72 protein-coding genes, 1 tRNA gene, 1 other RNA gene and 1 pseudogene (1 of these 75 running past the window's edge) are annotated in these 56,051 nt (G+C 45.6%); 13 read left to right on the top strand and 62 right to left on the bottom strand.

The window, feature by feature from the left end; translation table 11 throughout:
- The 9 genes from CALK_RS08460 to CALK_RS08420 form a co-directional block, all read right to left on the bottom strand.
- A protein-coding gene (locus tag CALK_RS08460; RefSeq protein WP_022637266.1) for a PEGA domain-containing protein crosses the window boundary here: on the bottom strand, positions 1-748 show its 5' portion. 266 nt of this gene lie to the left of the window's left edge; 748 of the gene's 1,014 nt are visible here — the first part of the coding sequence; its start codon is at positions 746-748; the stop codon falls past the left edge of the window.
- 68 nt (positions 749-816) lie between these two features.
- Positions 817-2,088 carry a hypothetical protein gene (locus tag CALK_RS08455; RefSeq protein ID WP_022637265.1) on the bottom strand — a complete coding sequence of 424 codons (1,272 nt, stop codon included), beginning with the start codon at positions 2,086-2,088 and terminating at the stop codon, positions 817-819.
- Between the two features lie 129 nt (positions 2,089-2,217).
- Positions 2,218-2,745, bottom strand: coding sequence for a dCTP deaminase (gene dcd, locus CALK_RS08450; protein WP_022637264.1), 528 nt, complete (start codon positions 2,743-2,745; stop codon positions 2,218-2,220).
- A gap of 41 nt (positions 2,746-2,786) precedes the next feature.
- Complete coding sequence (locus tag CALK_RS08445; RefSeq protein ID WP_022637263.1) at positions 2,787-3,281, bottom strand: ferritin-like domain-containing protein; 495 nt, start codon at positions 3,279-3,281, stop codon at positions 2,787-2,789.
- Between the two features lie 81 nt (positions 3,282-3,362).
- Positions 3,363-4,064 (bottom strand): glycosyltransferase family 25 protein, encoded by a 702-nt coding sequence (locus CALK_RS08440; protein WP_022637262.1) that lies wholly within the window; start codon positions 4,062-4,064, stop codon positions 3,363-3,365.
- A gap of 49 nt (positions 4,065-4,113) precedes the next feature.
- Positions 4,114-4,542 (bottom strand): hypothetical protein, encoded by a 429-nt coding sequence (locus CALK_RS08435; protein WP_204365306.1) that lies wholly within the window; start codon positions 4,540-4,542, stop codon positions 4,114-4,116.
- 116 nt (positions 4,543-4,658) lie between these two features.
- Positions 4,659-5,132 carry a stealth family protein gene (locus CALK_RS08430; protein ID WP_022637260.1) on the bottom strand — a complete coding sequence of 158 codons (474 nt, stop codon included), beginning with the start codon at positions 5,130-5,132 and terminating at the stop codon, positions 4,659-4,661.
- Positions 5,129-5,782: a hypothetical protein gene (locus tag CALK_RS08425; protein ID WP_022637259.1), complete on the bottom strand. Its 654-nt coding sequence runs from the start codon at positions 5,780-5,782 to the stop codon at positions 5,129-5,131. Before CALK_RS08425 ends, CALK_RS08430 begins: the two co-directional genes overlap by 4 nt.
- Positions 5,783-5,897: 115 nt before the next feature.
- Positions 5,898-7,412: an IMP dehydrogenase gene (locus tag CALK_RS08420; protein WP_022637258.1), complete on the bottom strand. Its 1,515-nt coding sequence runs from the start codon at positions 7,410-7,412 to the stop codon at positions 5,898-5,900.
- A 328-nt stretch (positions 7,413-7,740) separates the two neighbouring features.
- On the opposite strand from CALK_RS08420, the gene murA reads away from it, so the two are divergent.
- Together murA and CALK_RS08410 are read left to right on the top strand one after the other, a co-directional pair.
- Positions 7,741-9,048 (top strand): UDP-N-acetylglucosamine 1-carboxyvinyltransferase, encoded by a 1,308-nt coding sequence (gene murA / locus CALK_RS08415; protein ID WP_022637257.1) that lies wholly within the window; start codon positions 7,741-7,743, stop codon positions 9,046-9,048.
- A 14-nt stretch (positions 9,049-9,062) separates the two neighbouring features.
- Positions 9,063-10,820 (top strand): phytoene desaturase family protein, encoded by a 1,758-nt coding sequence (locus tag CALK_RS08410; RefSeq protein ID WP_022637256.1) that lies wholly within the window; start codon positions 9,063-9,065, stop codon positions 10,818-10,820.
- 14 nt (positions 10,821-10,834) lie between these two features.
- On the opposite strand, the gene CALK_RS08405 is transcribed toward CALK_RS08410, so the two are convergent.
- The 3 genes from CALK_RS08405 to CALK_RS08395 are packed head-to-tail and all read right to left on the bottom strand — an operon-like array spanning position 10,835 to position 13,026.
- Positions 10,835-11,836 carry an L-threonylcarbamoyladenylate synthase gene (locus CALK_RS08405; RefSeq protein ID WP_022637255.1) on the bottom strand — a complete coding sequence of 334 codons (1,002 nt, stop codon included), beginning with the start codon at positions 11,834-11,836 and terminating at the stop codon, positions 10,835-10,837.
- A gap of 10 nt (positions 11,837-11,846) precedes the next feature.
- On the bottom strand, positions 11,847-12,770 hold the full coding sequence (locus CALK_RS12280) for an alpha/beta fold hydrolase (RefSeq protein ID WP_022637254.1): 924 nt from the start codon (positions 12,768-12,770) through the stop codon (positions 11,847-11,849).
- Positions 12,771-12,783: 13 nt separating this feature from the next.
- Positions 12,784-13,026 (bottom strand): CDGSH iron-sulfur domain-containing protein, encoded by a 243-nt coding sequence (locus tag CALK_RS08395; RefSeq protein WP_022637253.1) that lies wholly within the window; start codon positions 13,024-13,026, stop codon positions 12,784-12,786.
- A gap of 70 nt (positions 13,027-13,096) precedes the next feature.
- On the opposite strand from CALK_RS08395, the gene CALK_RS08390 reads away from it, so the two are divergent.
- The 6 genes from CALK_RS08390 (at position 13,097) to CALK_RS08365 (ending at position 17,766) form a co-directional block, all read left to right on the top strand.
- Positions 13,097-14,395 (top strand): D-arabinono-1,4-lactone oxidase, encoded by a 1,299-nt coding sequence (locus tag CALK_RS08390; protein ID WP_022637252.1) that lies wholly within the window; start codon positions 13,097-13,099, stop codon positions 14,393-14,395.
- Positions 14,388-15,089, top strand: coding sequence for an HAD family hydrolase (locus tag CALK_RS08385; RefSeq protein ID WP_022637251.1), 702 nt, complete (start codon positions 14,388-14,390; stop codon positions 15,087-15,089). The genes CALK_RS08390 and CALK_RS08385 overlap by 8 nt, the downstream gene beginning before the upstream one ends.
- A gap of 62 nt (positions 15,090-15,151) precedes the next feature.
- Positions 15,152-15,595 (top strand): dUTP diphosphatase, encoded by a 444-nt coding sequence (gene dut / locus CALK_RS08380; protein ID WP_022637250.1) that lies wholly within the window; start codon positions 15,152-15,154, stop codon positions 15,593-15,595.
- Positions 15,592-16,464: a sodium:calcium antiporter gene (locus tag CALK_RS08375; RefSeq protein ID WP_022637249.1), complete on the top strand. Its 873-nt coding sequence runs from the start codon at positions 15,592-15,594 to the stop codon at positions 16,462-16,464. The genes dut and CALK_RS08375 overlap by 4 nt, the downstream gene beginning before the upstream one ends.
- Before the next feature lie 68 nt (positions 16,465-16,532).
- Positions 16,533-17,255, top strand: a complete 723-nt coding sequence (locus CALK_RS08370) for a tRNA threonylcarbamoyladenosine dehydratase (protein WP_022637248.1) — start codon at positions 16,533-16,535, stop codon at positions 17,253-17,255.
- Positions 17,236-17,766, top strand: coding sequence for an 8-oxo-dGTP diphosphatase (locus tag CALK_RS08365; RefSeq protein ID WP_022637247.1), 531 nt, complete (start codon positions 17,236-17,238; stop codon positions 17,764-17,766). Before CALK_RS08370 ends, CALK_RS08365 begins: the two co-directional genes overlap by 20 nt.
- Here CALK_RS08365 and CALK_RS08360 read toward each other — a convergent pair.
- The 8 genes from CALK_RS08360 to CALK_RS08330 form a co-directional block, all read right to left on the bottom strand.
- Entirely contained in the window at positions 17,750-18,553 is an 804-nt protein-coding gene (locus CALK_RS08360) for a hypothetical protein (RefSeq protein ID WP_022637246.1), read from the bottom strand. The genes CALK_RS08365 and CALK_RS08360 overlap by 17 nt on opposite strands.
- A 100-nt stretch (positions 18,554-18,653) precedes the next feature.
- On the bottom strand, positions 18,654-21,095 hold the full coding sequence (locus CALK_RS08355; RefSeq protein ID WP_022637245.1) for an FAD-dependent oxidoreductase: 2,442 nt from the start codon (positions 21,093-21,095) through the stop codon (positions 18,654-18,656).
- An 85-nt stretch (positions 21,096-21,180) separates the two neighbouring features.
- Positions 21,181-21,618: a PAS domain-containing protein gene (locus CALK_RS08350; protein WP_155851834.1), complete on the bottom strand. Its 438-nt coding sequence runs from the start codon at positions 21,616-21,618 to the stop codon at positions 21,181-21,183.
- Positions 21,619-21,630: 12 nt separating this feature from the next.
- Positions 21,631-21,789, bottom strand: a complete 159-nt coding sequence (locus CALK_RS12900) for a hypothetical protein (RefSeq protein WP_022637243.1) — start codon at positions 21,787-21,789, stop codon at positions 21,631-21,633.
- A 6-nt stretch (positions 21,790-21,795) separates the two neighbouring features.
- Positions 21,796-22,815, bottom strand: coding sequence for an NAD(P)H-dependent glycerol-3-phosphate dehydrogenase (locus CALK_RS08345; RefSeq protein ID WP_022637242.1), 1,020 nt, complete (start codon positions 22,813-22,815; stop codon positions 21,796-21,798).
- Positions 22,812-24,200, bottom strand: coding sequence for a ribosome biogenesis GTPase Der (gene der, locus CALK_RS08340; protein WP_022637241.1), 1,389 nt, complete (start codon positions 24,198-24,200; stop codon positions 22,812-22,814). Before der ends, CALK_RS08345 begins: the two co-directional genes overlap by 4 nt.
- A 9-nt stretch (positions 24,201-24,209) precedes the next feature.
- Positions 24,210-25,304: a tetratricopeptide repeat protein gene (locus CALK_RS08335; protein WP_022637240.1), complete on the bottom strand. Its 1,095-nt coding sequence runs from the start codon at positions 25,302-25,304 to the stop codon at positions 24,210-24,212.
- Entirely contained in the window at positions 25,301-25,846 is a 546-nt protein-coding gene (locus CALK_RS08330) for a hypothetical protein (protein WP_022637239.1), read from the bottom strand. The genes CALK_RS08335 and CALK_RS08330 overlap by 4 nt, the downstream gene beginning before the upstream one ends.
- 90 nt (positions 25,847-25,936) lie before the next feature.
- On the opposite strand from CALK_RS08330, the gene miaA reads away from it, so the two are divergent.
- Complete coding sequence (miaA, locus tag CALK_RS08325) at positions 25,937-26,866, top strand: tRNA (adenosine(37)-N6)-dimethylallyltransferase MiaA (RefSeq protein WP_022637238.1); 930 nt, start codon at positions 25,937-25,939, stop codon at positions 26,864-26,866.
- A 15-nt stretch (positions 26,867-26,881) separates the two neighbouring features.
- Here the strand turns inward: miaA and rplQ are convergent, their stop codons facing one another.
- The 37 genes and pseudogenes from rplQ to CALK_RS08155 all read right to left on the bottom strand — a co-directional run bounded on the left by rplQ (position 26,882) and on the right by CALK_RS08155 (position 47,035).
- Positions 26,882-27,271, bottom strand: a complete 390-nt coding sequence (gene rplQ, locus CALK_RS08320; RefSeq protein WP_022637237.1) for a 50S ribosomal protein L17 — start codon at positions 27,269-27,271, stop codon at positions 26,882-26,884.
- Positions 27,272-27,305: 34 nt separating this feature from the next.
- Positions 27,306-28,289, bottom strand: a complete 984-nt coding sequence (locus CALK_RS08315) for a DNA-directed RNA polymerase subunit alpha (protein WP_022637236.1) — start codon at positions 28,287-28,289, stop codon at positions 27,306-27,308.
- A gap of 22 nt (positions 28,290-28,311) precedes the next feature.
- Positions 28,312-28,665 (bottom strand): annotated as a pseudogene (rpsK, locus tag CALK_RS08310) (30S ribosomal protein S11); the annotation flags it as partial.
- A gap of 34 nt (positions 28,666-28,699) precedes the next feature.
- Positions 28,700-29,059 (bottom strand): 30S ribosomal protein S13, encoded by a 360-nt coding sequence (rpsM, locus tag CALK_RS08305; RefSeq protein ID WP_022637233.1) that lies wholly within the window; start codon positions 29,057-29,059, stop codon positions 28,700-28,702.
- 13 nt (positions 29,060-29,072) lie between these two features.
- Complete coding sequence (gene rpmJ / locus CALK_RS12585; RefSeq protein WP_081698079.1) at positions 29,073-29,192, bottom strand: 50S ribosomal protein L36; 120 nt, start codon at positions 29,190-29,192, stop codon at positions 29,073-29,075.
- Positions 29,193-29,202: 10 nt separating this feature from the next.
- On the bottom strand, positions 29,203-29,421 hold the full coding sequence (gene infA, locus CALK_RS08300) for a translation initiation factor IF-1 (RefSeq protein WP_022637232.1): 219 nt from the start codon (positions 29,419-29,421) through the stop codon (positions 29,203-29,205).
- On the bottom strand, positions 29,414-30,760 hold the full coding sequence (secY, locus tag CALK_RS08295) for a preprotein translocase subunit SecY (RefSeq protein WP_022637231.1): 1,347 nt from the start codon (positions 30,758-30,760) through the stop codon (positions 29,414-29,416). Before secY ends, infA begins: the two co-directional genes overlap by 8 nt.
- Positions 30,753-31,214: a 50S ribosomal protein L15 gene (gene rplO / locus CALK_RS08290; protein WP_022637230.1), complete on the bottom strand. Its 462-nt coding sequence runs from the start codon at positions 31,212-31,214 to the stop codon at positions 30,753-30,755. Before rplO ends, secY begins: the two co-directional genes overlap by 8 nt.
- A 2-nt stretch (positions 31,215-31,216) precedes the next feature.
- On the bottom strand, positions 31,217-31,405 hold the full coding sequence (gene rpmD / locus CALK_RS08285) for a 50S ribosomal protein L30 (RefSeq protein WP_022637229.1): 189 nt from the start codon (positions 31,403-31,405) through the stop codon (positions 31,217-31,219).
- Positions 31,406-31,416: 11 nt separating this feature from the next.
- The gene (gene rpsE / locus CALK_RS08280) at positions 31,417-31,896 is read right to left on the bottom strand and encodes a 30S ribosomal protein S5 (protein ID WP_022637228.1); all 480 of its coding nucleotides are present in this window, start codon (positions 31,894-31,896) and stop codon (positions 31,417-31,419) included.
- 12 nt (positions 31,897-31,908) lie between these two features.
- Positions 31,909-32,271, bottom strand: a complete 363-nt coding sequence (rplR, locus tag CALK_RS08275) for a 50S ribosomal protein L18 (RefSeq protein WP_022637227.1) — start codon at positions 32,269-32,271, stop codon at positions 31,909-31,911.
- Positions 32,272-32,300: 29 nt separating this feature from the next.
- The gene (gene rplF / locus CALK_RS08270; RefSeq protein WP_022637226.1) at positions 32,301-32,834 is read right to left on the bottom strand and encodes a 50S ribosomal protein L6; all 534 of its coding nucleotides are present in this window, start codon (positions 32,832-32,834) and stop codon (positions 32,301-32,303) included.
- A gap of 14 nt (positions 32,835-32,848) precedes the next feature.
- Entirely contained in the window at positions 32,849-33,244 is a 396-nt protein-coding gene (gene rpsH / locus CALK_RS08265; protein ID WP_022637225.1) for a 30S ribosomal protein S8, read from the bottom strand.
- A gap of 18 nt (positions 33,245-33,262) precedes the next feature.
- Positions 33,263-33,448, bottom strand: a complete 186-nt coding sequence (locus tag CALK_RS12580; protein ID WP_081698078.1) for a type Z 30S ribosomal protein S14 — start codon at positions 33,446-33,448, stop codon at positions 33,263-33,265.
- Positions 33,449-33,459: 11 nt separating this feature from the next.
- A complete protein-coding gene (gene rplE, locus CALK_RS08260; RefSeq protein ID WP_022637224.1) occupies positions 33,460-34,017 on the bottom strand; it encodes a 50S ribosomal protein L5 in 558 nt (185 codons plus the stop codon).
- On the bottom strand, positions 34,014-34,328 hold the full coding sequence (gene rplX, locus CALK_RS08255; protein ID WP_022637223.1) for a 50S ribosomal protein L24: 315 nt from the start codon (positions 34,326-34,328) through the stop codon (positions 34,014-34,016). Before rplX ends, rplE begins: the two co-directional genes overlap by 4 nt.
- A gap of 13 nt (positions 34,329-34,341) precedes the next feature.
- Positions 34,342-34,710, bottom strand: coding sequence for a 50S ribosomal protein L14 (rplN, locus tag CALK_RS08250; protein WP_022637222.1), 369 nt, complete (start codon positions 34,708-34,710; stop codon positions 34,342-34,344).
- 20 nt (positions 34,711-34,730) lie between these two features.
- A complete protein-coding gene (gene rpsQ / locus CALK_RS08245) occupies positions 34,731-34,988 on the bottom strand; it encodes a 30S ribosomal protein S17 (protein ID WP_022637221.1) in 258 nt (85 codons plus the stop codon).
- Positions 34,989-35,010: 22 nt separating this feature from the next.
- Positions 35,011-35,202, bottom strand: coding sequence for a 50S ribosomal protein L29 (rpmC, locus tag CALK_RS08240; RefSeq protein ID WP_022637220.1), 192 nt, complete (start codon positions 35,200-35,202; stop codon positions 35,011-35,013).
- A 7-nt stretch (positions 35,203-35,209) separates the two neighbouring features.
- Complete coding sequence (gene rplP, locus CALK_RS08235) at positions 35,210-35,623, bottom strand: 50S ribosomal protein L16 (protein ID WP_022637219.1); 414 nt, start codon at positions 35,621-35,623, stop codon at positions 35,210-35,212.
- A 30-nt stretch (positions 35,624-35,653) separates the two neighbouring features.
- Entirely contained in the window at positions 35,654-36,298 is a 645-nt protein-coding gene (rpsC, locus tag CALK_RS08230) for a 30S ribosomal protein S3 (RefSeq protein ID WP_022637218.1), read from the bottom strand.
- Positions 36,299-36,649, bottom strand: coding sequence for a 50S ribosomal protein L22 (rplV, locus tag CALK_RS08225; protein ID WP_052569221.1), 351 nt, complete (start codon positions 36,647-36,649; stop codon positions 36,299-36,301).
- A 5-nt stretch (positions 36,650-36,654) separates the two neighbouring features.
- Positions 36,655-36,927, bottom strand: coding sequence for a 30S ribosomal protein S19 (rpsS, locus tag CALK_RS08220; RefSeq protein ID WP_022637216.1), 273 nt, complete (start codon positions 36,925-36,927; stop codon positions 36,655-36,657).
- 10 nt (positions 36,928-36,937) lie between these two features.
- On the bottom strand, positions 36,938-37,762 hold the full coding sequence (gene rplB, locus CALK_RS08215; protein WP_022637215.1) for a 50S ribosomal protein L2: 825 nt from the start codon (positions 37,760-37,762) through the stop codon (positions 36,938-36,940).
- A gap of 20 nt (positions 37,763-37,782) precedes the next feature.
- Positions 37,783-38,070, bottom strand: a complete 288-nt coding sequence (locus tag CALK_RS08210; protein WP_022637214.1) for a 50S ribosomal protein L23 — start codon at positions 38,068-38,070, stop codon at positions 37,783-37,785.
- Positions 38,063-38,695 carry a 50S ribosomal protein L4 gene (gene rplD, locus CALK_RS08205; protein ID WP_022637213.1) on the bottom strand — a complete coding sequence of 211 codons (633 nt, stop codon included), beginning with the start codon at positions 38,693-38,695 and terminating at the stop codon, positions 38,063-38,065. The genes CALK_RS08210 and rplD overlap by 8 nt, the downstream gene beginning before the upstream one ends.
- Positions 38,696-38,705: 10 nt before the next feature.
- The gene (rplC, locus tag CALK_RS08200) at positions 38,706-39,338 is read right to left on the bottom strand and encodes a 50S ribosomal protein L3 (RefSeq protein WP_034637476.1); all 633 of its coding nucleotides are present in this window, start codon (positions 39,336-39,338) and stop codon (positions 38,706-38,708) included.
- A gap of 22 nt (positions 39,339-39,360) precedes the next feature.
- Positions 39,361-39,669 carry a 30S ribosomal protein S10 gene (gene rpsJ, locus CALK_RS08195; protein WP_022637211.1) on the bottom strand — a complete coding sequence of 103 codons (309 nt, stop codon included), beginning with the start codon at positions 39,667-39,669 and terminating at the stop codon, positions 39,361-39,363.
- A gap of 8 nt (positions 39,670-39,677) precedes the next feature.
- Positions 39,678-40,865 carry an elongation factor Tu gene (gene tuf, locus CALK_RS08190; RefSeq protein ID WP_022637210.1) on the bottom strand — a complete coding sequence of 396 codons (1,188 nt, stop codon included), beginning with the start codon at positions 40,863-40,865 and terminating at the stop codon, positions 39,678-39,680.
- Positions 40,866-40,922: 57 nt separating this feature from the next.
- Positions 40,923-43,016 (bottom strand): elongation factor G, encoded by a 2,094-nt coding sequence (gene fusA, locus CALK_RS08185; RefSeq protein WP_022637209.1) that lies wholly within the window; start codon positions 43,014-43,016, stop codon positions 40,923-40,925.
- Positions 43,017-43,074: 58 nt separating this feature from the next.
- Complete coding sequence (locus CALK_RS08180; RefSeq protein ID WP_081698077.1) at positions 43,075-43,575, bottom strand: CinA family protein; 501 nt, start codon at positions 43,573-43,575, stop codon at positions 43,075-43,077.
- Entirely contained in the window at positions 43,547-44,059 is a 513-nt protein-coding gene (locus CALK_RS08175) for a phosphatidylglycerophosphatase A family protein (RefSeq protein ID WP_022637207.1), read from the bottom strand. The genes CALK_RS08180 and CALK_RS08175 overlap by 29 nt, the downstream gene beginning before the upstream one ends.
- Complete coding sequence (recR, locus tag CALK_RS08170) at positions 44,043-44,669, bottom strand: recombination mediator RecR (protein ID WP_022637206.1); 627 nt, start codon at positions 44,667-44,669, stop codon at positions 44,043-44,045. Before recR ends, CALK_RS08175 begins: the two co-directional genes overlap by 17 nt.
- Positions 44,669-44,980 carry a YbaB/EbfC family nucleoid-associated protein gene (locus CALK_RS08165; protein WP_022637205.1) on the bottom strand — a complete coding sequence of 104 codons (312 nt, stop codon included), beginning with the start codon at positions 44,978-44,980 and terminating at the stop codon, positions 44,669-44,671. The genes recR and CALK_RS08165 overlap by 1 nt, the downstream gene beginning before the upstream one ends.
- 23 nt (positions 44,981-45,003) lie before the next feature.
- Complete coding sequence (gene dnaX / locus CALK_RS12275) at positions 45,004-46,755, bottom strand: DNA polymerase III subunit gamma/tau (protein WP_081698085.1); 1,752 nt, start codon at positions 46,753-46,755, stop codon at positions 45,004-45,006.
- Between the two features lie 81 nt (positions 46,756-46,836).
- Positions 46,837-46,936, bottom strand: an RNA gene (gene ffs, locus CALK_RS12575) — signal recognition particle sRNA small type.
- 8 nt (positions 46,937-46,944) lie between these two features.
- A tRNA-Ser gene (locus tag CALK_RS08155) sits at positions 46,945-47,035 on the bottom strand.
- A gap of 140 nt (positions 47,036-47,175) precedes the next feature.
- On the opposite strand from CALK_RS08155, the gene CALK_RS08150 reads away from it, so the two are divergent.
- Entirely contained in the window at positions 47,176-48,009 is an 834-nt protein-coding gene (locus tag CALK_RS08150; protein ID WP_022637203.1) for an MBL fold metallo-hydrolase, read from the top strand.
- Here the strand turns inward: CALK_RS08150 and CALK_RS12270 are convergent.
- The 5 genes from CALK_RS12270 to CALK_RS08125 form a co-directional block, all read right to left on the bottom strand.
- Positions 47,996-48,325 carry a VanZ family protein gene (locus tag CALK_RS12270; RefSeq protein WP_204365305.1) on the bottom strand — a complete coding sequence of 110 codons (330 nt, stop codon included), beginning with the start codon at positions 48,323-48,325 and terminating at the stop codon, positions 47,996-47,998. The two genes, CALK_RS08150 and CALK_RS12270, sit on opposite strands and share 14 nt — an antisense overlap.
- A gap of 44 nt (positions 48,326-48,369) precedes the next feature.
- Positions 48,370-49,602, bottom strand: coding sequence for a THUMP-like domain-containing protein (locus CALK_RS08140; protein WP_022637201.1), 1,233 nt, complete (start codon positions 49,600-49,602; stop codon positions 48,370-48,372).
- Positions 49,590-52,076 (bottom strand): DUF3536 domain-containing protein, encoded by a 2,487-nt coding sequence (locus tag CALK_RS12265; protein ID WP_022637200.1) that lies wholly within the window; start codon positions 52,074-52,076, stop codon positions 49,590-49,592. Before CALK_RS12265 ends, CALK_RS08140 begins: the two co-directional genes overlap by 13 nt.
- Positions 52,063-52,308: a hypothetical protein gene (locus CALK_RS08130; protein ID WP_022637199.1), complete on the bottom strand. Its 246-nt coding sequence runs from the start codon at positions 52,306-52,308 to the stop codon at positions 52,063-52,065. The genes CALK_RS12265 and CALK_RS08130 overlap by 14 nt, the downstream gene beginning before the upstream one ends.
- A gap of 81 nt (positions 52,309-52,389) precedes the next feature.
- Positions 52,390-52,575 (bottom strand): hypothetical protein, encoded by a 186-nt coding sequence (locus CALK_RS08125; protein WP_022637198.1) that lies wholly within the window; start codon positions 52,573-52,575, stop codon positions 52,390-52,392.
- A 69-nt stretch (positions 52,576-52,644) separates the two neighbouring features.
- Here CALK_RS08125 and CALK_RS12260 point away from each other — a divergent pair, with 69 nt between their 5' ends.
- The 3 genes from CALK_RS12260 to CALK_RS08110 are packed head-to-tail and all read left to right on the top strand — an operon-like array spanning position 52,645 to position 56,019.
- Positions 52,645-54,654, top strand: coding sequence for a TrkH family potassium uptake protein (locus CALK_RS12260; RefSeq protein WP_022637197.1), 2,010 nt, complete (start codon positions 52,645-52,647; stop codon positions 54,652-54,654).
- Positions 54,655-54,664: 10 nt separating this feature from the next.
- Positions 54,665-55,333 (top strand): potassium channel family protein, encoded by a 669-nt coding sequence (locus CALK_RS08115; RefSeq protein ID WP_022637196.1) that lies wholly within the window; start codon positions 54,665-54,667, stop codon positions 55,331-55,333.
- Positions 55,330-56,019, top strand: coding sequence for a hypothetical protein (locus CALK_RS08110; protein ID WP_022637195.1), 690 nt, complete (start codon positions 55,330-55,332; stop codon positions 56,017-56,019). Before CALK_RS08115 ends, CALK_RS08110 begins: the two co-directional genes overlap by 4 nt.
- The last annotated feature ends 32 nt before the right edge of the window (positions 56,020-56,051 follow it).

Below are 56,051 nucleotides of genomic sequence, written 5' to 3'. Positions count from 1 at the left end.
GACGACGTCCACGGCCAAACCTTTCACGAGAAACGTCTTGCCGACCATGTTCTTCAGATGATACTATCTCGTCAATAGGAATCATCTGATATGAATATTCCCGCACCGCCCCAGCTGCAACAGACAAGGTGTCATATACTGTCTCATACCCGCGGAGTGAAAGAGAAATAGGGTATGTATTTGGTGAAAGAAAATCGCTTTCAAACGGGGTCTTTCCCACGGAGGTTCCACGCAAAGAAACCTCTGCATTGGGAGGTGTTGTTTTAAGCGCCAGTTTCCCATACACCCGTTTCTTTACCAATGTTTCGAGGCGATTCACCGCTACAGGTATTGTTTCATCAAGAAAGGCTGAAAATGTTGTTGGATTAGCCTCGGTAACGGTGATCTCTTCCCCCGTGGAGACGTTGACAACGCGAAGAGATATTTGAAAGCGACCGCCTTCAGCAACACCACTGCCTACAACAATATATTCTGCACCATAGATACTCCCCATTTCCACAAGATCTTCGCCCCGTACCACACCACTGGTATGAAACTGAGACTCCTCCATGATACTACGCATATCGCTCCGGCTGATGGCCACAAACACATCCCGTCCACCAACTTCATCGCGTATTTTATCAGTAATCATTACACCCTGCCCCGCCGTGAGGCCCGTATACTCAATATCCATAATAGCAATACGATGACCACCATGGACAAAGAGAAACAGACAGATAATACACAGAAAAGATTTACTTGTTATCATGCTACATCCTTGCAAAATCTTATTTGTTGAATACGCTTCTTTTCGATTTTCTACACGATACATTCATATTATAACCCACTTTGGAAGAGCGCCTTTTCAAGAACAGGAATCACCATTTTCTTTCCCTGAGAATAAGCATATTCAGCCGCCGCTTCTTTTGTCGCACCATTTACCCTAATCTTTGGTACAGAAGCAGTCAGAACCTGCGTGTCGGTTTCTCTGCACTCAACGGAAAGGGTAAATAGAAGATCAACCGTCACAACCCCAAACTGTTCTCCGCGAAACCGTGTATCAGCAGTATAATAAAAGGTAAACTTCGACGAATCACGAGAAAGCATATATCCCTGTGTCGAGAGAAACTCCTGAAGAGAAGAAAACAACTCCTTATTTTTCTTTTCTTCGCCAAAAAAAGCCTCTTTCCCCACAAGCTGAATTGGTATAGGGGTTAACTCAAACACCACATTTGTGACGGGTGGAGACAAGAGATCCACCTCTGTAACAATACGCTCCCGGAACTCAGAGGAAAAACCAGATAAATATGGCTCAACATCTATGGATGCTTCTATGACAAGTTGTTCTGAAAACACTATCTCTTGCGGTCGTATCGCAATTTCCCCCTGTTCAGATGTTCGCATACGGGGAATAGAGGCATTTCCCTGGGTAATGGAAAAGCGTACAGGAATATGTGGTAAAGGCTGTTTCTCAGTCCATATGAGGGTCACCGGCGGGTGCGATGCAATGTTAGTCAGAGGCCCCCTATAGGGTGTCTCTGCAATAAAAGAAATATTATCGAAGAGCGTTTCTAAGACAGATTCTGTTCGCTCCGACACACGAGAAATATGACGGGAAAGATCTTCACCAACTCTGTTATCTTGCAGCATCTGCACCTCTGCAAAGGCCCGAGTGGCATGACCAAGAGCGCGGGATATTTCCCCTCGTTTCAAGAGAACACTGCTACGATCCAGCCGTTTTTCAATAGAGTACAGCTCTTCCTGTACAGCATGACGGCGCAGATACGGATGATCTCGCTCCATTCGATAGTACACCCAAATATCATCGGTAGACTCCCAAGTAGCTATGCGAGTGATATCTGGCAGTTGGGTGAGTGTGTCCAGAGAAATCCCCGTCTCCCTTGATATCTGCTTAAAGGCATCGCGGCGAGCCACATCAACACCGACCTCCGTAAGAGAGTGGCGACGTCCCCGTCCAATACCGATATACCACCCATCCTCTACCGGCCGCGATTCCACCCATGAGGGAGTGGCTATCTCCGAGCCGCAGGCGACGGAGCAGAATGATACACACCATAAGGGTGCCCAAAGAAGGAGCAGAATTTTCATACCCTAATATTCCTGTGGCAAAGATAATGATGTTCTAAAATACTATTCGCCACACTGTGTGAAATGACAAAATACACTATATTCCCACACAAAAATAACTCCCTATTCGTGTTGGTACTCTTTTTTCAACTATTGTGAGGAGTGAAAATCCTTATACAACAAACTTGGTTGAATCCCATTATTACCCTGATACTTACCGGACTCATAGCGTTCATAGTCTCCTTCAAGCGTGTGAAAATAGACTTGACATACCTCAATATTCGGATAAATACGAACGGGCTGTACGCAAAATATCTCAAGCGTCCAAAACCCCTTAAAACCAACATCCCCGAACCCTGCAGTCACATGCACAAACAAACCAAGACGCCCGATAGAAGAGCGCCCTTCAAGCATGGGAACCAAATTATCCGTCTCTGTATACTCAACGGTTCGACCCAAATAGAGCTTATCCGGCTCCAGAATCATACCTTTTTCCGGAATAACCACCTCTTCGGCAGCGTTTGGTTCACGCATATCGAGGGTATGATTGCGATATACCATCATCGTATTGTGCAAACGCAGATTATAGCTATTCGGATTTACCTGCGACGGAGTGAATGGATCGAGAACGATATCTGTTCCTAAGCGTTTTTCTATTTCACGTCCTGATAATATCATGTATCAACCCTTTCTCTAAAAAGACTACACGCCGTAAACCCCTAGTACGCTTCGAGATGATTCCACTCTGCATTTTCAATCCACTGCTGAGGACGCGCAACAAAATCCATCATGGCCTGCATTAGCTGTTCATGCTTCTCTTCTTCACCGATAATAACTCTAATAATGCGCTTTTGCTCTTCCGTTTCAGCCTCATCAAGAAGAGATGTATAAAACTCAATGGCATCACGTTCCATTTGCTTTGCCTGAGCATATACCTCAGATGAATATTCTAATTCTTCTTGAAGAGCCGGAAAATTGTCTTTTAGGCTATCAAAAGCACTCCGCGCATAGGCAATAGCATCATCGTCACTCTGCATATCAGCAGGTTCAGAGTTAGAAATCCTCATAAAGAAATTACGATGCTTCTCTTCTTGATTCTGCAAAAAAGTAAAAATCCCCGCAAGGGCCTCACTCTTTGTTTCCTTTGCACGAGCTTCAAAAAAGGCAATACCCTTGTTTTCCATTTCAATGGCCGTATTCCACACACTTTGCATAAGCCTATTCTCCAATTTTCAAACTAATATACTTTGATTGAATATAAATAATAATAAAAGGACACGACAAAAAAAACGCCATCAGCCTCTAAAGAGGTCTCGCACAGCACCATACATTCGAAGTACCCAGTTCTTGTTGTTCATCTCTTTTTTTGATGATTCGTCCTCATCATGAATAGACAGCTTGTTCATAGGGGCCAAGATATAACAATTAAGCTGGTCACACGACCTATGAATTGTTTCTACAAAGGTTTTGTCAAAATTCATATTGAGGTGTTTCATATTCTGTTCCAACAACTTCAAAATGCGTCGAGCTCCGCCGGGGGTGATAACGTAATTGCTGAGCCAAATATTAGGATATCGCTTTCGCGAAAAGGTAGGATGGACAACCTTGAGGATATCCGGAGCAACCTTTTTTCCCAAAGGACGTATGACATTCAAATTAAAAAAGTCTATGTCTCCGGGTATTTTTTCTATTTCACGATGTAGATTTTCTGCATAGTTGGCACGGAGAATTTCATCATCTTCAAAAACGTTACAGAGACACGCATCATTCTCTAACTGTCCAATTTTTTGCCACAACCGAATATGGGCAAGGGCAACACCGGCATAACCGGGGGCTGTAACACGAAAGGTTTTTCCAAAAAGAGAGACTGTATTCTTCTGGAGCAACGGCCCGGCATGACGTGTAAAGGAAAGTCCCTGCGCATCCATCTGCTGACGGAAACGTTCCAGACGATCCCCATCTTTATCCATATTAATAACGTAATATCTTATATCCATACTTCTCCTTATACGATCTGAGATCCTTTGTAAAACCCCTTCATTACAATCACTCTTTATCTGTCTCTTCCCGTTCCCACGGTGCCGGAACAGGGTAGTAGCGGTGCAGAAAGCGCTGCATCCGTACCCGATCCATATCCGTAGTGGATCCATTATCATTAATACAGAAAAAGGCCGGCCGTAACCACGAGATTGCTCCATACTCCACTCTATTTACAACGGAGTCCCGCGGAGATATTTTGATATAGTCGAACCGAGAAAGAAAGGAGGCTCCTCTCCGTCTCATACGGTAGCACATCTCATGTGGCACCGTCCCTTTCATATGAGCATAGAATGACACCAGATTTAAAAAGTGAATCCCGTGACGAGACCGAAACTGATGATGCAAGGTTGGTTCTATATACTGCCAAAACCGTGCTTCAACCGTGCGCACCTGCGGTGTATAAAAAACACGTGGTGTATGTTTGGGTTCATGCAAATCCAACCAACCGGTCTCATCATATAAAATCTTACGTGTATAATTCATTCTGCTAAAATACTGGCTTTGAGTTGCACGGGAACGGTCTTGAATCAGCTCACAAACATGCTCTTCTCTCATGGCGGGGGGGAAAAAGAGTTTTGGAGCCCCTTCGGGGTGAAAAAAAACGATTTTTCTACAGACCGACCAATAAAAAAATCATCGTTCAGGTAAATCCAATGTGACGCCAAATCCGGGATATGGTGTAATCGACACTCGATAGCGCTTGAATTAAAGCAGGGAAGGGTTCCTTCTTCTTGAAAGATCTCTTGATGATCAATTATTTCCACTCGAGGGTCATCGAGGCACAGCCACGGAGGTATTTGCTGATCCGTTACAATAAAGATCTTGCGAAACCATGGACAATACGTATAAATTGAGCGCAAGGAGTATCGGAGCTCATCACTATTTACAAAGCGGCATGATTCTACTGCAGCAGCCTCCACGGTAGAGCCCCCCAGCGCACGCTGTTTTCGCCGCTGCCACGCAGGATCTTGATCGTTTACCCAGGTATATACAAAATCGACCGGGAGCGTATCGAGATACCTCATTCGGTCTGCTCACGATATGAAATAAGTGCTCCCGTGGGAGATAAGGAAAATCGGTTGTTTCGCAACGCCTCCGTATGAACCACCCCTAATTGCGCGGGAATTCGTTCTAAATGCAACAGCTGTGCCATGATCATCCGATGCCATCCTCCAGCACCAAAAAGGGGAAGACCATGACGATCGATATGTATGAGAACACCGCCATACTCTCGAAAAGCCCTCTTCCCCTTCAACTGTTTCTGCGTTTTAAACTCCCCCCCCGATTGAAGAGAGGAAAACAAGGCATCAACCCCGGCATATCGTTCTTCCACATCACTCCAAGAAGCACAGCCATCTGGCGAGCTATGACGGGAAAAGCGCCGTGCAAAACTCTCATACACACCGCTTTCACTCCACGGAGTATTTTGAATAAAATGACGATAGCATGCGCGATACTTGTCCGATTCTTCAATCCTGCTCACCCGAATATCCCAATCTCCCCCCATAACTTTTCCGGTAAAGCGGCGTTTCATTCCGGTTTTAGAGTAACTCGTGTAGTAAGTAATCTTTCGGGGATCAATATAAATACGCTGCGCCGAAAGAGGGCAGGAACCACCATACCGTACAGTATTGTAAAGGTCACGAAGATAAAATTGGCTCTTCTTAAAGGTCATAAAAAGACTCTCGCCCATCCTGTGGGCCAACGGTCTCATGATATATATCTCCACGGGGACAGCAGTTACTCTTCCAACGTTACATAAAAGGAAATAAGAGATCCTTCAACAAAATCTACCCTTCAGAATGAGTTTGGTCAAGCTGTACCACATTGGAAGTTCCTCCTTCTACAAAGGATTGCTCAGAAATCCGTGTTAACACAGCCTTTTGGGAAAAGTCTTTGAGGCTATCCGCCCCCACATTACACATGGTAGATCGTAGTTTTGCCAAGGTAACATCCAGCACCTCCGACAAAGGCCCTGAAGCAGGAACATAAGCATCAACCCCCTCTTCAAACTTCATCTTACCGCTGGAATTTTTCTCATCGCTATACCGCTGCCAATTGCGTGCACGGTTTGACCCTTCTCCCCAGTACGCTTTGTACCGTTGACCGCGAATAGAAAGCTTTTCCGTGGGAGACTCATCGGTCATGGCAAAATAGCGGCCCATCATGACAAAATCGGCCCCCATGGCCGTAGCAATAATAATTTGCGTATCATTGGAGAGGCCCCCATCTGAACAGATGGGTACATAGACGCCGGTCTTTTCATAATATTCATCACGTGCAGCAGCCACCTCAAGCACAGCCGATGCCTGGCCACGGCCAATACCTTTTTGCTCACGGGTAATGCAAATAGAGCCGCCGCCGATCCCAACTTTTACAAAGTCAAGCTGGGCCTCTTCTGCAAGATACCGAAACCCATCGGCCGAAACAACATTACCACCCCCCACAACAAGGGAGTCGCCATATTTTTCTCGAATCCACAATGCGCAATCACGCTGATACTCTGAATACCCATCAGAAGAATCAATTGTCAGAACATCTACGCCCGCCGCAACAAGAGCAGGTACACGCTCTTTATAATCGTGCGTGTTAATACCAGCTGCTGCAATTAAACGTTTCTCAGAATCGATCAGTTCAAGAGGATTATCCGTGTGTTCAATAAAGTCTTTCCGAAATACCAAAGAATCAAGATGCCCCTCTGCGTTAATAACAGGCAGACAGTCTTTCCGATATTTTCGCAACAAGCAATTTGCCTCATGAAGAGACACACCCGAATGGGCTAAATAAACGTTCTCCACAGGGGTCATATAGGCAGAAACAGGGCGAGATAAATCGTCCTCCTTAACCCAGTAATCCTTATCTGTAACAATCCCTAAAAAACGACCTGTGGCTGAACCATCATCAGTAACGGCAACCGTGGAGTGTCCCGTCTGAGCAATCTTCTCCAACACCGCCGACAAGGGAGTATCCGGGGTTGCATTGGTGTCGCTGAGAACAAACCCAGCCTTATATTTTTTTACTGCTCGCACCATGGCAGCCTGATCATCTATGGACTGCGAGGCAAAAATAAAGGCGGCTCCCCCTTTACGAGCCAAGGCGGTCGCCATATCAACTCCAGACACCGCTTGCATAGACGCAGAAACGAAGGGGATATTCAAAGATAACCGCGGGGTTTCTCCCGTACCATAGCGTGAGATTGGTGTACATAAAGACACCTTCGCCGGAGAAGCTGTACGCTTTGTCAATCCGGGGAGAAGCAAATATTCGGAAAACGTTCTGGACACATCGGAGATTACTTTTGCCATAACACCATACGATCTGTTAAAAATATTAAAGTGACTAGTATCGATATATATAGGCCTATTGCCCCGCCATTAGTAATCAGTTTATCCCGCATAATTAATATGGTGGTATTCCGCCTGCTCTGTTCAGCCTTCTGCAAGACAGCGTGGCATCCCGCAACAGAGTCGGTTACCTCGGATAAATTGTTCGGTAAACGCCATACAACGCGAGGCAATAGGTTATTTTTCGCAAAATTAGCAGGCGATTCCTATCATAATATAATTTCTACGAACAACCATTTCAAGTAACAAGATAGCAAAAAAATTAAAAATCAACCCTGAGGTTCAGGATATGAGTAAATTTAAGGTAACAGGAAAAAAACGGCTTTCAGGGAAACTGGCGATATCCGGAAATAAGAACGAAGCCCTTCCTCTCATTGCTGCTGCCCTGTTGACGAAGAAAAAAACCGTTCTTACCAATGTTCCTGCCATTGGAGACGTGGAAGGAATGTGTGCTATTGCAACACATCTTGGTGCTCTCATTGAGACAAAGGACCACACCGTCACAATTCACTCAGATCATATACGTACAGCAACCCTTCCCCTTGAACTCTCTCAGAAAATACGCGGATCTATCCTCTTTGCCTCGACCCTGCTGGTTCGAACAGGAGAAGCAATTATCCCCCAACCCGGCGGAGACAGGATTGGTCGCCGGCGTATTGATACTCACTTTCTTGTTTTTGAAAAACTCGGTGCACGTATCAGCTCACAGCGAAAAATGACAGAAAGCGGAGATGAATGCTTTACCTACATACTTACTGCGCCACAGGGGCTTATTGGAACAGATATTTACCTCGATGAGGCCTCCGTTACCGCCACAGAAAATGCCCTCATTGCTGCGTCGGGAGCACAGGGCACTACCACCATAACAAATGCAGCCTGTGAACCCCACGTGCAGGGGTTATGCCGTTTTCTACAAAAGTGTGGTGTAAAAATAGAAGGAATCGGCTCAAATATTCTGAAAATTCACGGGACCGAATCGTATGATTCGGTACAGCACCGTTTGGGCTGTGATTACATTGAAGCAGGGTCATTTATCTCGCTGGCTGCTTGTACAAATTCAGACATAACCCTTACAAATGTAGACCTTTCTGTAATGGGGCTGATACTCTACCAGTTCCGTCGATTGGGTATTACCGTAAGCACGGACTGCGAAAATGGGATGATTCATATACCAGATAATCAGGATATGCGTATTAAGAATGATTTGGGCGGAGCTATCCCCCGTATAGCCGACTCACCGTGGCCGGGATTTCCAGCTGATCTTACCTCTATCATGCTTATTACGGCAACCCAAGCGGCAGGCACCTGCCTCATCCATGAGAAAATGTTTGAATCACGTCTGTTCTTTACAGACAGCCTTATCTCCATGGGCGCACAGATTATTCTCTGCGATCCTCACAGGGCTGTAATTGTCGGACCTGCAAAGCTGTCCGGCGCATCAATATCTTCGCCGGATATACGTGCGGGGATGGCCCTGCTTATTGCTGCTCTTTCTGCTGAAGGAGACAGTGTGATTCATAATATCGAACAAATACATCGGGGATACGAAGATATTGACCTTCGACTCAATGCCCTGGGAGCTGATATACAACGGTAGCAAAAGGAGTTGCCATGGAAAAACGCTATGATGCGCTTATACTCGGCGCTGGTCTCGGTGGTCTCTTTGCAGGTGCAAAGCTTGCAAAGGAGGGAAAGTCAGTCCTTGTGTTGGAAAAACACACCATCCCCGGTGGCTATGCCTCCGTATTTAAACGCAAGGGGTACACCTTTGAGGCAAGCCTGCACGCCCTCAACGACGTCACCACACCGAGCAGTCAAAACTATAAGATATTCAATGAGTTCGGTCTCATGGACTCACTCAACTTTTTCCGAGTACCGGAATTCTTTGCACTTCGCGGAAAAAATGTGGACATTACTATTTCTGACAGCCTCACCGGTATTCGTGAGGATCTGCTTGCCACATTTCCCGATGAAGCAAAGGCGATTGACACCTATCTTACCACAGTTGAGAAAATTTATCATCAGATTAGAAAATATAAACAACTCGGGTGGAAACTTTTTCTTCTTGGGCCGTTCATTCCCCTTGTCTTTCGTCAAATGATCGGCAATCTCCGTAAGAGCACCGGTGCCTTTATGGATGAACTTACCGACAATGAAGATCTCAAAATTACCCTGTGCGCCCTCACTCACTACTGGCACCATGATCCATACAAATACAGCTTTGTGCATCATTGTGCAGCAACGGGGAGTTATCTTTCCGGTGGAGCTGCTTTTCTGGAAGAGGGTTCTTTTGGTATTTCAAAACATCTTGCCTCCTATATACAGGCACACGGCGGAGAGATCCGCTATGGCGTAGAAGTGCAAAAAACCCTTGTTTCCAAAGGGGTTGCCGAAGGTGCTGTGTATTACGATCTCACAACGAAACAACGCAACACTGCGTATGGTACCCATATTGTGGCCAATATACCCTATCCCCTCCTAGTGCAATCTCTTCCCGAAGAGTACCAAGACACATTTACTGATCGCTACGGGGCCTACTCCCTCAGCAGCTCCATGTTCTGCCTCTATTTCGGTTTACAAAACCCCTTACGAGAACTGGGCGGCACCAAATACTCCACCATTATCCTTCCAGATGAAGTTACCTCTCTGCGCGACTTCAAATCATACTATCTCTCGGAAGACTACGGCAGCCGCATCATGGATCTTACTGACTACAGTATTTTGGACCGATTTGACCCTGCAGATAAACCAACAGCAACAGTGGTGGTAATTGACACGATGGATGCATGGAAAAACCTCTCCCATGAGGCCTATGCAGCAAAAAAAGAGAAACATACGGAAGAGATACTCTCACGATTAGAGAAATTCCTCCCAGGGTTCCGAGATAACCTCACCCATGTGGAAGGAGCAACCCCACTCACCAATCAGCGCTATACGTCCAATCCTGATGGAGCTATTTACGGCTATGCGCAGGATGTAAAGCAAATGGGGCCCTTCCGTCCCAAGGAGGAAACCCCTGTAAAGAATCTCTATGTTGCTTCCGGGTGGGGCTCACCCGGTGGGGGTATGACGGCTGTAGCAAAAGCGGGGTACAGCACGGCCACACGCATCCTAAAAAATAAGCCTTTTACGGAAGAGAGTTTTACGCTCTCTTCTTTTTTTGTAGACATGGGAAGAGCTTCTGTGTATATTTATACATTACCAAGGAGATTTACTATGTCAAAAATCAAAAAAATGTGTAAAGTAAAAGGTTTCAAAGAGGCGAAAGAGGAGCTTTTGCAGGAAGTGGCAAACCCAAAATACATCTGCAAGAAGTGTCTCCGTGTTTCCTCTAACGAAAAAAAAGTGTGCAAATCAAAGGAAATATAATTCCCTCAAAGAAATTACGAGCCCTGAGGGAAGGCCTCCTTTTTAAAGCCATCCTCGGACGCACGAAGAAGACGGTCGTTTATGGCACGTCCCAAACCGGTGAAAGGAATAGTCTCAACCAATATTGCCGAAAGGTCGTATTCATCGAAGGAACGCATAAAGGCGTATAGATTGCGTGCTGCTTCTGTGAGATTCCCCGTGCAAGAGAGATTCTGTACAACCTCATAACCGTGGCGGTTCCCCTCTGGGCCAAAGGCTAACAATCCCAGGGAAGCACCTTGGGGAAAATCTGACTGCTGCGCATTCAGATACAAGGGTGTTTGCGGTGCATAATGACGCAGAGAACGTCCCGGAGCTTTTTTTTCATCCCCCTTTGATGGTGCGGTACGCACAGGACCGATACACGCCTCTACCTCTTCAATAGAAACTCCTCCCGCACGATAGACAACCGGTGGGTCTTCGCAAAACGAAACAATGGTCGATTCGACGCCCACATGACACGCTCCACCTTCCACAATGGCATCAATTCTTCCGGAAAGCATTTGTTCAACCGCAGCAGCTGTTGTTGGGCTGGTATGACTAAAGAGATTAGCACTGGGTGCCGCCACGACGCACCCGGAACGTTCTATCAATGTGTGCGCAAGTTCATTCCTCGGTATGCGGACCCCAACGGTAGGAAGGCCTGCGGTGACCACATCGGGGACACACTCTTTTTTGGGAAGAATTGCCGTAAACGGTCCCGGCCAAAATGCTTCAAAAGCTTTTAGGGCTTTCTCAGGAATGTCCGCAGCAACACGAGAAACATCGTGCAGAGTGGCAAGATGCACAATAAGCGGATCAAAGGAGGGACGTTTTTTGGCCGTAAATATGGAGCGAGCCGCCGCCGCATCTAAGGCGTTTGCACCAAGACCATACACTGTTTCGGTGGGGAAGGCAACAAGCCCTCCCGTACGAATAATATCCGCGGCGGTATCAATTTCATGGGGAGAAAGAAGTTTCGTAGTACGGGCTGGCATAAAACGCCTCCTATTCATTGTGGGAAAAGAACGAAATCAATGCACGATTTATCTGCTCATACTGTTCATAATTCAGAGTGTGTCCCGTTTCTTCAAGGGGGATGTATTGTACCGACTCAAAGGTTTCAAGCACAGAAAGGTGATTTTCTATGGGCAATACACGATCAAGGGTTCCCCATAGAAGCAACACGGGATGGTGAAGTTTCTCTGCCTCGGCATAGATCTCTCCAACCTTATCCCTGTCACGATTTGTAATAGCAGAAGCAAAGGCTTTCTCCACTCCGCGATAGTGAAACTGCCGACGCATTTTTTCCTTCAGCGGGGCAAGCTGTTCAGCACGCTGTCGCTCAAAATCTCGATGAGAGAATGTGCAATAAGCCCGATTTAAAAAGCCAGTCACCACTTCAAAGAACGATCGTTTTTCCGTGGAGGGAGTAACCGGAGCCAATAAAGATATGCTTTGTATAAGATCCGGATTCCTGTTCGCAAAGGAGATGACAATAGGGCCCCCAAGGGATAATCCCACCATATGTACCGGGTCTGTAATATCCAGATACGCAAGAAGGCTTTCCGTTTGCTCTACAAATAAGTCAAAAGTATAGGTAGTATCGGGGCGACTCGAAAAACCACGCCCATACTGATCAAAGGCAATAACGCGGTACCCTGCGTCTACAAGGGCGGGGATGTTTTTCTCCCAGATTACACTGTAATAAAGAGAACCGTGAACCAATACAACCACGGGAGCATCTTGCGCTCCGTGTGATTCATAATAGGTGTATCCCCCGGGAAGATGGGCAATAGATCCGGGACGTTCATTTTTTGCGTGAGATGCCTTAATCTCCGGACGACTCCTGCCCCAGAAAAAGAGTCCTATCACCACCACTGCAAGGGAAAAAGCTCCCCCCAGAAAGGCTCGGTACACAAGGCGTTTCATAAGCTACCTCATACTACTCAGACAAGCTTCGATGGGTTCCATCACAGTACGGAGGATTTTTTGTCTGCTTGCACTGACACAGGGATACTTTTTTTTGTTCAGTGAGAGTCACTATGTACGGTGCAAAGTCTGTTCCGACATGGGAACCATCACAAAATGGCTGATTCTCCGACTTTCCGCAACTACACCATGAATACGTTCCAGGGTCTAAAGTAAGGCGAGCAGGTTCGGTTTTCGCAACGATTGGTTTTTTCATGGTCCCTCCTTAAATAACTTTACAGGACTACGCCGTAAATATATACTACAAAAAAGAAAAGGAGAAAGAAATGACCGAAACTTGGACAAGTTGGAATGGAAATATATGCCACCCCTTCTCAGAACTCCATGTTCCCGAGACTGAAGAGGACCTCTGCCGCATTGTTGCAAATGCGCCAAATAGGGTTCGAGCTTTTGGAAACCGCTACTCTTCTGCGGATATTGCAGCCGGTGCCGAAACGCTCATTTCACTGAGAAACTATCGTAAAATTACCGCAGTTGATCGCGCCACGAAACAAGTTACTGTCCAAAGTGGAATCACCCTGAAAGAACTCTGTCAAAGCCTCGAGGAAATGGACCTCTCTTTTCCTGCCCTCCCCGATATCGATGATATCACCCTGGGCGGTGCCGTGGCAACAGGCACGCACGGCACAGGAAGAGATGCGCAACTTCTTTCTGAATACATGATACGGTGCACCCTTGTAAAGGCAGACGGCTCTCTGGAACAGATCGATACATCATCACCGAAATTTGACGCTGTAAAGGTCTCTTTGGGGCTTCTCGGTATATTTTCAACCATGACCTTTCAAGTAGAAGAACGATCATCCCTCCACATATGGGAAGAGCCGCATAAGGATATCGAATGGGTCCGTTCGTATGAAAAATGGCTTGCAAAAAATCCATTCTTACGAATTCTCTGGATGCCTCACACAAACCACGGCTACGTCATCCGGGGAAACGATCCGACGGCGGTTGCCCAAAGAAGCCCCTTAAAAAAAGCCCCATGGTATTACCGCTATCGCCGAAATATGTCACAGTTTCTATACCGAAAAACAGCCAAGATACCCCCCCTTACTGCACTGATAAACAAGTGTATTTACCTACTCTTTTTTACACGCCGTCAAGTGAAAGAGGGAAGCCTCTACGAAACAACCGTCACAAAATCACGAAGTTCTACCTTGGAACTGGCCGAATGGACCATTGCGCGCAAGGACTTCCCGCGACTAATGAAAGCCCTCCGCAAGAAACTGCACTCTCCCTTTTCACGATACTTTGCACATATACCCATGGATATCCGTTTTATTCAAAAGGATACGGCATGGTTAAGCAACGCCTATAATCGTGATATGGTAACTGTAGGATGCGTAACCCGCAACGCGTCTAAGGCAGATTCATACAAAGCCTTTCAGCTTATTGAAGAGCTTTTTCTTGCCTATGGTGGACGGCCTCACTGGGCAAAACGATTTTCCTGTGGCCCGGAAGAGCTGGCACGCCTCTACCCCCGCTGGCATGATTTCATCGAGCTTCGACGAGCCGAAGACCCAAAGGGGGTTTTTCTCACGCCGCATCTGGAGAAACTCTTTGCCTAAGTACCCTCCCTTAGAGGGGATACTCTTTGATTTTGATGGTGTCCTTGCATATTCAGCAGAGACACATTATGTCTGCTGGAACAATGCGTGTCTCCGTCTTTTCTCCCACCCCCTCTCAAGAGAGACTCTTGAGCATCATCGGGGGGGTGCCTCTCCCATGATTGCAGAAGCAATTTGTCGTTCTATGCAGCAGCCCACCCTCCAGGCCCAAGCCCTGCTTCAGGAAAAAACTAACCAGCTGAGAAATCATATCTCAAGTATTACAACAACCACCTCCATGCACACTATTCTCACTTTTCTTTCCCAGGGAAATATCCCCTGGGGAGTGGTAAGCAACGCACCGGAGGCGATACTGCGAGAGTTTTTTCAATTCCATAAGATTACCCCACAGGTACTTTCCGGCTTTGATTCTGTTTCAGCACCAAAGCCATCTCCCAAGGCATATCAGGAATCGGCCATACGCCTTGGGGTTACACCAGCGCACTTCTCCACTATCTACGTTTTTGAGGACAGTCTTCCCGGCATCACCGCGGCCAAAAAAGCAGGACATACCACTGTTGCCGTGGGGGATGCTTTACATGGATCAGAAGGAGAGCTTCATACAAAGGATGTGGTCTCTTTCTTTATGCACTATTTTAATACCCTTCGGACAACCCCGCCCTTTTGGCCGTCCAACGAAAAGTACAAAGCATAAAAAGACTCATCTCTCGCACATTCCTTAATAATGTATATTTCTCCCTTTGGAGGGTGTCCCCCATGCAGATAGAAATCAAAGTACAAAAATCAGGCCTCAGTGAACTTCCTCGATATATGACAGAAGAAGCGGCGGGAGCTGATATCCACGCAGCCAATACAACCCCCATTACTCTCTCCCCGGGCGAACGAGCACTCATCCCTACGGGACTTGTCTTTGAAATCCCCCGTGGCTATGAAGTACAAATTCGTCCTCGAAGTGGGCTTGCCCTACGCCACGGTGTAACGGTGCTTAACACACCGGGCACGATCGATTCTGACTATCGCGGTGAAATAGGAATCCTTCTCATAAACCTTGGAAATACCCCTTTCTCCATAGAACAAGGTACCCGCATTGCTCAAGCGGTTGTGGCGCCCGTGGTTCAGGCCCGCTACACAGAACAGGAAACCCTACAGGAAACACAACGTGGTTCCGGTGGATTTGGACATACCGGAGTAGAGGCATGACCCTCTTTATATGGGCGGTAATTCTTATTGCTTCTCTCGCGGTGCTAATAAAAGCATCAGATCTATTCCTTGATGGGGCTGAGCGAACAGGGCATTATTTCCATCTTCCCCTATTCACCACGGGGCTCATAATTGTAGCCGTGGGAACATCCTTACCAGAGCTTGCCTCTTCCATACTTGCAGTACTGCATGATGCCGGAGAAATTGTTGCAGGTAATGTTGTCGGTTCAAATATTGCAAACATGCTGCTCGTCCTCGGAACTGGGGGGCTCTTTTTTAGGGGAAGCGACGCCAAACCACACCGTCTTGGAAAAGATACTGCCCCTCTCCTGATTTCAGCGGGACTGCTCTACCTACTTCTCGGAACCAAAACCATACCCTCATGGACAGGGGTGGTCCTCCTTCTTCTCGCGGTGCTGTACGTGCTTACCCTGGGACGAAGGGGGATATCCCCTCTGGTTGAACCACACACCTCTGCCACTGTGCTTAAAGCACAGGATGTGGTAAAACTTTTCTTTGCTCCAATTTGTATTTATCTTTCTGCCGAATATACCATTATTGCAGTAATTTCCTTGGCAGAAAAAACAGCGCTCTCGCAGGAAATAATGGCTCTTTCTGCCATCGCTTTGGGAACGTCTCTGCCCGAAGCAGCAGTTTCCTATTCAGCAGCACGCCGAGGAAATATGTCTCTTATTTTCGGCAATATTGTCGGAAGCACGATCTTTAACTCCTTAGTGGTTGTGGGCGGGGCTCGTCTTTTTGGCCCTCTTGCCGTGGGAGCGGCTGTCCAAGGAGGCACTCGGCACGTTTTTTTGGGAGCTCTTTGTATTTTTATACTCTACACCCGGAAAAAAATATTACCAAAATAGATGGAGGTATTCTTGTGGGACTCTACGTCCTCTTCCTCCTGTTCCTTTTCTATTCAGGAGTACGGTAGATGATTCCAAGTCAATTTAATCGATCCGTCCGTGCCATGGGAGAAGCCGCCTTTGCCCAATTGCAAAAGACACGGGTTATCCTTTTTGGAACCGGCGGTGTGGGAAGCTGGTGTGCCGAAGCGCTTATTCGTACTGGAATCGGTCATATAACCCTTGTGGATAGCGATGTTGTTGAACCATCAAACATAAACCGGCAGATTCCCGCCACTCCAACCACCATCGGTCAATCAAAGGCCCAAACCCTTTCTCTCCGTCTCAAAGAAATAGCTCCCGCAGCAGAGGTACACCACCGTATGGAACGCTATACCCCGGATTCGGCACCGCAATTTCCCCTTTCAGACTATCACTATATTATTGATGCCATTGATAGTGTACCCGATAAAATACACCTGATACGGGAAAGTCTTGCATCGGAAGCAACTCTTTTATCTTCCATGGGAGCGGCCTTAAAAAAAGACCCCTCTCGAATACGCCTCTCCACCATGAAAAAAACCCACGGGTGTCCCCTTGCCAAGGTAGTTCGAAAACAACTACGTGCACAGAGAATCCCCCTCGATTTCACCGTTGTCTTTAGTGATGAACCGGGGAAAAACATGGAAACATCCCTTGAAGAGAGTGGGAATGGATCCTTGGTTCACATAACGGGAATTTTCGGATTTACCTTGGCAGGAGCCCTCATTACAAACTGCGTAGGAGGATCGTATGAAACAGACCATAACTAATTGTGCGCACATATCTTGGGAAACCTACCCCTTTGTTGATGAAGCAGTGCTAGTGTTCATGCAACGTTCTGGGGGAGATCTTTTGCTTATAGAAAAAAAACGAGGTCTTGGAGCAGGCAAATACAACGCTCCGGGCGGAAGAATTGAAGCAGGAGAAAGTCCAGAAGAAGCAGCTGTACGAGAGTGTCAGGAAGAGGTCTTTCTGACGCCCACACACCTTCGCTATGTTGCGTCGCTACAATTTATTTTTCAGGATGGCTATTCCATAAAAGCCTTTGTTTATTTCACCAATACCTTCTCCGGTTCCCCTCAAGAAAGTGACGAGGCAACCCCCTTTTGGTGTCCCCTCAAAAAGATCCCCTATGAAAACATGTGGGAAGATGATAAATACTGGCTTCCACTCATGCTCGAAGGACGCTTTGTGGAGGGGAAATTTATTTTTTCTGACGACACCATGGTTAGTCTCTCCATAACCGCCTCTCCTGACTTTCCTCCTACAGCTCCTCAATAGTGAGGCGCATGGTACCGGAAAAGTTGTTGTAATCAATCTCTATAAACTGAGGAGGAGTTCCAGTCAAGTTACTCGTGTCATTCATATCACCATTTATGGATAATTCACGATTATGGATTACCTCTCCATTATAGCCGTATAGACGTATCTGAATTGTTCCTGTGCTCCGTACATGGGAAGACTGAATAGAGTACCGGTATTTTCTTCGGGAAAAATGGATATTTCTTCGAATAAAATTATTTTCTAAATCTGCCGTATTAAACACCCAACTAAACTTTGAGGGAGAATCTGGGTCGACAATAATAATATCATCATCGCTGCCACGGCGTTGCCAGGTTTTAAAATCAAATTCGCCCGAAAAATCATCGTCCAGATGAAGTTGTACCATAGAAGGATTGCCGGGAAGTGCAAACACCGTATTCTGATCTCTCGGTAAATAGATTTTCTTATCACGAAGATAGTGATGCTTATAATCATAATATGAGACAAATATGCCTCCCCGTGTATGCGATGTCCGTGGATTCACCTCGAAATAATATTTACCAGATGTAAAATTAACCGGAAGCAAAGCTCCGTGATGACTGCTTGAACGTAAGTACGCACGGTACGTACCATTACGGTAGTCGCTCCATTGACGTACATACTGGGTGCTTTCATACCACCCGTCATCCCAATACGGATCTTCATAGTAGGGTCCATCAAAATACCCGCCGGAACTGCCTCCGACGGGGGTCGAATCGCCACATCCACTTAAAAACATCGCCACTATTAGAATAAGTATTGCCATACAGTATCTCCTTTTTACGCACGTGTAAAATATGTTTTGTACACCCTTGTAATCAGAAGAAAATCACCAAATAGTGAAGTAGCTGCTCTCCCATGGCGTATTAGATAAAAAGATTATACGATGATTCATCAGCTTCCTTCAGATATGAGGCAACACCGCCAAACTCAATCCCCTCAATAAGTTCTTCTTTTTTTATCCCCATAATATCCATTGACATGGCGCAAGCAACCATTTTGACGCCGTTTTCACGTGCCTGCTCTATAAGCTGCTCCAAGGAGAAAACCTGCTTTTTTGTCATCTCCCGGCGCATAAGTGCCGTACCAATTCCGCCCATATTCATTTTTGAAAGGCGCATTTTTTTTGCCCCCCGAGGCATCATGGCAGAAAACATTTTCTCCATACCCTTTTTCTCTATTTTCTCCTTTGAATCTTTTCGCAACAACGTCAGCCCCCAAAAGGTAAAAAAGAGAGTCACCTCGCTTCCCATAGATACGGCTCCATTTGCAATAATAAATGAGGCCATGAGTCGATCAAAATCATTGGAAAAATAACCATGGTTTTTTATTCCCACCAACATGGGCAGAGTGGCTCCCCCCCCATCCCCTTTCTCAACGCGGGCAAGAAAGGCCCCCGCTTCATTGGTAAGAGAAACAAGCCGATGTCCCGTACGCGAACACCATGCAGGAAGATCTTTGACAAACCCAGACTCCGTTGCCCGTATCTCCACAATTTGTCCCGGAGAAAGAGATGCTAAGGCATCACGTAGCTTCATAACCGGCCCGGGGCACTGTATTCCCCCAGCATCAATAGATACGTCAGGCTTTTTCTCTTGAGGATCATGGTCCGGCGCAGAACAACTGCCCTGAGAGAAAGGTTCTTCATATGCAGCATCTACCCCCATACCATAATACCATTGGTAGGTTTTGTATCCACCGGAAAGATTTTTTACGGAAAACCCCGCTTGAGAAAGAATGCGAGAGGCAACATGACCTCGCAGGCCCACCTGACAAAAGACGATAATTGGTCGAGTGCTATCCAGCTCGTGGCGGCGAGTTCTCAGCTCATCCAAGGGAACATGCAAAGCTCCGTCAATACTCCCCAACTCATATTCTTCCAAAGTCCGCACATCGAGGAGAATACTCCCCTGATTCACCGCATGGTGAACCTCTTCTGCATACATAAGATCACTCAGGCCAGCACGATAATTTTGTGCAACAAACCCAGCCATATTTACGGGATCTTTAGCACTTCCGTAGGGAGGAGCATAGGCAAGTTCCAACTCTGCAAGATCATCCACTGTTAAGCCATGCCGAATAGCCACGGAAAATACATCGATACGCTTATCAACCCCTTCTTTACCCACAATTTGGGCTCCAATAATTTTCCCCGTTGCAGGATCAAAAAGAGTTTTCACAGACATTTGATATGCTCCCGGATAATACGAAGCATGGTTCGCAGAATGTGTATATATTTTTGTAAATGGAATACCCCACGCACGAGCATTTTTCTCATTTACTCCGGTTACGGCAGCGGTCAAATCAAATATCTTACACACCGATGTTCCCTGTGTATCTTTATACGTGCTCTTTATCCCGGCGATACAGTCAGCAGCAATGCGCCCCTGTCTATTTGCAGGGCCGGCCAAGGGGATTGACACAGCCTTCTTAGAAATAAACTCACGTACTTCTACGGCATCTCCCACAGCAAAGATATTATCATAATTTGTCTGCATTGTTTTCGTAACCACCACCGCACCGGTTTTCGAGCGCTCTATCCCAGAATCTTCCAGAAACGCCGTATCAGGTTTTACCCCTATGGCAAGAATAACCATGTCTGCCTGTAGGGTTGTACCACTTTGCAATACTACTGAAAGGGCATCTCCATCTTCACGGAACTCCTGCGCACCATCTTCTAAAAAGAGCTTAATACCATGAAGACGAAGGTGTTCATGGAGTACGTGGGCAAGCTCTTGGTCTGCAGGAACAAACACCTGATCACGCAATTCTACTAGGGATACGGATACACCGCGATGGCGCAGATTTTCAGCCGTTTCAAGCCCAATGAAGCCCCCACCAATCACAACAGCATTCTGCACGTTCTGCTCATCAACCTGCGCCTTAATAGCATCCATATCAGGAATTGTTCGTAGGGTGTGAATCCCATCAAGATCTATGCCGGGCAAGGGAGGTCGTATCGGCGATGCCCCCGGCGAAAGGAGAAGGTATTCATAACTTTCAGTATACTCTCCGTCTGGTCTGGAAATCTGAATCTCTTTTTTCTCAGGATTTACTCCAAGAACCGTGCTTCCTGTCCGAATATCAACACCAAATCGTGCGGAAAAGCTCTCTGGAGTTTGTACAATCAAAGCATCCCGCTCAGGAATAGTCTCACCGATATGATAGGGTAATCCACAATTGGCAAAGGAGATATACTCTCCCTTCTCAAAGAGAATGATCTCAGCGGTTTCATCTAAACGTCGCATTCTCGCTGCAAAACTTGCACCACCAGCAACACCACCCACAACAACTATTTTCTTGCCCATTTACAACTCCATTCTGTTATTGGTACATATACAGAGTATCTTAGAAAACACTTCAGTGCAAGAAAGCACAGAACATGCCAAAAAATTATACGTGATCAGCTAACTCAGGATACAGCTTTCGGATACATGAAGGACAAATGGTATGGGATACAACAACTTGAGGAAATTGTTCCAAGACCTCCTCTTCAACCAGAGCCCATTGCCCCGAAGATGTATGAAGACTTCCGCACTGTACACAGAGTCGGGGTGTATCTGTTCCTTGGACAGCCGCATGTACCAGCTTTCGAATAGCTGGAATAAATGCATCATTGGCAATATATGACCCAAGGTCAATAACAACTCCGAGCATTGAGGATATTCTCCCTGCAGCATCACGCGTTTGCCATACCCCGCGGTCCATATACCAATGGTACTCTCCATACACATCACGAATGCGATAATCAATACGGTAGAGAGAAGCGTCACCCCGAAGATACTTTTCCATGGCATCCATGGCACGGGGATAATCCTCCGGATGAAGCAAATCCGTGAATGCTTAGTAGCCGCATCCGACAAACTCATCCGGCCCATACCCGAGCATGGTTACTTTTAAGGGGCTTGTAACGACCTTATTTGTGAGAAGATCCCACTCCCACCATGGGATATGCGACGCTTTAAGTTCTTCTTGAAAAAAAGAAAAGATGCTTTTTTGCATACTATTTCAGTACCGTTCTGGCTTGTGGGTTCGACACATGAGATCCATGACCGCCTGTTCGGGAGAAACCCCTGAATACAGCACTTCGTAGATTTTTTCTGTTATGGGCATATCAACACCATGCTTTTTCGATAACTCATGTAGCGACGTTACCGTTGTTACCCCCTCCGCCACCATGGTCATTTCTTCAAGGGCTTGGGCTAAACTTTTACCGGAGGCAAGCAGTTCTCCCATTCGCCGATTACGACTATGTTGAGAAAAACAGGTTGTAATAAGATCGCCAAAGCCGGCAAGGCCGCTAAAAGTATGTTCACTCGCCCCGAGGGCTTGTCCTAACCGTGCCATTTCAACCATACCCCGTGTCAAAAGAGCCCCCTTGGTATTATCTCCAAAGGAAAGACCATCACAAATACCAGCTGCAAGGGCAATGACATTTTTAACACTTCCGGCAAGTTCCACGCCAACAATATCGGTATTTGTATAAATACGAAAAAAGCGGGTTGAGAAATACTCTTGAATTGTTTCTGCAAAGCCTTCATTTTGCGAAGCGGCAACGACTGTGGTAGGAACCCCACGCCCCACCTCTTCTGCATGAGACGGACCGGAAAGGACCGCAATGGTGTCATCAGTACAGACAGGAATCGTATCTTTCAGTACATCCGTAAGAAGGGCGTTACTGCTATTTTCAATCCCCTTCGAAACAATAAGCCAACCACCGACCATTTCAAGGGTCTCTCGTGGAACCCCCTTCCATACAGCAGCAAGAGCGGCCCGAACAAATTGTGTCGGTACTGCAATGATAATAATATCGGGAACTGGTTCAAAGAGATCCTCTACGCGTGAAGTAATCTCTATGGACGGATCAAGAAAGACCCCCGGAAGTTTCACAGGGTGCTCTCGTTTCTGCCGAATCATTTCTGCTTCGTCGCGATTATACTCCCAAAGAGAGACCGCATGACCACGACTTCCTATGAGTGACGCAAGGGCAATGGCCCAACTTCCCGCACCAAGAATTCCGACGTTCATAGGGTATACTCCTTCACAAAACCGGTCACATCCTCATCGCCCCCACGATTACGAGCCTTTCCTGGAAGTCTGAAATCGAGTTTAACAAAGGTACCCGTAAAATCAAAGGTACTCACCAATTTATTGCGTAAATAATTGCAATACGCATCGGTCATACGATGAGGATTCGTGCAAAACACGATGAAATGAGGATAGTTTGTTTTTTCCTGTTTAATACTGAAGAATTTTATTTTTTCTCCCACCGTGTACGGATGGGGGTTGGTTTTCACCCACCATTCAAAGGCACGTTCCAACTCATACCGTGGTATTCGTCTATTCAGGGACTTTTGTACCGCAAAGGCCATGTCAAGTACACGTTGTACCCGCAACCCTGAAAGAGCGCAAATGGAAATCATGGGGATATTGTGGAGTTCAGGAAAGGACGCGCGAGTCTCTTTTACGAGTATATCGAAGGTTTTTGAATTCTTTTCGATAAGATCCCACTTATTCCAAATAAGAATCAAGCCGCGATTATCATGTTTAACCCGGCGTATAACTCGCATATCTTGGGTTGTGAGTGGTTCTGTGGTATCCATTAACAATAAGCAAACATCCGCACGGTAAATACTGCGCAACGTACGGAGATTTGAATAATACTCAACACTCTCCTTTACCCGTGCTTTCTTACGCAACCCCGCCGTATCAATAAGTTTTACGGCCTCACCTTCATACTCAAAAACAGTATCAATGGAGTCTCGGGTTGTTCCAGCAACTTCACTCACAATGGTTCTCTCATTTTGTAACAGCGCGTTTACCAAGGATGACTTCCCCGCATTGGGGCGACCAATCACAGCAACACTGAGTGAATACGAGTGGTATGTCCCCTTAGAATCATAATTTTTATGGAGACGCTCCACAACACGATCAAGAAAATGCGCGACCCCCTGACCATGGGCCGCTGATATGGCATAGGGTTTCCCCACACCTAATTCCCAAAATGAGGGAATAGTCAACTCTGCATCACGGGTATCACACTTATTTACGGCAAGAAGAATCTGTTCTTCATTCATACCACGACGTAGCCGTGCCGCAATTTCAATATCGGCATAGGTTGGAGTCTGCTGTGCATCAGCAAGATAAACAACAACATCAGCTTCTTCAAGAGCTATCTCAACCTGCCTATTAACTTCAAGATCCAGCTCTTTTTTGGTGTCAGGAATAATCCCGCCTGTATCTACCAAGGTAAACCGGACTCCATTCCATACAGAATCTATATAATTACGATCCCGTGTAACACCAGGCATGTCATCAATAACGGCTATCTTTCTGCGAATAATACGATTAAATAGCGTGGATTTTCCCACATTGGGAGCTCCAACGATAGCCACGACGGGTAAATGTTCCACGCGTACCTCTCATGTAGTTTCATTTTTGCTGTTTAAAAAGTGTTTTGCCTGAATCGTCCACCACGAAGGCTCACTTTTCTCAATAAATTGAGTCATATACTGTTCGGCCTCCTTCGTTTCACGAAGTTCCTGGCAGACAATGCCCAAATTATAATACGCAAAAATATACTCTGAAGTTGTACGTATCAGCTTTTTTAAATAATTCCTGCATTTTTTTAAGCGTCCCCGACGATATTCGATAATTGAGATATACCAAATATTTTCCGGAGAAGGATCTCCCAGATTCACATCTACCTTAATATCTTTTATGAATAAATTCTCCTGTTGCGGTGTTTTAACACCAGGCAGTAGTTCTATGGGGCAGTAGATTAGTCCTTTTTGTGGGGAAAAGTAGGTAGTAAAATACTCTCGTATCGGCTTATCAAACACTTTAAACCCACGATACTCTGAGAAAAGCCATTTTGCCAAATGTGTATTAAACCGTTCTATTTCATTTTCTTCTTTATGGATAGCCCCATCGTTAAAAAGCTGGTTAAACTCATGAATAAGCGATCTTGAATAATTATAGTGACGAATATATTGGCTGATTCCTGCCGTTATGGATGTCTCTAAATCGCTTACTGGAGTAAGAGGCACCACAAAAAGATTCTCTCGATAATCGTATAAAGTGTTTCCATTTCCCGGAATTATGAGGATTTTTGGAGCCCCCATGGCCGTAACATACTTATTATCAAAAATTGTTTGAATAAACTCGATAATATGGCGAAAGACGTCATATACCTCACGGATAGAAATAAAATTCTCATCGTAATTATAGAAAAACCCACTACTTCCTTTTATTGCTTCGAGATTCTTTTCAAAAAGATGGCGAATACGTATCATATTGTTTCGAATGGTGGTTCCAAGAACAGCTCCGGAAATTCCATCTACCTCATTACTGATATCTATCAGTTTTCTCCGTAAACGATCAATTGCTCGTTCTATGCGAAGCTTATCTTGCAAAAGAGTTGCCACAGATTCAAAGTGACGGCGTGCTTCAAGCCGATCTCGGCGATCTTCTATCTGACGCATCATCTCTTCGATTTTTCGATCCTGTTTTATCACCCAAATACGTTCACCGGCAAACTCTTTTTTTCGTTCACATTAAAGTAGGTACCACTCGCGGTTTTTTCATTTTTGTATATAGCCGTATATCGTACATCATCAACACGGGGAAGGCTCATTAACACCCGACGGGCTAAATACGCCCCTTCACTGGAGAAATCAATAACCCCACGTAAATAATCATAGCGCTCCTGCTGACGCTCCTTAATCTTATCTTCAATTTCTGCCAGGGCTGTTTTTAAATGGCGTAAATTATCGAGGATATCACGTTTTTCCTCAACCATGGTGAAAATATCAATAATCTCAATAATCCAATCTGATACATAATAAAATCGCAGACCATGAAGCTTTTTTAATTCCTCAGGATCAGGGTAGGGCGCGTTTTCCACATGAGAGAGTTGTTGAGGCGCAATAGCAAAATCAATAAGAAGCTTAAATTTAGAGATTACTCCCTTAATATTATTTTTATCTTCTTCAAGAGTCTTTTCTATAAGATTGAGAATAACATCCCAATACGAATTTTTTATCTCATTTTGTTCCATGCAACTCTTCTACTTGTGTGGGGTTACAATAGTACGGGTAATGTATATTATAGCATAGCAAAAGAAAAATCCAAGGGGAGAAATAGAAACGTGTCAGAAAAAAATAACATTCTTGTGTTACTTGGGCCAACAGCCTCGGGAAAAACATCTCTCGCGGTAAAATTGGCACACATTTTAGGGAGTACAATTATCTCTGCCGATTCTCGACAAGTATACCACGGACTTGACCTTGGAACTGGAAAAGACTTATCAGAATATTGGTACAAAGGAACAGCTATTCCCTATGAAATGATTGACATCACTGAGCCAGAAACGGTTTTCACTCTCTATGATTATGTTGAATCAGCCTATTCAATACTTCGACGAGAACAGTATAACCATCCAATAGTATGTGGTGGTACAGGACTGTACATAGAGGCGATTCTACGCGGCTATAAAATTCCCAATGTCCCTGAAAATCCTTCCTTTCGTCAGCGGTTCATGGAGTATTCCAAGGAGGAGCTCTCCCGTACCCTCATCTCAAACTATCCTGACTTGGCAAAGAATACAGATCTATCAAGTAGTAAACGAATTATTCGTGCCTTAGAAATTGGCAAATATAGACGGCATTCGCCTCTACGGTACAGTAGCGATTCTTTCGTAGAAACTCACCCCTTGATACTTTCTATCGAATGGGATAGAAATAAACTTATAGAACGCATTGAGGCACGTATTGACCAACGACTTTCTGAGGGGATGGTTGAAGAGGTACAGGAGCTCATTTCACGTGGAATACCCCTGGAACGTCTTCATTTATTAGGATTGGAGTATCGGATTATTGGAGACTATATATCTGGCAAATACTCCAAAGAGCGGATGCGTGAACTGCTCTCGATACGTATCAGACAGTTTGCAAAACGCCAGCGAACTTGGTTTCGAGGGATGGAACGTCGCGGATTTACGCTTCACCCCATAAAAGAAGCCTCCCTGAGGGAGGCTACAGATGTACTCATTGCAGAAGGATGGATATCTCCATCCTAGAATCTGAACATAAATCTACTGCTCAGCAGGCTCTTCTGATACTGATGTACTCCGTCCCACAAGTTCAATAATAGCCATTTCAGCCTTATCTCCTTTGCGAGGCCCAAGCTTCAGAATACGTGTATATCCACCGTTTCTGTCAGCATATCCGGGAGCAATATCAGCAGTGATTTTATGAATGAGTTTCTTGTCTTTAATCACCTTTGCAATACTCCGCACACCGTTTAAATTACCCTTTTTACCGTGAGTAATCAACCGCTCTGCAACACCACGCAATTCCTTTGCCTTGGGCAAAGTAGTGGTTATACGCTCATGTTTGAACAAAGAAGCCGCCATGTTGCCAAACATAGCTTTACGGTGGCTTGCCGTTCTGTTAAGTTTTCTTCCAGCCTTTAAATGACGCATTATTCGATCCTATTTGTTAATTTCACAAATTTGTTTATTCTTCGTCGTCACCCATAATGTCATCAATATCCATGCCGAAGGCAAGACCCTTATCAGCGAGGACTTGATTGAGCTCAACAAGAGATTTTCTTCCAAAGTTTTTATACTTCAACATATCTGACTCTTGATTTCTCACGAGATCAGCAAGAGTTCGGATATTCGCCGCACGGAGACAATTGTTTGAACGAACGGACAATTCAAGGTCATCAATTTTGGTAAGAAGCAACTGTCGCAATTTCTCTGTTTTCTCATCTACCACTTCCTCTTCAATCGACTCAAATTTGGCGTCAATATTGATAAGGCGATCAAGATGGTCATAAAAAATCTTTGCGCTATACCCAACAGCTTCATGAATTGACAAAGACCCATCGGTCCATACGTCCATGACGAGTTTATCCAAATCGGCTCGTTGCCCAACCCGAATACTTTCCACGGCATAGTTTACACGGGTTACCGGAGAAAAAATAGCGTCAATGGGAATCGAAGTAATATCGTCATCCTCTTTCTTATTCTCATCTGATGCAACATACCCTTTTCCATCATAAACGTACATTTCGATAGAAGAATCTGCATCCTCATTTACTGTAGCAAGAACAAGATCGGGATTTAAAACGTCTACATTAGGATTATCCTCAATGTCTCCAGCAGTTACAACACCAGACCCCTTCAAGTTAACCTTCAAAGTTTGCGGCTCATCCGCAATCAAACGAAGGCGTAGCTTCTTAATATTCAGAATAATATCGGTAACATCTTCTTTTACACCGGAAACGGTGGAAAATTCGTGAAGAGCTCCATCAATACGTATTGATGTCACAGCAGCACCCTGCAGAGAAGAGAGCATTACTCGGCGAAGCCCATTTCCGATAGTATGTCCCCACCCCCGCTCGAGAGGTTCAACAATTACCTTGCCATAATTCGGGATATCATTAGGATTTTCAACAGTTATGCCCTTGGGCATCAAAAGTGATTTCCACTTCATCTATTTTCTCCGATGTTAACTTCTACACTCTACGTTTTTTGGGAGGTCTACACCCGTTATGGGGCACAGCCGTAAGATCTTTTATCGCAGTTACCTTAAGACCAGCTGCAGCTACTGCTTTGATAGCACCTTCACGACCATTACCGACTCCACGAACGTGAATCTCCACAGTTTTCATTCCCTTGTAAAACGCTGCTTCAGACACTTCTTCTGCGGCAACACGAGCAGCAAAGGCTGTACTCTTACGTGAACCCTTAAACCCTGTTTTACCAGGAGTGCTCCAGGCCAGAATGTTTCCATCTGTATCAGAAACATTAACAATAGTATTATTAAAAGTTGCCCGGATATGAACGATACCGGAAGCAGGAACTTTCTTTTATTTTCTTTATTGCCATATTTTAAAAACCTTTTCACAATTTTTTAAAACAATCTTTTACGTTTTTACTTGTCTTAGCATTGGTCTTAGTCTTCTGACCACGAAGGGGCAATCTTCTTTTATGACGTTCTCCGCGATACGAACCAATATCCATTAGACGTTTAATGTCCATACGAACTTTGGTACGCAATTCACCTTCTGTTTGGTACTCCTCAAGAAGGTTACGAATTTCATCAAGCTTTGCCTCTTCAAGCTCTTTTACCTTTACATCTTCACTCACACCGGCTTTTTTAAGAACTTCAGCCGCTGTACTCTTACCAACGCCGAAAATATACGTAAGCGATATGATCGCTCTTTTATTATCAGGTATATCTACACCAGCAACTCGAGCCACATTTTCTCCTTTTTTACTTGCCTTGACGCTGTTTATGACGTGGGTTCTTCTTACAGATTACCCGAACAACGCCTTCTCTTCTTATAATTTTACAGTCATCACAAATTTTCTTTACTGACGCCCTAACTTTCACAATAATCTCCTTACTTATACCTGTAGGTAATTCTACCTCGGTTTAGGTCATAGGGGGATAGCTCAACCAATACCTTATCACCGGGAAGAATACGAATATAAAACATCCGCATTTTTCCGGAGATATGCGCATCAATCACATGGCCGTTATCTAATTCAACCTTAAACTTTGCATTAGGTAACGTTTCAACAACCTTACCCTCAACCTGAATATTTTCCTGTTTAGCCATTGGAAATTCTTCCCTTCAAGGATCCCTTTTTCATAAATCCACTATAATTTCTTGCATGAAGCTTCGACTCAATTTGCTGTAATGTATCTATGGCAACACCTACAACAATGAGGATACTTGTTCCACCTAAATAAAACTGAACGCCCATGGCGCCGCGTAACATAAATGGAACAATGGCAACAAATGCAAGGAATACAGACCCGGGGAGTGTAATTCGATTGAGCACACCACTTAGATACTGCGACGTATCATATCCGGGCTTTATTCCGGGGATAAAACCACCAGAACGTTTTAAATTCTCTGCTATGTCAACCGGGTTAAATATAATCGCTGTGTAAAAATAAGTAAAGAAAATTATGATCAAAGCAAAAAAGAGGGAATAGTAGAAACCACCCATCTGAAAATAAGGGCTTAACGTATTCACAACATTGCCAAGGAAACCTTCATTATTTTGAAACACACCAAAAACAAAACCTGGAAGCATCATAACAGAAGAGGCAAAAATAATTGGGATTACCCCCGCCATGTTCAAGCGAAGAGGAAGTACAGTATTTTGCCCTCCTGTAACACCACCCCCAACAGATCGCTTTGGCGATTGAATAGGGATACGTCGCGTCGCTTGATGTACAAACACAATAAATGCTGTAAGGGCGAGTATAATCGCCAATATAAGACCTGCTCGAAAAACATGCATTGTACCAGACTGAACATCCGAAAGAACATTAATTGTTGCATGAGGCATAGTCGCAATAATACCGATAAGAATCATGAGGGAAATACCATTCCCGATCCCGCTATTGGTAATTCGCTCCCCAAGCCACATAACAAAAAGTGTCCCCGTTGTTAAACTTAAGGTAGTCAAAAGTACAAACTGGAGTCCCGAAAGAGATCCCATGACGATATCATGTCCTCCGGGGCGTCCTGCAAGAAAGAGACTCGCACCAACTGCCTGGACTAAGGCAATTACGAGGGTTAAATAGCGAGTAATCTGAGTGATCTTTTTCTTTCCTTCAGCGCCTTCTTTTTGTAATTTATGGAAATACGGAAAAACCGTTCCCAAGAGCTGAACAATAATGGACGCACTTATGTACGGCATTACGCCGAGGGCAAAGATTGTTGCTTTTTCAAAGGCCCCTCCAACGAACATGTCATACATATCCAGTAAACCACCAGCACCCCCCTGCCTTGCTTGCTCAAAGACATTGGACAAAGCCTGGATATCTATACCAGGTGTGGGAATATGAGCTCCCACACGGTATATTAATATCATCAGAACAGTAAAACCCAAGCGTTTGCGGAGTTCCGGTACCTTAAACATGTTTATAAATGTATCAAGCACGGTCTACCACCTCAGCCTTTCCACCAGCCTTACTAATTTTCTCCTGAGCACTTTTCGAAAAAGCGTCAGCCAAAACGGTTACGCTGGTTGACAATGTTCCTTCACCAAGAATCTTTACAAGCTTCTTCTCATTTTTAACCAAACCGCACCCAACCATGGATTCGAGAGTAAACTCTGTTAAACCGGTTGCCGTAGCAACTCGCTCTATATCAGTAAGGTTAACAACCTGATAGGATTTCTTGAAGGGACTTGTAAACCCACGTTTTGGTAGACGTTTTATAATAGGAAGCTGTCCACCTTCAAAATAGGGCTTTTGCGTATATCCACTCCGTGAACGGGCACCATTATGACCCCGGCCTGCTGTTTTGCCTAAACCGCTACCATTACCGCGTCCAACACGTTTCTTCTTTTTCACCGCACCATCAACCGGATGAAGTTCATTCAGTTTAAGCATTATTACGCCTCCACTTCTTCTACGCTAACAAGGTGTGAAACCTTATTAACCATTCCACGTATGCAATCGCTATTTTCCTTCACGGTGGAAGAAAGCATCCGTCCCAGCCCAAGCGCCTTTAAGGTATCTTTTTGACGCTGAGAGCTTCCTATGTCGCTCTTTGTTTTTGTAATCTTAATCTTTGTTGCCATGCTTCACTCCTTTACAGCGATACACCACGAAGTTTTTCAATCTCTTCTTTGGTTCTCAAAGAAAGCAGGCCTTCCAGTGTTGCCTTAGAAGCATTGTAGAAATTACGGCTTCCAAGATTTTTGGTAAGGATATTCTGTACACCCGCCAGCTCGAGAACAATACGAACAGGCCCACCGGCGATCACACCGGTACCTTTTGCTGCCGGCTTCATGAACACATGACCAGATCCAAAACGCCCTTCCACCTGGTGTGGAATAGTACCGTCAACCACGGCTACTTTAAAGAGATTTTTCTTTGCATCATCCACTGCTTTTTTGATTGCATCAGCAACTTCCGAAGCTTTACCAGAGCCAAGTCCTATGGTACCATTTTCATCACCGACTGCAACAAGCGCTGCGAAACCAAAATTTCGCCCGCCCTTTACAGCCTTTGATACACGATTAATATTTATCAAACTGTCTTTCAGTTCAGTCGTTTTATTTTCAGCCAAGGATAGCCTCCATTAAAATTGCAAACCCTGATCCCGTGCAGCATCTGCGAACATCTTCACCCGATTGCTGGTAAAGGGAAATCCGTTCTTGTCAAACACGACGGTGGTAATATTTTTTTCTTTCGCCTTTTCGGCAAGTAATGCACCAACGGCTTGCGAAATTTCTGTTTTGGTTTTCCCATCACAAGAAATTTTCGCATCCAGACTACTGGCTGAACACAGAGTTTCGCCCTTCATATCATCGATAATTTGCGCAGAAAAATTCTTATTGCTTCGAAAGATACTCAAACGGGGTCTCTCTGCGGTCCCGGTAATCTTTTTCCGAACCCGAAATGCTCGTTTTTTTCTTTTTGCGTTTTTGCTTAATTTCGCCATATATATACCTTGATTAACACAGGGCCTAACTAGGCACTGGTTTTACCTTCTTTGCGGATAATATGTTCGTCAGCATAGCGAATACCCTTGCCTTTATATGGCTCAGGAGGACGAATTGCCCGTATTTCAGCTGCTACCTGTCCAACAACCTGTTTATCATAGCCGGATACTGTTACAGTATTTCCCTCAACCTGAAATGCCACTCCCTCAGGAGCTTTATACATAAAAGGATGTGAAAAACCCGCATTAATGGTGAGAACATCTCCTTTAACAGCAGATTTATACCCAACACCATCCACGACAAGCTGCTTTGAAAACCCTACGGACGTTCCTGTCACCATATTCTCAATAAGGCGAGTGAGAAGCCCCCACTTGGGGAAATAGGATTTATCTTCTCCGTCAGCAACCACTGAAACAGTAGAACCATCTATCTGCACTGTATATCCATCAAAAACTTCCTGAGAAAGCTCACCTTTTGGCCCCTTGACAAAAACAGTCGCTTTGTCAAGGGTAACGGTAACACCTTCAGGAATCGATATTATTTTTTTTCCTACTCGAGACAATGTAATCTCCCCGGTTACCAGATTTTTCCTAAGATTTCACCACCAACATTCTCTTTACGACATTGGTAATCAGACATAACACCCTTGTTGGTAGAGACAATACACATCCCTAAACCACCAAGTACACGTGGAAGCTCATCGGCAGAGGAGTATACTCTTCGGCTCGGTTTGCTCACCCGCTGAATATCTTGAATAGCAGCACGTTCACGATCATCGTACTTCAGCAAAATCTTAATCTCACCCTGTACTCCATCGTCAACAAAGGCATATTTCGAGATAAACCCATTGCTGCTCAAGAGATCAGTAATCTCTTTTTTTACACGAGAAGCAGGTATAGAAACAGAGCGACGACCTGCCCGTACCCCATTCCGTATTATTGTAAACATATCCGCTATAGGATCAGTTACCATGTTTTTCTCCTTACCAATCTACCAGCTGGATTTTACCACACCGGGAATTTTTCCAGCGCTCGCAAGTTCTCTAAAACAGATTCTGCAAATACCGAATTTTCTCATGTATCCACGAGGTCTTCCGCATCTGTTGCACCGATTATACTCACGAACATTAAACTTCTGCTTTTTTTCACATTTTTCTACTAATGCTTTTTTAGCCAAAACAAACCTCTTTACTTCCGAAACGGCATGCCCATCTTCGCAAGAAGAGCTTTTCCGTCATTGTCAGTAGTTGCAGTGGTACAGATCGTAATATCCATACCCATGATACGGGAAATTTTATCGCGATCAACTTCAAGGAAAACAATATTTTCCTCAATACCGAGAGTATAATTACCCTGCCCATCAAAGGATTTAGGAGAAATCCCACGAAAATCCTTTACTCGGGGAAGTGCCACAGAAACGAGACGATCGAAAAATTCGTACATCTGTTTACCGCGGAGAGTCACTTTACACCCGATGGGCATACCAACACGCAACTTAAAATTTGAAATCGCCTTACGTGCCGTAGTAACCACAGGCTTTTGTCCTGAAATCATGGTAAGAGTGTAGAGTGCATCTTCCAATAATTTCTTATCCTGAGTAGCATTACCAACACCCATATTGACAACAATTTTGTCAAGCTTAGGAACGGCCATTACACTTGATTGTCCTATCTCTTCTTTCAGAGCCAGTTTAATATCTTTATCATAGGCTACTTCAAGACGAGATTTATTTGCTACAGTACTCAATCTAACTGCTCCTTAGATACCTGTGCTACTCTTACTTTTTTTCCATCTTTATCGTACCCAGCCCCAATCCGTGTCGGTTTATCCGACTTAGGATCTACTATCATCACATTTGAAATGTGAAGGAAGGCTTCCTTTTCAATAATTCCACCTTCAGGATTAGATTGTGAAGGCTTCACATGGCGTTTAACCATATTGAGGCCCTGAACCTTTACCTTATTTTTATCCTTGGTCAGCTCAATTACTTTACCCCGGTTACCTTTTTCAGACCCCGAAATAACTTGAACTGTATCACCCTTAACTATTCTAAACATTCTGTTCTCCTTATCAAAGAACTTCCGGTGCAAGCGAAACAATTCTCATAAGCCCTTTTTCACGGAGCTCACGAGCGATGGGACCAAAAATGCGTGTCCCCTTCATTTCACCATTCTCGTTAATAATTACCGCAGCATTATCACTAAATTTGATAAAAGAACCATCTCGACGGCCAAATTCCTTGGCGGTTCTTACAACTACTGCTCTTTGCACGGAACCCTTTGCAACATTCGCACCAGGGGAAGCACTCTGTACGGCCACAACAATGACATCACCTAGTCTGGCATAACGTCTTTTTGCACCGCCCAACACCTTAATGCACTTAACAACCTTTGCACCGGAGTTGTCGGCAACTTTTATTTTTGATCCAACTTGTAACATTATATCCTCGTATCTCTCAGCTACTGAGCTTTTTCGATGATCTCAACAAGGCGCCACCGCTTGGTTCGAGACAACGGACGCGTTTCCATAATCCGTACAGTATCACCTTCATTACACGTATTGTGTTCATCGTGAGCCTTGTACTTCTTATTCAGTCGCACCATCTTACCATACTTAGGGTGTACCACCTGACGCTGAACATTCACGACAATAGTTTTATCAGCCTTAGCACTGGTTACTACACCGTTTCGTGTTTTCCGATTATTTCTTTCAGCCATTACTTTCTCCAATTAGTCTACCCTAAGCGTTACTTTTTTCTGTAAGAATCGTCTTTGCACGTGCAATAACTCTTCTTTTTTCCCGAAGCTGAAGAGGATTTTCCAACTGTCCCATCTCTTTTTTGAAACGGAGCTGGAAATACTCATCCTCTAACTCACCTATCTTTTCCTCAAGAGAATCTACAGAAAGACCTCTTAACTCTTCAGATTTCATATACACCTCAGCTATTTTCATTTTTAACAAACTGGGCTTTAATAGGCAGCTTATCCATAGCAAGCTTTAAAGCCTTCGTGGAGTTCTCATGGCTTGCACCTGCAAGCTCAAACATCATTGTACCAGGCTTTACAACAGCAACCCAATACTCTGGAGAACCCTTACCTTTACCCATACGTGTTTCCGCTGCAGTAGCAGTAACCGACTTATGAGGAAATACCCGAATCCATAGCTTTGCGCCCCGTTTGAGAGTCCGCATTATGGTAACCCGGCATGCCTCAATCTGCTGAGAAGTTATCCACCCACACTCAAGGGCCTGAATACCATACTCCCCAAAGGAAACTCTGTTTCCACGAGAAGCCTTACCTCTCATTCGGCCACGCTGCTGCTTACGCCATTTTACTTTTTTCGGTGAAAGCATTTTATATTTTGTCCTTTTTCCAAATCATAGTTAGCTATTGTTTGACTTCAAGGAGAATTTTTCACCCTTGCAAATCCATGTTTTAATACCAATAACACCGTACTGTGTCGATGCACGGGAGTAGGCAAAATCAACATCTGCACGAAGAGTATGCAAAGGCACTCGACCCTCACCATAGGTTTCCCCGCGAGCAATATCTGAACCGTTCAAACGACCGGCAATACGGATCTTTATACCATCAGCACCAAGACGCATTGCTGTTTGAATTGCCTTTTTGGCCGCACGCTTATACGAGATTCGACGCTCAATCTGTGCTGCAATATTATCACCAACAAGCTGCGCATCAATCTCGGGCTTTTTCACTTCCCGAACATTGATATGTACGTCCTTGCCAGTAATACGCTGCAACTCAGCCTTCAGCTTTTCAACTTCTGAGCCTTTACGCCCGATTACAATACCGGGACGAGATGCACAAATTGTAACAGTAACTTTACTCGCAGTACGTTCGATATACACCCGCGACAAGCCCGCTTGACCAATTCGTTTTGCCAAATATCCACGAACCAACTCGTCTTCTTTTAGATTATCAGCGAACTTATCATCACTATACCAAATTGACTCGTGCTCTCTATTATATCCTAATCGAAATCCTATTGGACTAACCTTCTGACCCAACTATGCCTCCTCGCTCGAAACGGTAACCTTAATGTGACACATACGTTTGTTTATTCTTCCCGCTCTTCCTTGTGCACGAGGACGAAACCGCTTTAAGGTTGGACCTTCATCAATCTGAATAGTCCGAACTACAAGGTTTTCCACATCCACATTCACATCTGAGTTCATCTCTTCGAGATTTGCCACAGCGGAACGAATAACTTTCTCTACATCAAGAGATACCTTTTTCTGCATAGAATAACGTAGAAGATTTAAGGCATCACCAACTTTCTTACCTCGTACTTCATCAGCGACTAAACGGCATTTTTGGGCAGAGGAACGGATATATTTTGCTAAAGCTTTTGCTTCCATCACCATTACCTCCTTGCAACGCTTCCGGCATGTCCGCGAAATGAGCGGGTTGGCGCAAACTCGCCAAGCTTATGCCCCACCATATTCTCCGTTACATACACAGGTACGAACTTATTACCGTTATGTACTGAAAAAGTCAAACCGACAAACTCAGGCAAAATAGTAGAACGACGAGACCATGTCTTAATCACAGACTTCTCATCATTTTCTACTGCACTACGGACCTTTTTTGCAAGATGTTCATCTACAAATGGCCCTTTCTTAATTGATCTTGACATTTTTCTACCCTTATTTTCTTTTCTTTACGATATATTTATCAGAAGCTTTTCCACGCTTACGTGTCTTCTGTCCCTTGGCTTTCTTGCCCCAAGGTGATACGGGATGTCCACCACCAGATGTTTTCCCTTCACCACCACCCATTGGGTGATCCACGGGGTTCATCACAACACCGCGAACATGGGGTTTTCTACCTTTCCATCGTGACCGGCCAGCCGAACCGCCTACCTCATTCATATGATCAACATTACTTACTTGACCAACTGTCGCATAGAGTGTTTCTCTAAAAGCGCGAATTTCTCCAGAGGGGAGACGAAGCTGTACCTTATCACCATCCTTAGCAACTACCGTGGCAAATGTACCCGCACTGCGAACCATTTTCCCACCGTTACCTTCTCTCATTTCCACATTACACACATCATACCCAGGATAAATCTTACCTAGGGGAAGACGATTGCCTTCTTTGGGCTCTACGTTTTCTCCTGCAATAATTTCCATTCCTACATACATGTTTAATGTGGCAAGGGTATATCGTCTTTCACCATCAGCATATTTGACAAGGGCAATATTTGCCGTACGATTAGGATCATATTCGATCCGTTCTACAACACCGGGAACACCGTGCTTATTACCTTTAAAGTCAACAATACGATACTTTTGCTTGTGACCTCCGCCGCGAAACCGAGAAGTGATACGACCGGAATCATTTCGTCCGGCAGTACTCTTCTTTGGAGCTGTCAAGCTCTTCCAAGGAGCATCTTTGCAAAGCTCACTCTTGTCCAGGATTCGCTTATAACGAAGGGTAGGACTTTTCGGCTTAAAACTTTTGATAGCCATTGATTTCCTTCCGCCTAATGTTATAATTCACCAAATTCTTTAATACTCTCACCATCCTGGAGCTGGACATATGCCTTTTTCCAGTCTGATCGCTTACCAACAGAGCGACCAACGCGCTTTGTTTTTCCTGTATAATTCGCAGTATTCACACTCACAACAGTCACATCAAAGAGCTTCTCTACAGCTTCCTTAATTTCAACCTTAGTTGAATCTTTCCGAACCTTAAAGGCATACTTGCCTTCTTGCTGCTGCTCTACAGTTTTTTCTGTTATGAGAGGGGCACTGATTATAGAATGGAGTCTACTCACCTTTTACTACTCCTTCGACCTTGTTTACCAGGTCTTCATTTACAAACAAAACTTTGTCTGCATGCACCACATCATAGGTACATACATCACAGTATCTGCGCAGAGTAACACCCTTTACATTTCGACCCGACAAATATACATTCCTACTGTCATCTGAAATAACAACAAGAACTTTTTTGCCTGAAAACCCAATCTTGTCAAGAAAACCTGCAAATAGAGAAGTCTTCGGCTCGACAAAATCAGCACCATCAAGAACAGCCACATTCTCTTCACTTGCCCGAGCAGAGTAAGCACTCACCAAGGCGCCACGACGCATCTTCTTTGTGAGACCCTGACGGTAATCACGAGGTTGAGCTCCATGAGCTTTACCACCACGAATCCACAGAGGAGAAGTGTTCGAACCAGCACGTGCTTGACCAGTACCCTTTTGACGAAAGGGTTTACGGCCACCACCGCTCACTTCAGAACGCCCCTTCGTCTTCGCAGTACCCTGACGCTGATTTGCAAGATAGGCTTTCACAACAGTATGAACAAGAGCCTCATTCACTTCACACCCGAATACAGCTTCAGGTAGTGAAACAGAGCTTTTTTCAACACCGTTTACATCATACACTTTTGCTTCCATTATTCTTCGCCTAACCCTTTACTACGTTTTTTCTAATGCTTAGCAGACCGTTTTTGCGTCCGGGCACAGATCCCTTCACAAAAATCAGATTCTTCTCAGCATCCACAGAAACCAACTCTAACCCAATGGTCGTCTTCTGCTGATTACCGTACTGCCCAGCCATTTTCAACCCGGGAAACACACGCGACGGATCTGAACCAGCACCAACAGAACCACGTGCTCTCTTGTTGGTATTACCGTGCGTCATCCGCCCGATAGCAAACCCATACCGCTTTACGGTACCGGCAAAACCACGACCCTTAGTCACACCCGTCACATCCACAAAAGACGCATTTTTAAAAACATCTACCCCAAGCTCTTGGCCAGGAGTAAGTTCTTCAGACGCATCAACGGGAAACTCCCGTATGTGGCGCACCGGATCTGAACCATACTTTTTTGCATGACACGCCTCTGCCTTCGAAACAGATTTCTCTTTCACTGCCTCAAAACCAACCTGCACCGCCTCATACCCATCAACGTCAGCACGCTTTCGCTGCAACACCACGTTCCCGGAAACATCAATAGCCGTAACTGGAATGACGACTCCGGTTTCAGGGTCAATAATGCGGGTCATGCCTATTTTCTTTCCTAATAGTCCATGCATCCTAATTCAACCTACCTTTAGTTCACACTTTTATTTCTACGTCTACACCAGCGGGCAGATCAAGCTTCATGAGAGAGTCAACCGTTTGAGGGGTTGATTCCACAATATCAATAAGACGCTTATGAACCCGTGTCTCAAACTGCTCACGAGATTTTGAATTCACGTGAGGTGAACGATTCACAGTATAGACAGTCTTCTTTGTCGGAAGAGGAACCGGACCAGAAATTCTGGCACCGGCACCTTTAGCAGTCCGCACAATATCAGAAGCTGACTTATCAAGAATACTGTGATCAAAAGACTTTAATCGTATCCTAATTTTTTCGCCTGTCACCTTATCTCCTACTCAACAATCTCAGTTACAAGACCAGCACCAACTGTTCTTCCACCTTCACGAATCGCAAAGCGAAGCTCTTTTTCCATAGCAATGGGGCAAATAAGTTCAACATTAAATGTCGCCTTATCACCAGGCATTACCATATCAACACCTTCTTCAAGGGTAATATCACCAGTAACGTCTGTAGTACGGAAATAGAACTGAGGACGATAGCCGCTGAAGAATGGCTTATGACGTCCACCTTCATCTTTGCTAAGAACGTATACTTCAGCCTTAAACTTCGTGTGGGGAGTAATTGAACCGGGTTTTGCCAGTACCATACCACGCTCTACTTGGTCACGGTCGATACCACGAATAAGACACCCAACATTATCACCAGCCTGACCTTCATCAAGAAGCTTTCTAAACATCTCAACACCAGTCACGGTAGTTTTTTGAGTATCCTTGATACCAACAATCTCAACATCATCACTGGGGTGAATCACACCACGCTCAATCTTACCAGTTACAACAGTACCACGCCCCTGAATAGTAAAAACATCTTCAATGGGCATAAGGAAATCCTTATCGGTATCACGCTGGGGCTGAGGAAAGGTCTCATCAATAGCGTCCATCAGCTGTGCAATAGCGCCTTGACCAATCTCAGACTCATCACCCTCAAGAGCCTTCAGAGCAGAACCGTGAATCACCGGCGTCTCTTCATCAAACTCATACTCAGCAAGAAGTTCGCGAACTTCCATCTCAACAAGCTCGAGAAGCTCCTCATCGTCAACCATATCTACCTTATTAAGGAATACAACGATTTTAGGAACCCCAACCTGACGAGAAAGAAGGATGTGCTCACGAGTTTGCGGCATGGGACCATCAGCTGCAGACACAACAAGAATAGCACCATCCATCTGTGCCGCACCAGTAACCATATTTTTAATATAGTCTGCGTGACCAGGACAGTCTACGTGTGCATAGTGACGACTACCCGTCTCATACTCAACGTGCGATGTCGCAATTGTAATACCACGCTCTTTTTCCTCGGGCGCGTTATCAATCTCATCAAACTTACGCGCATCACCAAAGCCACGAGCAGCCTGAGTGGTACAAATAGCCGCAGTAAGAGTTGTTTTACCATGGTCAACGTGACCGATGGTTCCCACGTTCATGTGGTCCTTGTTACGTTCAAATTTTGCTTTAGACATATGTCTAATCCTCCTACACAATATTGTATTGATTGCGATCCTTTTCAGGGTTTCCTCTTAAAAAACCCTTCCAATCCGCCTTAATATATCTTCTTCCATACGAGATTCACAATGCTGATAATCAGAAAATGCCAAGGTATAATTTGCCCGCCCCTGACTCATGGAGCGAATATCCGTGGCATATCCAATCATTTCTGCCAGAGGAACCAGACCATGAACGTACTGACGCCCTTCCTTCATATCAATCCCCCGTACGACCCCGCGCCTACTGTTTAGGTCATTTATTATTGCACCAACGTACTCTTCAGGGGAAACGATCTCTATTTTCATCACTGGCTCAAGGATCACCCCTCCCGCCTGCATGCAAAGCTCACGAAAGACCGTAGAGGCTCCAACTTGACACACCAAGGGCGTTGTCTCTTCCTCATTGACACCAACATTTTCAAGAACCACCCGAATACCTCGAAGAGGAAAACCGCTTTTTTCTCCTCCTGAAAGGCACGACTCCACCCCTTCGCGACAGGCCGTAACCAGCTCCTCAGGAACATCGGACTCCTGCGAGAGAGCTGTTTCAAACTGAACATCCTCACCAGGACTATCCAAGGGCTCAACCCGCATAGAGAGGGTAACCGACTGCTCTTTTCCTGCCAAGGCCTGACGAAACTCCCGGGATTGCGATGCCGAAGCCGCAATGGTCTCCCGATAGGCAACACGCTGTTTCCCAACGGTAACATCGACACCAAAATCGCTTTTTAGCCGTTCTACAAGCACCTGCAAGTGGAGCTCTCCCATTCCGGAAAGCAGCCGTTGACCTGTTTCCCGGTCTTCTGAAACCGAACAGGTTGGATCTTCCGCTTGAAGCCGCTCAAGCGCCTTTTCGAGGGCAGGAGAGTCATCACTATTACGTGGCTCAAAGGAAAGAGAGATAACTGGCGTGGGAAACGTAAGCCCTTCAAAAACAATTGGGGCATCTTCGCTGCTCAGCGAGTCTCCTGTGGTGGTCCACTTTAACCCAACCACGGCAACAATATCACCGGCATGTATCTCCGTAATTGCCTCACGCTTATGGGAATGCATGCGAAAGATTCTGCTTATTTTTTCCTTCCGCCCATTCCGCCCATTAAGAAGACGCCCCTTCGTAGAAGCAACCCCGGAATAAGCACGCATGTAAGCAATGGTGCCAACATGTTCATCTGATTCTACCTTAAACACGAGGGCGGAAAAGGGGTCTGTGCCTGTGGGGGCTCGAGAAATTTCCTTTTCCGTGCTTGGATCAACCCCCATGATACTACCACGTTCTGGCGGTGTGGGCAAATACGCAACTACCGCATCGAGCAACTGCTGAACGCCCTTATCCTTAAAGGCTGAGCCACACATAACAGGACAGAATTTTTCGTAGATAACAGCCCGGCGAATCGCCTTTTGCACAGTTTCAATAGAAATATCTGCCTCTTCAAGAACAGCCTCCATTATGGCCTCATCATAATCAGCCAAGGCCTCTAAAAGAGCATCGCGATATACCACAGCCTCATCCTGCAAATCCGCCGGTATTGGTTCACGACGCACATGCTGCCCATGATCTTCCTCTGAGTAGTACAGTGCTTCCATGGAGATCAAATCAACAACACCGCGGAAATCATCCCCTTCACCAATAGGAATCTGTATGGGCACCTGTGTCCCTGTCAACTTATCGCCAAAGGTTTCCACGGCCCGGTGAAAGTCTGCCCCCACCTTATCCATTTTGTTCACAAAACAGATACGTGGAACCTTGTAGGTGTCAGCCTGGTGCCACACCGTTTCAGACTGAGGCTCTACTCCTTCTACGGCGTCAAACACTGCTACAGCACCGTCAAGAACCCGTAGAGAACGCTCCACTTCAATGGTAAAATCAACGTGCCCCGGTGTGTCAATAATATTAATGACAGTCCCATTCCACTCACATCGCGTTGCTGCCGATGTTATGGTTATACCGCGCTGACGCTCCTGCTCCATCCAGTCCATGGTCGCATTTCCATCGTGAACCTCACCAATGCGATGGAGACGCCCAGTATAGTACAATATTCGTTCTGTAGTGGTGGTTTTTCCCGCATCAATGTGCGCAATAATACCGATATTACGCAGCTGCTCCATGGAGGATTTTTTTTCTGCCATACCACACCCTTGATAAAGATACTTTGTGGCAGAAAATACATAAGGTCACCATGGAGAATCAACGGGGAGAAGGTAAAAGAAACAACAAGAGACGAAAGGCTTCACGGGCGGCACAAAGACGTACTCGCCGACGATTACCGTAAAAATAATAGCTTCGTGACACTATCTGATTCATTGTTGCCGCGGCAATACACACCGTACCAACGGGCTTTCCTGCAACTGCACCCCCGGGACCGGCAACACCCGACACCGCCATGGAACACCGTACGGAAAGCAACCTCTGCACCCCAGAAGCCATAAACATAGCCGTCTCGCGGCTCACAGCACCATGACGAGCGAGAATGTGCGAAGGAACAGATAAGAGCTGTTCTTTTACGTCATTGTCATAGGCTATTACGCCGCCACGAAACCATGCCGATGCACCTGCTTTCTCCGTTAACAGCTCCCCCAGAAGTCCACCGGTACAGGATTCCGCCACCCCAATGCTTTCACCATGGCAATCACAGACTGCTATGAGCCTATCACGATCTTCATGCAATAACTGACATAATTGATCCATAGACCATCGCCCCAATTCGAATGGAGACTGCAGCTAACACACCGGCACACACGTCATCAAGCATTACCCCAACACCGCCGGGCAAGCGCTCAAAACGATGCACTGGCCACGGTTTTACAATATCAAAAAACCGAAATAAGACAAAAGCCAAAAGAAGCGATTCCGCTGTAAGCCCCCCAAGAACCGTTGTAATACCTGCTAAGCTAATCAATTGCCCGGCAACTTCATCAATCACCACTTCGGAAGGATCATGACATCCATAGATCTCTTCAGCTCCTGAACTAGCCCAAACTCCCAAAAGGACAAGGCCAAGTAGTGCCAGGAAAAACTGGGGCATGTACGCTGTCGCAAAAAAAGGATCAGCCCTCTGACGAACCAGAAAGAGAAGAAGCACTGTTGCCAGAGAACCATAGGTTCCAGGCGCACCGGGAATGCACCCGACATAGAAAAATGTTCCCACGAGTTTTTTACATTTCAGAATCACCGTACTCTCCTTGTCTCTGTATATTTCGACGCTCGCTCAGGGCGGTATCCAAGGTGCGCTTGTCGGCATAATCGATATCCATACCAGCCGAAAGCCCGCGCGCAAAGCGACTAATCCGCAGTCCTTCCATGGGCTCCAGTAAGGTTACAATATAGTGATAGGTAATTTCTGCCTCACTGGAACCACCAAGGCCAATAATAACCTCTTCAACACCTTGCAAAGAGATGCGCTCTACAAGGGTATCTAAAAAAAGATGACTTGCCAAGACACCACGCATGGGAGAAAGAACTCCTCCCAAGACATGATAGGTTCCGTCGAAAGAGCTCTCCCGCTCTAAGCTCCACATATCCTGTGGCTTTTCTACCAGACAGAGCAGTCGTGTGTTACGTCGGGATGAGGCACAAACCGCACAGAGATCACCCTCACACCACGTATTGCAGCGAGAACATCTTCCAATACTCTCTAAGGCCCTGCTCACACCGTGAACCAACTCCTGCCCATATGTATCTTTCTGTTCAAGAAGGTGCATGGCCATACGCCAAGCACTTTTCTCCCCCACAGAAGGAAGACGTTGCAAGAGATGTACTAAATCTTGAAGCGCGTCTGTCATTATAACCCGGGAATATTCATTCCACCGGTGATACCTCCAAAAAGATCTTCACTCATCTCTTTTGCCTGCTTATTTGCATCGTTATACGCGGCAAGAACAAGATCTTCCAGCATTTCCACATCATCGGGATCTACAGCCTCAGGACTAATAGACACCCCCTGCATCTCCTGCGCACCATTGAGGGTTACCCGCACAATGCCGCCTCCAGCAGTTCCGACAATTTTACGCTCTGCCAACTCCTCTTGCGCCTGCATCATCTGCGCCTGCATTTTTTGAGCTTTTTTCATCATCTTATTCATCTGTTTTGACATGAATCAACCTCGTATTTCTCTGGTTAAAGTAATTCTCCATCAAATAATTCAAGAACATCCTTTATAATCGGTTCACGAGCCACCTCATCTTGCAACGACGCTTCGTGCCCTGTATACACAGGTTCCCCCCCAGTACTATCTCCACTCTCCTCGGACACAGGCGGAGCAGAAGAGTCTTGAGGCACTTCCGCCTCAGTCGTTATATGCAGGGTAAGAGCAGAACCACTGTACTCACGCAAAAGCTCCTCAAGCACCGCCCTGTTTTTCGGATTGGCAAGCTCCATCTGTTGAAACGAATGCATAGGAGAAAACCGTACATCAATGGAATTCTCCGTAAACGCAATGACACGCCCCAGCTCAAGCCAGGCACCCATAACTGGCTTTTTATTGCTTGCAAACTGAAGAAATTCCCGCCAAAACACCTGAGCCTTCTCATGGTTATCCGGGGTGTATACACCGTGCTCCATTGCGTGGGAAGCCTCCGTCGTTTCGGCAGGCTCTTCTGCCTCGCAAGGCACACGTTCTTCAGCAACCTCCCGTGCTTCATCGGGTGGTATGGGAGCAGGTGTATAGGTAGTTTCCGATGCAACAGCACGCTCCTCTTTTTTCACCTGTGGAGAAACATCCTTTTCTGCCTTTGACCCTACCGAAGGTATTGATTCTTCTTTGTGATGAACCGTGGGTGCAGTATGGTCCTGCCCCTGCTGAAGCAAATCTTCCAGGGTTATTAAGGTATCAAGGGAGCACATCTTAATTACCGTAAGCTCTACTTGAAAATCAGGAAGACTACTTCGCTGCATGTCAAATTCACATTGCCGCAAGAGCTCAATACACCGAAGGATATCCCCCTGCCGAAAACTCAGATAGGAAAAGGTGGTATCTTGTACATAATTGCAAAGAATACGTCGAAGATACTCCATAAACCCAAGAACAAACTCCTTAAGATTATACCCGGCATCCAGAACAGCCTGCAGTTCTTCCAAGGCTGTTTCAGCACTTCTTTTTGAAACTGCCGAGAGAATTGCCCCATACACGTCATCAGCAATAACCCCAAGGGCACAAGCCACACTGTCACGGGTCAACCCTTTAGCGGAAAAGGCATAACATTGTTCTAAAAGAGAGAGGGAATCACGAACACTTCCCTGAGCTTTTTTTGCAATAAGGCTTATGGCATCTCTTTCAAAGGGGATATCTTCTTGGGTACAAAGATCTTCTAAATGTGTTTGCAAAGCCTTCGTAGAAAGAGCTTTAAAATCAAACCGCTGACATCGAGACAGAATCGTATCGGGGATTTTATGGGGTTCCGTTGTTGCCAAAACAAAAACCACCCGTTCAGGGGGCTCTTCCAAGGTTTTTAAAAACGCGTTAAAAGCCCCCCGTGAAAGCATATGAACTTCATCAATCACATACACCTTATACTTTCCTTCGTAGGTACCATAGGCAACACTATCACGAAGATCGCGAATCTGCTCAACCCCGTTGTTTGAAGCACCATCCACTTCCACCACATCAAAACTATTCCCCGCAGCTATAGCTGTACAGCTCGGGCACACCCCACAGGGAGTATCCGTGGGGCCCGAATCACAGTTGAGGGCCTTGGCAAGAATTCGCGCCATGCTGGTTTTTCCTACCCCACGGGTTCCACAAAAGACGTAGGCATGGGCTACACTCTGTTTCTGTAGCGCACGCTTGAGAGTCTCAACCACATGCTCCTGCCCAATAACCTCCTCAAAGCCAACCGGGCGAAACCTTCGCGCATACACCTTATAGGACATAACACCTCTCTCCGTTATATGGGAAATAAAATAGTACAGAGACGAGAAAAACACAATAAAAATAGAGGGGGGATACAGAAAAGGGGCCAAGCACTCTGCGTCACATGGTCACAATCGCTTACCGTTGCTTCCTTCCGGACCTGGCGGGATTCACGACGCAACCATTGAGCAGGACCTGACCCGCATGAATGGCGGAGAGAGAGGGATTCGAACCCTCGGTACACGAGGTGTACACACACTTTCCAGGCGTGCTCCTTCAGCCGGACTCGGACATCTCTCCGTAATTTGTCAAAAATCTGGCCTTAATATACAGCCTTATCATTTTTTTTCAACAATAAATCAATATTTACCGTTTTTTTATTCCTGCATAATATATTAAAAGAAGTCAACGCGACCATTTATATCTACGGGTGGAATGCTATGAAGGTTATCTGTTGGGGAGTACGGGGATCTCTACCTGCAAGCGGGAGAGATTATGCAAAGTACGGTGGTGATACAACATGCATTGAAGTTGTCTCTACAAAGGGAGAACGGCTTATCATTGACTCTGGAACGGGCATTCGTCGTTTATCCAACAGCCTCAAAGAAGCCGATTCAAAAACCGTAAATCTCCTTCTTACCCACTACCACCTTGATCATATTATGGGGACTCCCTTTATTCGCCAGCTCTTTGATCATCGATACACCTTCAATATTTTTGGCCCCTGCTTGGAAGGTGCTCAAACTGTGCGCACCCCCTTTGAAACAACCATCTCTCCTCCCTATTTTCCCCTGGCCCTTGAGAACAAAGCGATTCAGGCCAACCTGCATTTTCACACCATAAATGAAACTGAATTTAAAATCGGCTCACTTTCCATATCTACCATTCGCGTAAGCCATACCAACGGTGGTGCCTTGGGCTACGCCATAGAAGAGGGAGATACCAAATTTGTGCTACTCACAGACAATGAACTTTTCTATGCCCATCCCCAGGGGCATCCCTACGAAAGCTATGTCAACTTTGCCCGCAATGCTGACCTTCTCCTTCACGATGCACAATTTACCCAGGAAGAGTATCCAAGGCATCTTGGCTGGGGACACTCAAGTATTGAGGATGTACTCACCCTCGGGCATGACTGTGCAGCAAAACAGGTGGGGTTCATACACTACTCTATAGAACGAACCGATTCTGAGATTGACCGGCTCTACGGAAATCTCACCACAGATCTCCCCGTTACCCCCGTTCATCAGGATCAAAGCTTCACCCTTTCTTAAGTTGCAGTAGGCGATGCACCGTTGCAAGAACCACAAGAGCGGTGGCAATGCCTGCGCAATTGGCGTAAAAATCAGCCATGGACGCATGTCGACCCGGAATAAAAAGCTGATGCACTTCGTCAAGGGAGGCATAGACCACCAAAAACAAAACCGCCCGCAAGGGAGTCCACCATTTGCTCCTCTTGGAATGGGGTTCCATGACAATCCAAAAGAGAATGGTAAAGACGAAATAGAGCAGAAAATGAATCCCTCGTGACACATCGGTAAAGACATCCTGTGGAATGTGTTCACCGGGAATAGAAGTAGCAATGATCATTCCAACCCACCATGCTACGAATACTATTTGAATACCTCTCCGCATTATAATTCCCTTTCTGCGTGAATAACGATACGTTCTCCGCAACCGCGCGTTGTAAAGTACAGAAACGTATTGGCACTCTCCCCGAAGAGGTGAAATCGCCGGCGAATTTCCTGCACCGAAAGAGGAAAGTCACGGCGGATAATGGTGGCTCCAACAACCCCATGTGTCCGCAAATAGGTCTGGGTTCGTTTCTTACTCCACGAAAAAATATGTTGTATCCGAAGAACTCTTCCAGGAAAATCTTCTTCATAGCTATTTTTTAGCAGCAAAACACCGTGGGGAGCTACACAGCTCATAGAAAAAAGTGCTCCGGTCTCATGAACAAGCCCCGCCTTAATAAGAGCTGCGTCGGGGTCATATAGATAGGTTGCTTCAGAACTGCTGGGCAGCATTCTATCCCCGTGCCCTTCACGGGAAATTTCAAAAAAAGGAGTCCCCTCCTTCGTAAGACAAACCGCGTGCAGAGTACACCGGATTGAATCCCCTTGGGCAGACATCTGAGCAAAAATCTCCTTCACCTCCCCCCCAACAGAAATCACCCTCAGTGATTCCATGGTAGATATCTCCTTACGCAACCGTGTAATATCATATGCAGGCGCAATTTTCACTCCCACCTTACGAGCAGAAGAACAAAGGAGCTGTTGCTGCGCAACAATATCAGGACGCCATGCACTCATTTCGGCATGGCGGGTTCCATCACCACTTCTTCGTGCCGGGTCAACAAAAATCCAGTCATAGGTCTGCCTTGAATCTTTCAAATATGATAGAGAGTCTGCACAGAACGTTTCAAGCGAGGACGAAGACGCTCCCCATCGCCGGCTATTTTCACAAAACAAGGCATGTCGCACGGGATCGATCTCTACATAGTGAGTTGTACTAAAGGAGGATGCAAGGAAAAAAGTGTCAATACCAGCTCCCCCCGTGATATCACACAGAGTGTCTCCCTGCATATAGGTTGCCCGAAACCGCGCAACAGCCTCGCAGGAGGCTTGCTCAAAAAGAGATCTATCAAGGACAACCCCTCGGGGAGCAAGGCTCGGAAATTTCCGGCGTACTCCGGTGGATATATCAAGCTGGTTCGCCACGACACGTAAAAGCTCAAGGGGATAAGCATTGCGAAATGCCAGCATAAATGAAGCGGCATCGTATTCTTCAGCGCGGGCCTTAGCCCAGAGTTCCTGGCCCATGGGAGAGAAAAACTGAGCAACTCCCGCAGAGGTTATATTTGACATTGTTTAGAACAAAAGCCAATTTTTTCTGCAAAGGCATTTACCCGTTCTATACACCCCTTCTCCTCGCGGGAAAGGGACTCTTCTTTCTCCTTGCATTCCTGAATACGAAGACGAACCTGTTTATAGAAAAGATAGAAGTAATCTTGTATTTGCATCTTTCGAATCGGTATATCATAGCGCTCTACAGCCGTTATCATATCTTCAAGCCATGCCATTTTTTCGGTACATGCTTCGGTAATATTTAAACCACTAATCGCATCAATAATAGCATCATCAAAACGATCAGCACTATTCCGCATATCAAGAGAAACGTCGTAATACCGGCTCTTTTTGTACACATCATCAAGGGAGTTACGAATATCTTCCGTAAAATTCTGGTTCACTAACTGATTAATTCCTAAATCCCACTCTTCATCAAGAAAGAAAGAGACAATTCCTGAAAGAGACTCTGGAAGTCCGTTATTGAGAGCCGTAATAATATCCAAACGATTGTTTCCGTTATCTGCCCATGAAATATAGTTTAGAAGGGTTTCATTGGCAAAATCAGTTATGAGTTGATCTGTTAAGGCTTCACAATACGGTTTAAACGCATCATTAAGGGAGAACTCCCGCGATACGGGCTCCTCAAAGAGCGTCTCCAGCCCCTGAGAAGAACGAAGCTTTTGCGCAATTGAATCCGGCACATCATCAAAAATTCTACACCGGATATCTCCTTTTCCCTTATTAGTCAAGGCAAGAACCATTGAAAGTTTTTCTCGGGAACTTCTATGCGCAACCTTCGCCGAAAACACCTGCCACCGTTTGTCCCCAACCTCTTCTGCATGAAGCTCCGTAATTTCCACATGGTAGGCAGCCATGGTGTAGTTTGTCTTATTATCATATATGAAGGTATTCAGAGCTGCTGTAAAGGCTGCTCGTTCCATGTGAGAGATCATTCTCCCGGCCTCTTCATGAAGAATTGTGGCCCCCGTGTGTCCGTGAATATTACTCTTGGCCTCATGTAACATAGAGAGCAGTTGTTGCAACACCGTGTTTTCCGTGTCTCGGGGCCAGCATAACTGCCAGGCCCGTAAGGCATAGCGAATATTTTGAATTGTCTCTATGCCCGTGATGTCACTAAAAAACCACGCACAGGAAGTATAGGCATACTGCATGTATACCTGCGACTCTAAAAGCATAACCAGCCGATTAAGCACTGCTGGAGACAAAGGCTTCTCGGCATGCTTCTGCAGAAACGCATCCACCCCGCTCTTGTCTTCGATGAATGGCTCGTACCGATTACGAATCATGTCTGGATTTTTAAAATACTTCTCAAACTCCCGGGTAAATTCGATTTCCGTTTCAATATTTAGATAGTCGAGGGCTTCACGGAAGGGGCCGCGCCATGCCTGATTCCATCCCGGCTGTCCCCCGGTGCTACATCCGCAATCGCGAATCCACCGCCCGGTGCCATGGGCACAGCTCCACGCAGTTCCCTCTCCCCGAAAATTACGCAATTTCACCTCTCGCGTCGGCGGGTTAATCGATAAATAATACGCATAGTTTACCACTTGTAACCCAGCTTCTTCAGCCTTTTTCCGAAAGAAATAGGCAAGACACATGTCGGAATGTTTTTTGTGATGACCAAAGGTTTCACCATCCGTGGCAATATTTACCAATTGATTTTCTTCGGGAGCTTCATCCAGACATGAACTTAAGCGGCCCGTGAGAATATCGGCGTTGTCCAGAAGGTTTTCAAAACTAATGGCCCGCGATACCGGCTCATCAAAAAAGAATACAGAGATAAAGCCCTTTTTACGACGACCTCGTTTATCATACGCATATAAGCGATAGGGATAGCGCGGATCAAGCCCCTTTTCATCAACGGACTCCCACGACGTTTCCATACTTTTGGTACTAATGCGTTCACGAAAGGCTTCAGCTTGATTGGGGGAAAGAATAACAAAACGGATGTTTTCTTTAATTAATACTTCCACGGTCTGATTGTTAATCCCTGTTTCTGCCAGCCACATACCTTCGGGCATACGACCAAAATGCCGCTTAAAAAAGCTCTTTGCCCATCGAATCTGAGTAACCGTGTCTCGATATGAGGCGTGGGGAAGAATGGTGTGATTATAGGCTTGCGCCACGGCGCTTCCATGACCATTAAAGCGTTCACAGCTTCGGCGATCTGCCTCAACAATGCGTTGATACACCAAGGGTTTATTTCGATAAAGCCACCGGAAGAGCGTGGGGCCAAAATTAAAACTCATATAGCTGTAATTATTATTGACCCCCACAATTTCGCCGGAATCATTGAGGATTCGGGAAAAAGCATTGGTCCGGTAACACTCATCATAAATTCGTTCATTCCAATTATGGTAGGGGCGTGCCGAATCTTGTCGCTGAATCTCTCCAAACCAGGGAGACTCACGGGGCGGTTGGTAAAAATGCCCATGTATTACACAATATTTTTTGCCTTTATTGCCACTCATATAAGCTCCCGTCGTGGTTTGTCACCACAGAATTTTGTAGTTTATCCTGTAAAATATGCAGCCCTTGGAGAACTATCTCGTCTCTGTTTTCCGAAGCTGTATCAAAATAATGTTCTAACTCATTTCCAATGCGGACGTAACATTTGTCCCCCATATGACGATAGCCCAACTGAATCTCTAGGGTTGTCTCCTCGCCATCTACAAGGACATTGCGAATCCATCGTATTCCCATACAACATACCTTGAAAAAGTCTCTTAATAAGTATACATTCTGCGACGACTCTTTTCCACCTTCTCAGAGATAAAAGCGTTTTTACCCCGACTCCCTTTGCCCCTGCTTGGGCAGAAACAAAACGCATGCTGTTCCACTGGTTCGATATACCACAGCCGAGGGATACTCACGACTTTTAAAACCATGAGCACGGCATCCCCGAGGTGCATGGGGATCCCACGTGGTATAAAAATAGGAACATCGTACACAACTCACTCGCTGATTCATTATATCCTTCTTTTGTCGCTCCGTTCAGACACAGTATATATTATACACTTCTTATCTGAGGAGTGTGCAGTGAAACCGGCAAAAAAACGATACTTCGATCAAAAAGCCATGGCCAGTACGATTCTCGTGGTGCTTTTTCTCCCTGTAATGATCCTCTCTGCATACACCGAAACCCATGGATATCCTCTCCTGCTTGGGCTGAGTACCGCAATCAGTCTCCTGTTGTTACAAGGAAGGAGACTCTTTTTACAAGAATCAACTTCGTGCAAACCACTTTTCTTCATCGCTCTTGTAACGCTCTATTTCTGTGCTCTCCCCCTTCTGCTCCAATCTCCTCTGCTTTTCTTCCTTGCCAGCGCGGGAACTATCCACACAGGGTTCTTAATTACGGATATCACGTTTTTCAGTTTACGGATAGAGCAGCACACCAACCCAGGGGACTCTTCCTACTTTCATGCTGCGCAAAGCACGGCAGCATCGGCCTGCCTAGCCATTTGTATCGGAGTAATAGCTGCCCTATCACCCTATCTGCATAATCCTGTTCTTCGCCTCACCCTGCCTGCTACAACCCTGCTGGCACTTATTCCCTATGGTGCCCTCGCACGGGTCACTCCCTCCCCGGTGCCCAAGCTAATTGCAGGAATGAGCGCCGCCATATTACTCTTTTCCCTGGCGAATCTCCTCTTTTTGCCGAGCTTACTTATTGCCTTGATTCTCTACGCCTCATCCCGCTACTACTCAGGAGATACTCCCAGTTCCACTCGCCTCTGGAATCGGCTCACAGCAAACCCCGAACAAACGCTCCTCAGTACATTTCTCTTTTTATCGGTAAGCGGCACGGTGCTCCTCCTGTTTCCGTATATGACCACTTCTCCCATTTCCATTATTGACGCCGGATTTACCGCGGTCAGTGCCGTCTGTGTCACAGGGCTTATTGTATTGGATACCCCCACTGACTTTACCTTTCTGGGACAACTCACGCTCCTTCTGCTAATACAGGTTGGCGGCCTTGGCATAATGAGTATCTCAACCCTGGCAATACACCTCATGGGAAAACGTCTTAGTGTTCGCCAAGAAAAGACCATCACCACCATGATGGATATACGCCCCCAGGATATTGCTTCAACCCTAAGGAAAATCTTCACTGTTACTTTTACAGCGGAAACGGTGGGAGCACTTATTCTCACGTCTCAGTTTATCCGCTTGGGCGACTCGTTTTTTACCGCTCTGTGGCGGGGCGTTTTTACGGCGGTTTCAGCCTTCTGCAACGCCGGTTTTGCCCTGCAAAGCGCAAGCCTTATAGAGTACAACGGCAATCATATTATACTCCATACGGTGTCCATACTTATTATTCTTGGCAGCATTGCCCCCGTCACGACCCTTGCGCTCCCACGGTTTTTTACCAAGAAAGCCCTCACCCCAACCACCGCCATGGTCTGTAAGATGTCAGCCCTACTCCTGTTTGTCGGGTTTCTTGCTGTGCTTGTGTTTGAATGGCACAATGTGCTTGCCCCTTTCTCTCTGGGAGAACGGATAAGCAACGCATGGTTTCATTCGGCAACACTTCGCACCGCAGGATTTAATGCCCTCGGCATAGCAGAGATGCAAAATGCGACCGTTATTACCATGCTCCTCCTTATGTTTATCGGCGGAAGTCCCGGCGGCACCGCCGGCGGAATAAAAACAACTACCGTGGCGGTACTCTCTATTGCGTGCTATACTTATTTTTCTGGTGCAAAGGAGTACCACATAAAAAACCGGCGTATTCTTTCTGAAACCATTATCGCGGCCATGGCAACAGCAGGAGCCGCCTTTGTGGTGTGGATAGGCTCTCTCTTTCTGTTGGAGCTTACCCAGGATATTCCCATTCAAGCCCTGCTGTTTGAAGTAACCTCTGCCTTGGGTACTGTGGGACTTTCCATGGGTGTAACGGACCAACTTGACAGTGTTGGAAAAATCATTGTAATGCTCATCATGTTTACCGGCCGTATCGCCCCAATCACTCTCTTCATACTTTGTGCTAAACAGAGTAGCAAAACACATCTCCCATACCCAACAGCGAAAATCCCTCTCACCTAAAGGAGCAGCAATGAATCAGCAAATACTCATAATCGGCCTGGGACAATTTGGTATGTCCCTTGCAAAGTCCCTTTCCGAAAAGGGAGCTGAAGTTATAGCCATTGACCGAAAAAAAATCCTTGTGGAAGAGGCATCAGCCTTCGTGACAGAGGCTCTTGTCATGGATGCGACAAACGAACATCAACTTGCACAGATATCACCCAAATCCCGTGATGCCGTTGTATGTGCCATTGGAGATGAAGGGCGTGAGGCATCAATAATGTGTACGGCTATACTAAAGCAAATGGGTACGTCCTGCATAATTGCCCGGTCAAACGACACAATGCATATGCGCATCCTGAAATCCATTGGTGGAAACCAGATACAGATAATAAACCCTGAAAAAGAGTTTGGCGTGCGCTTTGCAACGCGCCTGCTCTATAAAGATTTTATTGCTGATACGTCAATCAGTGATGATCTGCACCTCACAGAGGTAAAGATCCAGCCATCCATTGCGGGAAAAAGCCTCATAGAACTGGAACTGCCAAAACGCTTCGGCATAATTGTCGCCGCTATACGACGAAGCAATACCGGAAAAACAGAAACGGTTGTTCCCGAGGAAGCCCTGCGCCAGGATGATGCCCTTATAATAGTATCACGGGAATCGGCTATACACAGATTTATGAAGGAGGTCGAATGAAGTCAGAATCCCCCATATTGATTGGTATGTACGGACTTATCTTTCTTACCCTGTCAATCACCGCCATTGCCATATGGGGCTTTGTCCGTATGGCCCCGGCAGTGGAAAACATCCTCAGGGAAAACCACCGTTCCGTAAATGCCTGCTATACAATGCTAAGCACCCTTGCGTCTCTCAATATGGAAACAGCAAACCACGATTCCCTGAAAAAAGAATTTGAGAACGCCCTGAGAACAGTACAAAACAATATAACCGAAGAGGAGGAAATACAACACATCAAACGCATAGAATCCCTGTATTTACAATTTTTTGTATTCGAAGAGGAAGAGCAATTTAACCGTGAATACTATCTGGCCTATTCCCCTTTGGGGCAATTAATGGAGGAAATCACCCGACTAAAAACCATTAATGATCATGCTATGGAGAAGGCAAATCAGACAGCACAGCACAGGGGATATGCCAGCGCCTGGCTTATGGTATTTCTTGGCTTACTCACCTGCTGGGCAAGCCTGGTATTCAAAGGGGAAATAACAAAGAACCTGACGACTCCCCTTGAAGACATCCACGATGTACTTACTGATATTCAACGGGGAAACACCATCAGAAGATGCAGTACTACAGAGGTTTCTCCACATATCAGAAACATACTTACACGGGTAAACACATTCCTTGATACGTATGTGTAATGCATACTGAATAAGCTGTTTTATGAAGCAGT

The organism is Chitinivibrio alkaliphilus ACht1 (genome assembly GCF_000474745.1).
GTDB lineage: Bacteria > Fibrobacterota > Chitinivibrionia > Chitinivibrionales > Chitinivibrionaceae > Chitinivibrio > Chitinivibrio alkaliphilus.
The sequence above is the reverse complement of the archived record's forward strand: the minus strand, read 5'-3'. Positions and strand labels throughout refer to the sequence as shown.

Bases quoted from the DNA above. Each gene is read 5' to 3' on its own strand.
- CALK_RS08425 (WP_022637259.1), bottom strand. From the start codon at position 5,782: ATGACCTTTAAGAAGAGCCAATTTTATCTTCGTGACCTTTACAATACT.
- CALK_RS08125 (WP_022637198.1), bottom strand. From the start codon at position 52,575: ATGAATCAGCGAGTGAGTTGTGTACGATGTTCCTATTTTTATACCACG.
- murA (WP_022637257.1), top strand. From the start codon at position 7,741: ATGAGTAAATTTAAGGTAACAGGAAAAAAACGGCTTTCAGGGAAACTG.
- dut (WP_022637250.1), top strand. From the start codon at position 15,152: ATGCAGATAGAAATCAAAGTACAAAAATCAGGCCTCAGTGAACTTCCT.
- rplD (WP_022637213.1), bottom strand. From the start codon at position 38,695: ATGGAAGCAAAAGTGTATGATGTAAACGGTGTTGAAAAAAGCTCTGTT.
- CALK_RS08375 (WP_022637249.1), top strand. From the start codon at position 15,592: ATGACCCTCTTTATATGGGCGGTAATTCTTATTGCTTCTCTCGCGGTG.
- CALK_RS12270 (WP_204365305.1), bottom strand. From the start codon at position 48,325: ATGATCATTGCTACTTCTATTCCCGGTGAACACATTCCACAGGATGTC.
- dnaX (WP_081698085.1), bottom strand. From the start codon at position 46,755: ATGTCCTATAAGGTGTATGCGCGAAGGTTTCGCCCGGTTGGCTTTGAG.
- CALK_RS08395 (WP_022637253.1), bottom strand. From the start codon at position 13,026: ATGAAAAAACCAATCGTTGCGAAAACCGAACCTGCTCGCCTTACTTTA.
- CALK_RS08180 (WP_081698077.1), bottom strand. From the start codon at position 43,575: ATGGATCAATTATGTCAGTTATTGCATGAAGATCGTGATAGGCTCATA.
- rplR (WP_022637227.1), bottom strand. From the start codon at position 32,271: ATGGCGAAATTAAGCAAAAACGCAAAAAGAAAAAAACGAGCATTTCGG.
- tuf (WP_022637210.1), bottom strand. From the start codon at position 40,865: ATGTCTAAAGCAAAATTTGAACGTAACAAGGACCACATGAACGTGGGA.
- CALK_RS08110 (WP_022637195.1), top strand. From the start codon at position 55,330: ATGAAGTCAGAATCCCCCATATTGATTGGTATGTACGGACTTATCTTT.
- rpsQ (WP_022637221.1), bottom strand. From the start codon at position 34,988: ATGGCTGAAAGAAATAATCGGAAAACACGAAACGGTGTAGTAACCAGT.
- CALK_RS12265 (WP_022637200.1), bottom strand. From the start codon at position 52,076: ATGAGTGGCAATAAAGGCAAAAAATATTGTGTAATACATGGGCATTTT.
- CALK_RS08440 (WP_022637262.1), bottom strand. From the start codon at position 4,064: ATGGATATAAGATATTACGTTATTAATATGGATAAAGATGGGGATCGT.
- CALK_RS12280 (WP_022637254.1), bottom strand. From the start codon at position 12,770: ATGAAACGCCTTGTGTACCGAGCCTTTCTGGGGGGAGCTTTTTCCCTT.
- rpmC (WP_022637220.1), bottom strand. From the start codon at position 35,202: ATGAAATCTGAAGAGTTAAGAGGTCTTTCTGTAGATTCTCTTGAGGAA.
- CALK_RS08455 (WP_022637265.1), bottom strand. From the start codon at position 2,088: ATGAAAATTCTGCTCCTTCTTTGGGCACCCTTATGGTGTGTATCATTC.
- rplV (WP_052569221.1), bottom strand. From the start codon at position 36,649: ATGGAAGCAAAAGCTTTAGCAAAATATATCCGTTCCTCTGCCCAAAAA.
- CALK_RS08445 (WP_022637263.1), bottom strand. From the start codon at position 3,281: ATGCAAAGTGTGTGGAATACGGCCATTGAAATGGAAAACAAGGGTATT.
- dcd (WP_022637264.1), bottom strand. From the start codon at position 2,745: ATGATATTATCAGGACGTGAAATAGAAAAACGCTTAGGAACAGATATC.
- rplB (WP_022637215.1), bottom strand. From the start codon at position 37,762: ATGGCTATCAAAAGTTTTAAGCCGAAAAGTCCTACCCTTCGTTATAAG.
- CALK_RS08410 (WP_022637256.1), top strand. From the start codon at position 9,063: ATGGAAAAACGCTATGATGCGCTTATACTCGGCGCTGGTCTCGGTGGT.
- CALK_RS08130 (WP_022637199.1), bottom strand. From the start codon at position 52,308: ATGGGAATACGATGGATTCGCAATGTCCTTGTAGATGGCGAGGAGACA.
- CALK_RS08115 (WP_022637196.1), top strand. From the start codon at position 54,665: ATGAATCAGCAAATACTCATAATCGGCCTGGGACAATTTGGTATGTCC.
- infA (WP_022637232.1), bottom strand. From the start codon at position 29,421: ATGGCTAAACAGGAAAATATTCAGGTTGAGGGTAAGGTTGTTGAAACG.
- CALK_RS08405 (WP_022637255.1), bottom strand. From the start codon at position 11,836: ATGCCAGCCCGTACTACGAAACTTCTTTCTCCCCATGAAATTGATACC.
- rplP (WP_022637219.1), bottom strand. From the start codon at position 35,623: ATGCTTTCACCGAAAAAAGTAAAATGGCGTAAGCAGCAGCGTGGCCGA.
- CALK_RS08140 (WP_022637201.1), bottom strand. From the start codon at position 49,602: ATGTCAAATATAACCTCTGCGGGAGTTGCTCAGTTTTTCTCTCCCATG.
- rpsS (WP_022637216.1), bottom strand. From the start codon at position 36,927: ATGTCAAGATCAATTAAGAAAGGGCCATTTGTAGATGAACATCTTGCA.
- CALK_RS08390 (WP_022637252.1), top strand. From the start codon at position 13,097: ATGACCGAAACTTGGACAAGTTGGAATGGAAATATATGCCACCCCTTC.
- rplN (WP_022637222.1), bottom strand. From the start codon at position 34,710: ATGTTACAAGTTGGATCAAAAATAAAAGTTGCCGACAACTCCGGTGCA.
- rplX (WP_022637223.1), bottom strand. From the start codon at position 34,328: ATGTTTAGAATAGTTAAGGGTGATACAGTTCAAGTTATTTCGGGGTCT.
- CALK_RS08345 (WP_022637242.1), bottom strand. From the start codon at position 22,815: ATGAACGTCGGAATTCTTGGTGCGGGAAGTTGGGCCATTGCCCTTGCG.
- rplO (WP_022637230.1), bottom strand. From the start codon at position 31,214: ATGCTTAAACTGAATGAACTTCATCCGGTTGATGGTGCGGTGAAAAAG.
- CALK_RS12900 (WP_022637243.1), bottom strand. From the start codon at position 21,789: ATGCAAAAAAGCATCTTTTCTTTTTTTCAAGAAGAACTTAAAGCGTCG.
- CALK_RS08370 (WP_022637248.1), top strand. From the start codon at position 16,533: ATGATTCCAAGTCAATTTAATCGATCCGTCCGTGCCATGGGAGAAGCC.
- CALK_RS08430 (WP_022637260.1), bottom strand. From the start codon at position 5,132: ATGAGGTATCTCGATACGCTCCCGGTCGATTTTGTATATACCTGGGTA.
- rpsH (WP_022637225.1), bottom strand. From the start codon at position 33,244: ATGGTAACTGATCCTATAGCGGATATGTTTACAATAATACGGAATGGG.
- rplQ (WP_022637237.1), bottom strand. From the start codon at position 27,271: ATGCGTCATTTAAAGGCTGGAAGAAAACTTAACAGAACGGCAAGCCAC.
- CALK_RS08420 (WP_022637258.1), bottom strand. From the start codon at position 7,412: ATGGCAAAAGTAATCTCCGATGTGTCCAGAACGTTTTCCGAATATTTG.
- CALK_RS08365 (WP_022637247.1), top strand. From the start codon at position 17,236: ATGAAACAGACCATAACTAATTGTGCGCACATATCTTGGGAAACCTAC.
- CALK_RS08315 (WP_022637236.1), bottom strand. From the start codon at position 28,289: ATGAAGTGGAAATCACTTTTGATGCCCAAGGGCATAACTGTTGAAAAT.
- recR (WP_022637206.1), bottom strand. From the start codon at position 44,669: ATGACAGACGCGCTTCAAGATTTAGTACATCTCTTGCAACGTCTTCCT.
- fusA (WP_022637209.1), bottom strand. From the start codon at position 43,016: ATGGCAGAAAAAAAATCCTCCATGGAGCAGCTGCGTAATATCGGTATT.
- rplC (WP_034637476.1), bottom strand. From the start codon at position 39,338: ATGCATGGACTATTAGGAAAGAAAATAGGCATGACCCGCATTATTGAC.
- CALK_RS08360 (WP_022637246.1), bottom strand. From the start codon at position 18,553: ATGGCAATACTTATTCTAATAGTGGCGATGTTTTTAAGTGGATGTGGC.
- rpmD (WP_022637229.1), bottom strand. From the start codon at position 31,405: ATGGCAACAAAGATTAAGATTACAAAAACAAAGAGCGACATAGGAAGC.
- CALK_RS08330 (WP_022637239.1), bottom strand. From the start codon at position 25,846: ATGGAACAAAATGAGATAAAAAATTCGTATTGGGATGTTATTCTCAAT.
- CALK_RS08165 (WP_022637205.1), bottom strand. From the start codon at position 44,980: ATGTCAAAACAGATGAATAAGATGATGAAAAAAGCTCAAAAAATGCAG.
- CALK_RS08150 (WP_022637203.1), top strand. From the start codon at position 47,176: ATGAAGGTTATCTGTTGGGGAGTACGGGGATCTCTACCTGCAAGCGGG.
- CALK_RS08355 (WP_022637245.1), bottom strand. From the start codon at position 21,095: ATGGGCAAGAAAATAGTTGTTGTGGGTGGTGTTGCTGGTGGTGCAAGT.